This window comes from Pseudomonas sp. PDM18 (assembly GCF_014852585.1).
Taxonomy (GTDB): Bacteria; Pseudomonadota; Gammaproteobacteria; order Pseudomonadales; family Pseudomonadaceae; genus Pseudomonas.
In genome coordinates, this window is the sequence record NZ_JACVBX010000007.1 from 109167 (window position 1) to 165729 (window position 56563).

Here is a 56563-nt window from a genome sequence, read left to right on the forward strand (position 1 = left end):
GGCGGCCACCTGCCGCTGCCTGTGCTTTATGTCGACGGCGAAGCCCGCTACCTGGAAGGCCGTGGTCTGCCGGTGGGGTTGTTCGACGAAGCGACCTACGAGGATCATGTCCTCGATCTTCCCAAGTCCTTCAGCCTTTCCCTGTTCTCGGACGGAATTCTCGACGTCCTTCCGGGAGCTACGCTTAAGGAAAAAGAGACGGCCCTGCCCGAGCAGGTCGTCGCCGCCGGCGGGACCCTGGATGGCCTGCGCCAAGTCTTCGGACTGGCCAAGTTGTCCGAGATGCCGGATGATATTGCCTTGCTGGTGTTGAGCAGGAACCTTGCATGAGTACCGGTAAAATCCAGTTCGCCGAGCAGGATGGCTCGTTTGTCCTGAAGTTCGTGGGCGAAGTCCGACTGACCCTGTGTTCGGCGCTGGATGCCACCATTGAAAAAATCTTCGCCGCGTTGAATTTCTCGGCGATTATCATCGATCTCACGGAAACCCAGAGTATCGACAGCACCACGCTGGGCCTCCTGGCGAAGCTGTCCATTCTCTCGCGGCAGAAGATCGGTCTGTTGCCCACGCTGGTCACCACCAACGCGGACATTACCCGGCTGCTGCAGTCGATGGGCTTCGACCAGGTGTTCAACATCGTTGATCGCCCCATTCCGTGCTCGGATTGCCTGACCGATCTGCCTCCCCAGGACCAGTCTGAGGATGTGGTGCGCGGCAAGGTGCTCGAAGCCCACCGTATCCTGATGGGACTGAATGAGACTAACCGCGAGGCCTTCCACGATCTGGTGAGCGCGCTCGAACGCCACTGATTCGATGAGAGCAAATGCAAACCGGCGCCCTGGGGCGCCGGTTTGCATTTGCTCGTCTACAGCTTTCTGCCGCGATCAGCGGCCAGCGAGCAGTGCCTCGAGCTTCTCCTGGTCGCGGGCGAACAGGCGGATGCCTTCGGCCAGCTTCTCGGTGCCCATGGCGTCATCGTTCATCTGCCAACGGAAGGCACTTTCGTCCAGCACCTGGCGGGCTTCGCCGCCGCCCGGCTGCAGAGCGCGCGGCAGGTCGCCTTCGGCATCGGCCAGCTGTTGCAGCAGATCCGGGCTGATGGTCAGGCGGTCGCAGCCCGCGAGCTGCTCGATCTGTCCGAGGTTGCGGAAGCTGGCGCCCATCACCACGGTCTCGTAGCCGTTGGCCTTGTAGTAGCGATAAATACGCGAGACGGACTGCACGCCCGGATCTTCCGCACCCACGTAGTCGCGGTTGTTGGCCTTCTTGTACCAGTCGTAGATGCGCCCGACGAAGGGCGAAATGAGGAACACGCCGGCGTCGGCGCAGGCAGCGGCCTGGGCGAAGGAGAACAGTAGGGTCAGGTTGGTCTGAATACCTTCGCGCTCCAGTTGCTCGGCGGCGCGGATGCCTTCCCAAGTGGAGGCGATCTTGATCAGCACTCGGTCGCGGCCGATGCCTTGCTGGTCGTAAAGCTCGATCAGGCGATGGGCGCGCTGCAGTGTGGCTTCGGTATCGAAGGACAGGCGCGCGTCCACTTCGGTGGAGATGCGCCCCGGAATCACTCCCAGGATGTCCTTGCCCACGGCGACGGCGAAGCGGTCGCAGGCGAGGCCTGCGTCACCATGCGCGCCTTCGGTGGCGCGGGCCAGGTACTCGGTGTAGCGTGGCAGGGCCGCGGCCTTCAGCAGCAAAGACGGGTTGGTGGTGGCATCCACCGGCTTCAGGCGGGCTATGGCGTCGAAATCGCCGGTATCGGCGACAACCGTGGTGTACTGCTTGAGTTGTTCCAGCTTGGAGGTCATGGCGCGTCTTCCGTAGAGAGTGCATCGACCTTACCCGAGGCAGATGCGCCACTCAACGGGACTCAGTGACCGGCGAGAAGTTCTCCGGCCTGATCGAGCAGTCCGAGGGAATCTTTGGTCTTGTGAACGTCCACCGAGAGCAGCTGGCGGAAGCGGCGCGCGCCCGGGAATCCCTGGGCCAGTCCCAGGACATGGCGGGTCACGTGATGCATCGCGCCACCCTCGGCGATGTGCCGCTCGATGTAAGGACGCATCCGCGCCAGGGCCTCGGCGCGGGTGATGGCCGGTTCCTGGGAACCGTACAGCGCGGCATCCACCTGGGCCAGCAGATAGGGGTTGTGGTACGCCTCGCGGCCGAGCATTACGCCGTCGAACACCTGCAGGTGCTCGCGGCATTCCTCCAGGGTCTTGATGCCGCCGTTGAGGACGATCTCCAGCTCCGGAAAATCGCGCTTGAGCTGCGCGGCGATGTCGTAGCGCAGCGGCGGGATCTCGCGGTTTTCCTTGGGCGACAGGCCTTCGAGAATGGCGATGCGGGCGTGCACGGTGAAGCTGCGGCAGCCGGCGTCGCGCACCTGGCCAACGAAGTCGCAGAGCTCCTCGTAGCTGTCGCGGCCGTTGATGCCGATGCGGTGCTTGACCGTCACTGGGATCGACACCGCGTCGCGCATGGCCTTCACGCAATCCGCTACCAGCGCCGGATGAGCCATGAGGCAAGCGCCGATCATATTGTTCTGCACGCGATCGCTAGGGCAGCCGACGTTCAGGTTGACCTCGTCGTAGCCTGCTTCCTCCGCCAGCTTCGCCGCGGCCGCCAGGTCTGCGGGGTTGCTGCCGCCCAGTTGCAGAGCAAGCGGATGCTCGCACTCGTCGTGGCGCAGGAAGCGCGCGGTATCGCCGTGCAGTACGGCGCCGGTGGTGACCATTTCCGTATAAAGCAACGCGTGGCTGGAAAGTTGGCGCAGGAAGAACCGACAATGTCTGTCAGTCCAATCCATCATGGGTGCAACGCTGAACCGGCGGGAAGGCTCGGGATGGGAGGTGGCGGTCGGTGCGGCAGTGGTCATGGTTACGTCGAATCTGGCTTTGCAAGGGGCGCGAAACCGCTCGCGCCGACGGAAAGGGCAAAGATTTTACCGAGGTTGCCGGCGCAGCGCACGGAATCCGGCAGGCGGTCTGCCGACGGACTGACCTGGTCGGGCGGTCCGCTTCGTCGCAACTGCTACCCTCTGGGTTCCTGACAGAAGGATCTCACTCGATGAACCCCCTATTGCTGACGCTCCCGCTGATCCTGCTGGTCGCCTGTTCCTCGCCGAGCAAGCTGAAGGAGGACGCCCCGGCGTTGCGGCTGGAGAGCGGCAGGTCGCCTTCGGTCTACATGAGCTGCCTGCTGCCGAAATGGCAGGCCACGCGCCCTTCGGCGGCGGTGAAGGAAATTCGTCTTGGTTACCGGTTGCTGGTGCCAGTCGCCGCCGGCGATACCGCCGAGGTGTTGCTGGAAGCAACGGCGTCTGACAAGGGCAGCTATGTGGTGCTCTATCGCCGCGATGCTCCGAGCCCGGACGATGCGCTCACCCTGGCGGCGCGTAGCTGCCTGTAGCGACTCAAGCAGCGCCTCGTCTACCACTAAGGAACGATAGCCGCCGCATGCAGCAGGCGGCCTAATGGCTCTGACAAGAATAATCGGGCTCCCGGCAGCGCGCCCGCGCTGCGCAGCGGCAGGGCTCGCCAGAAGAGAGCTGTTGCCATGGATATCACGCGTCCGCGTATCGTCCTCATCCTTACCCTGCAGACTTGCGGCCTGGTGCTGCTGTTCATCGCCCAGGCGCTGGGCGGCTGGCCGTTGTCTGTGTGCCTGCTGCTTGCCGCGATACTGCTCTGGGGGCCGTGGTTCGTCCCCGAGCGGGCGGCGCCGGCCGGAGCGCTGGCGGTGTTGCCGGACGTCGCCGAACTGACCCGCGAGTTGTCCCAGGGCACCAGCCGCAATGCGCTGTCCGCTGCCGGGGTGTCCTTCTCGGTGCAGCGACTGGTGGAGAAGCTGGAGTCCCAGGTGGTGGCCGCCGAGCAGATCGTCGGTAGCGCCGAGGTGATGATCCATACCGAACGGGCGACTTCGAACCTGGCGCGTCAGGCGAAGGAGGCTGCCACGCTTGCTCGCGCAGGCAGCGATAGCGGGCGCAGTGAGCTGCAGGCTGCCATCGAATGCATGCACCAGTTGAGCCAGCGCGCCAGTGCCAGCCGCGCATTGATCGAGACGCTGAACGCCCGCAGCGAAGATATTCAGCGCGTTACCCAGGTGATCCAGTCGATTGCCAGTCAGACCAACCTGCTGGCCCTCAACGCGGCCATTGAGGCGGCGCGGGCAGGGGAGCACGGCCGTGGCTTCGCCGTGGTGGCCGAGGAGGTTCGCGGGCTCGCCGGGCGTACTGCCGAGGCCACCGACGAGGTGGGGCAGATGATCGAGGATATCCAGTGCCAGACCGGCGAGGTGGTGGAGCAGATTCGCCAGCTCACCGACGACCTGGGCCTGGGCGTCAGCCAGGTGGAGAACACCGGCCGCCAGTTGCAGGATATCGCCCGGCTGGCCGCCACCGTGGAAACCCAGATCACCGAGATCGCCGAGGGTGCGGAGATCAACCGCAACCAGCTGGACAGTCTGTTCGCCGCTGTCGAGCAGGTGCGCGGCGACCTGCGCGCCAGCGATGAGCAGACCCACCGCCTGGCCGATGCCGCGATGCAGCTGGAAAGCCAGGCGGAGACCATCAGCGAGCGCCTCGCCGAGGTGGCGCTGGATGATTATCACCAGCGCGCCTACGACCTCGCCCGTGCCGGCGCCCAGGCCATCGGCGCGAAGTTCGAGACGGACGTGGAGAACGGCCGGATCGGCTTCGACGACCTGTTCGACCGCGATTACCAGCCGATGCCCGGCACCCGCCCGCAGAAGTTCCGCACGCGCTTCGACCGTTACACCGACGAGGTGCTACCGCGCATCCAGGAAGACCTGTTGCAACGCCATGAGGGATTGGTCTTCGCCATCGCCTGTACCGCCGAGGGTTATGTGCCGACGCACAACCAGGCGTTCAGCCATCCGCCAAGTGGCGACCTGCAGGTGGACATGCTCAAGAGCCGCAGCAAGCGCCTGTTCAACGACCGCACCGGGGTGCGCTGCGGCAGTCACAACCAGCCGATGCTGCTGCAGACCTACTGCCGCGATACCGGCGAGCTGATGCATGACCTTTCGGTGCCCATCTTTGTACGCGGTCGCCAGTGGGGTGGGCTGCGGCTGGGCTACCGTCCGGAAGTCTGAGCCCGGAGGTCCGTAGGAAAGCCATACCGTAGGAGAGAGCTGCAGTAGTAAAAAAAGCCGCGAAGGAGTTGGACGCGGCTTGGTGCGGGCGTCCGGGAGACGCCCGCGAAAGGGCTCAGTGATGCCCGCAGAGGGCGTCGCGGCCTTGTTCGCCGAGGATGTTGAACAGGATGTTCAGCACTACGGCCCAGATCGCGGTCATCGCGATGCCGCTGTGAGTGATTGGCTCCATCCACTGGGGCAGCGCGGCGAAGAAGTCCGGGCGCACCACCGGCACCATTCCCATGCCAATGCTCACCGCTACCAGCAGCTGGTTGCGGCGGTCGACGATGTCCGCTTCGTGGAGGATGCGGATGCCGCTGGCCGCGACCATGCCGAACATGGCGATACCGGCGCCGCCCAGCACCGCCGGCGGAATCGAGGCAACCAGGAAGGCGGCCTTGGGCAGCAGCGACAGGGCGATCAGGAACAGCGCGGCGGCAGCGGTGACGTAGCGGCTGCGCACGCCGGTCATCTGTACCAGACCGATGTTCTGGGCGAACGAGGAGTGGGTGAAGGTGTTCATGAAGCCGGCGATGAACGAGGCGCTGGCATCGCACAGCAGGCCGCGGCGCAGGCGGTTGGGGCAGATCTCGGTCTCGGTGATCTTGCCCAGTGCGAGGAACATGCCGGTGGACTCGACGAAGATGATCACCACCACCAGACACATTGACAGCACCGGCGCGAGGTGGAATTCCGGCGCGCCGAAATGCAGCGGGGTGACCACGTCGAACCACGGGCGCTGCTCGATGCCGTCCAGGCTGACCATGCCCATGCTGGCGCCGATGATGTAGCCCAGCAGCATGCCGATCAGTACCGAGACGTTGACCCAGAAGCCCTTCATGAAGCGATTGATCAGCAGGATCACCGCCAATACGAAGGACGACAGGGCGAGGTATTCGATGGCGCCGAAGTTGGCCGCCGCCTTGCCGCCACCGGCCCAGTTAATCGCCACCGGGAACAGGCACATGCCGATGGAGGTGATCACGGTGCCGGTCACCAGCGGCGGGAAGAAGCGCACGATGCGGCTCATGAACGGCGCGATGACCATGCCGAAGAAACCCGCAGCGATGGTGGCACCGAAGATGCCGGTCATGCCCACGCCGGGCATCCCGGCCATGGCGACCATGCTGCCGACGGCGGCGAAACTGGCGCCCATCATCACCGGCATGCGGATACCCACCGGGCCGATGCCCAGCGATTGCACGAGCGTGGCGATGCCGGCGACCAGCAGGTCGGCGTTGATCAGGAAGGCGATTTCTTCGCGGGAGAGACCGGCGGCCTGGCCGACGATCAGCGGGACGGCGACGGCGCCGCCGTACATCAGGAGAACGTGCTGGAAGCCGACCAGCAGCAGCTGCAGCAAGGGCAAACGCTGGTCGACGGGCGAGCCGGTATGGGAGCGCTCAGTTACCACGGACATGCAACACCTCGGTTTTTATTGTTGTCAGTCGCTGGTTGCCGGACGGGCACGACAACCGGGAAGTACTGGCCGATCTCACCCCCGGGGCCGAGCGGGTGAAGCGGTGCGGGACTTTATAAACGCGATGTGTATTACGTTCAATCGATTTTTGTATACAACTCGCCGGTCACGTTTTGTCTCCCTGGTGCTGCATGGCTCTAGGCCGCGTGTTTCCTGGCTTCGATATTTCTGTAGCCATTGGTCGAGTGGACTACATTTTTTGTTTCAGTGCTCGCTCCTACAGATCCGGTATCGCACGGGCATAAAAAAACCGCACCCGAAGGTGCGGTTTCTCTGGCCGTGCCGCAGGCTCAATTAACCTGGGCGCCCCTGGAGATCCAGTCTCCGACGAGCTTGCGCTCTTCCGGGGTCATCTGGGTGATGTTACCCAGCGGCATCACCTGCGAGGCCACGGCCTGCGCCTGGATGCGCGGGGCGAGCTGCTGGATCTGCTGCGGGGTGTCGAACATCACGCCAGCCGGCGCAGTGCTGAACAGGTTGCTGGTCGGCTTGGCCGAGTGGCACACGGCGCAGCGTTCCTGGATGACGTGGTGGACCTTGTCGAAACCTTCGGTCGAGCCGGCGGCGGACGCCTGTGCCGGAGCAGCCTGAGCCTGCTGGGCGGCGGCAGCCTTGGCGGCTTCCTCGTCCTTGGCGCGTTCGGCCGGGGTCTTGCCACCGATGGCAGTTTCCGGCAGCGGCTGGTACTCGATCTTCTGAGCTTGCGCGGTGCTGGAGGAAGCGTCGCTGCTGGGGAAGTTCGGGCCGGTGACGAAGGCCAGGGCAATCATGCCGACGGCGCCGGCGGGCAGCGCCCAGGCCATGCCGTTGCCATTGTGGCGGGTGTTGAAGTAGTGACGCACGATCACCGCCAGCGCCGCGATGCAGGTCAGGATCAGCCAGTTGTAGTGGCTGCCGTAAGTGCTCGGGAAGTGGTTGCTGATCATGATGAACAGCACCGGCAGGGTGAAGTAGTTGTTGTGGCGCGAACGCAGCAGGCCTTTGGCCGGCAGCACCGGGTCGGGCTCGCGGCCTTCTTCGATGGCCTTAACCAGCGCGCGCTGGGCCGGCATGATCACGCGGAACACGTTGCCCACCATGATGGTGCCGATGATGGCGCCCACGTGCAGGTACGCACCGCGACCGCTGAACACCTGGCTGAGCAGGTAGGCGGCGAGGACAAGCAGGCCGAACAGGATGGCGCCCAGCAGGGCGGGTTTCTTGCCCAGCGGGGAGTCGCACAGGGTGCTGTAGACGAACCAGCCGGCGATCAGCGAGCCGATGCCGATGGCCACGGCGGCGGCCGGAGACAGGTCGCTGCCCGGGGCGATCAGGTACAGGGTCGGGTTCAGGTAGAACACGATGGTCAGCAGGCAGACACCCGACATCCAGGTGGAGTAGGCCTCCCATTTGAACCAGTGCAGGTTGTCCGGCATTTTCGGCGGGGCGAGCTTGTACTTCTCCAGGTGGTAGATGCCGCCACCATGGATCGCCCAGAGGTCACCGGAAAGCCCCTCGCGCGGGTTGGCGCGGTTGAGGTTGTTTTCCAGCCAGACGAAGTAGAACGAGGCGCCGATCCACGCGATACCCACGATCATGTGGATCCAGCGGACCAGCAGGTTCAGCCATTCGATGAGATGTGCTTCCACAGTTTTTTACCTCTTGCCCGGGCATCGCCGTCGCGCTGCGCGGGCCTCTCTTATTAGTTTGCTTGGGGGTCGAGGAGGAGCTGTTCGTCCTCGGTGAAGAAATGCTCGTCGCAGTTGTTGCCAGAACCGCTGCGATCGACCACCAGGAAGTCATCCCGCTTTTCGATCGTCAGCACCGGGTGGTGCCAGACGCCGCGGTGGTAATTGACGCCCTGCTTGCCGTTGGACAGGAAAGCGCGGACGAGACCCGATACAGGTACATCGCCAACTGGCGCGACCACGATCAGAAATTGATTGCCGAGCAGCGGAATGAACGCCTGGCTGCCCTGCGGGTGACGTTCCAGCATGCGGATGCGCAAGGGCATCTCCAGGGATTCGGCGCTGAAGATGCTGATGATCGCCTTGTCATCGGGCTGCGCCGTTTCGACGGTGGCGAGCTTGTGATATCGGCGAGTGGAGCCGTTGTTGATCATGAAGAAGTCACTGCCTTCGGTTTCGATGACATCACCGAACGGTGCGAAGGCTTCCTTGGTCAACGGCTCGATCTTCAGGGTACGCATGGCTGGTCTTCTTTTTCGTTGTTCGCATTGGCCCCTTCGCTGGGAAGGGGAGTGAAGGTCCGCTCGCTCAGAGCTGCTGCAGGCGGAACATCGCGATCTTGTTGATCTCCGCCAGGGCGGTCTGGAACTCCTGCTCCGGCGTGTTGTGGATGCGCTCTTCGAACGCGGCCAGGATCTGGTGGCGGTTACTGCCCTTCACCGCCTTGATGAAGGGGAAGCCGAACTTGGCCTTGTAGGCGTCGTTGAGTTCGGTGAAGCGGGCAAATTCTTCGGCCGTGCAGTCCTGGATGCCGGCGCCGGCCTGTTCGGCGGTGCTGGAGGCGGTCAGCTCGCCACGGACGGCGGCCTTGCCGGCCAGGTCCGGGTGCGCATTGATCAGCGCCAGCTGGGCTTCATGGCTGGCGGACAAGAGAATGTCGGCCATGCGCTGCTGCAGCAGTTCGATGTCGTTCAGGCTGTCGTCGACGCCCAGGTCGTAGGCTTGCTCGGCGACCCACGGGGAGTGTTCGTAGATATCGGCGAAGGCGGAAACGAAAGCCGCGCGGTCGAGGCTGGCCGGGGTCAGGGTCTGGAAGCGGCTCATGCCTTGTTCTCCTGCGCTTTGAACGGGTGGTTCTCGTGCCAGTGCTTGGCGATGTCGACGCGGCGGGTGATCCACACCTTCTCGTGACCCTTAACGTACTGGATGAAACGCTCCAGCGAGGCCATACGCGCCGGACGGCCGAGCAGGCGGCAGTGCATGCCGATGGACAGCATCTTCGGTGCGCCCTCGGCACCTTCGGCGTAGAGCACGTCGAAGGCGTCTTTCAGGTATTCGAAGAAGTCGTCGCCCTTGTTGAAGCCCTGCACCTGAGTGAAGCGCATGTCGTTGGTGTCCAGGGTATAGGGGATCACCAGGTGCGGCTTCTCGGCGGTGCTGGCCGGGTCCCAGTAGGGCAGGTCGTCGTCGTAGGTGTCGGAGTCGTAGAGGAAGTTGCCGTCTTCGCGGACGATGCGCCGGGTGTTCGGGCCCAGGCGGCCGGTGTACCAGCCCTGCGGGCGTTGGCCGGTCAGTTCGGTGAGGATGCGCACGGCCTCGAACATGTGCTCGCGCTCCTGTGCTTCGTCCATGTACTGGTAGTCGATCCAGCGGTAGCCGTGGCTGCAGATCTCGTGGCCGTCGGCGACCATCTGGCGGATCGCCTCGGGATGGCGCTGGGCGGCCATGGCCACGGCGAACACGGTCAGCGGCAGGTCGTACTTCTTGAACAGCTTGAGCAGGCGCCAAACGCCGGCACGGCTGCCGTATTCGTAGAGCGATTCCATGCACATGTTGCGCTCGCCCTTCAGCGGCTGGGCGGCAACCATTTCGGAGAGGAAGGCTTCGGATTCGGCGTCGCCGTGCAGGATGTTGCGTTCGCCGCCTTCTTCATAGTTGAGGACGAAGGACAGGGCGATGCGCGCATCGTTCGGCCAGTGCGGATGGGGGATGTTGTTGCCGTAACCGATCAGGTCGCGTGGGTAGTCAGCGCTCACTGCAGTGTTCCTTCTTGTGGTTGGCGGTCGGCGCCGGGTCGGTGGACTGTGCGCTGCCGTTGATGGGTGCATTGTATACAAAATGTGGAGCGGTCTGTAAATACAATCTGCGCAACGGTCGTTTGATTCTGTTCATCAGTGCTCGAAGGACTCCGGATGCCTCTTCTGCCCTGCTGTGACGCGGGCTCAGATGGTATTTCGAGCACTCCTGTTGCAGGCAGCGGGACGACGCGGTGGGGCATTTTTGGCAGATTGAATCAGTTTTTTGTATACAATAAGTGGAATCGCTGGGTATATTCGCTTCACCAAACGCACCCGCGGGCCGCTTTGATGGCGGCCCGCTATTTCGTATCAACAAGACAGAGGAGGAAGGTGTCGGCCGGCCTCGCCGCAGGACACCGATAAGCCCATGGGACGCCTGACCACTCACGTACTGGATTCCGCCCACGGCTGCCCCGGCCATGGCATCAAGATCGAGCTGTTCCGCGTCGAAGGCCAGCAGCTGGAGCTGATCGCGACCCGCGTGACCAACGACGATGGCCGTTGCGACGAGCCGCTGCTGCAGGGCGAGGACTTCCGCGCCGGCGTCTACCAGCTGCTGTTCAATGCCGGCGACTACTACCGTGCCCGTGGCGTCGAGCTGCCCCAGCCAGCCTTCCTCGACCAGGTTGTGCTGCGCTTCGGCATCGCCTCGGAAAGCGACCATTACCATGTGCCGCTGCTGATCTCCCCCTACAGCTATTCCACCTATCGCGGCAGTTAGTTCCCGCCCGTAGGTCTTCCCCCGGACTCTTCGTGGAGTCTTCCTCAGCCCGCCCACACTGCGGGCTTTTTTTTGCCTGTCGTTTGTGTAGGTCTCCCTGGCTTGGCAGATGGCATCGGGGGCGTGATGCGGGCCGCCTGATCAACGCCGGACCGGCCCTGCTGCGCGGTACTTGCCCGTGCCAGTGCTCGATCTCCCGCGCCGAGATGGCCCTGTTAGGCAGCGCTCACCAGCCCATATGACCGCTGGAAAGCAGAAGGCCCCGGCAATTGCCGGGGCCTTCTGCATCACGAGGGGAGAGATTCAGAGGAAGATGAACTTGGCCACGAATATCGCGCACAGCGCATAAAGGCTGATGGTCACGTCCTTGTGGCGGCCGGTGAAGACCTTCATCGCCACATAGGTCACGAAGCCCAGGGCGATGCCGTCGGCGACCGAGAAGGTCAACGGCATCATGATCACGGTGACGATGGCCGGGATGGTCTCGGTGTGTTCGTTCCAGTCGATATGGGCCATGCCGCCCATCATCAGCATAGCGACGTAGATCAGCGCGCCGGCGGTGGCGTAGGCGGGGATCATGCCGGCCAGCGGGGCGAAGAACATCGCGGCTACAAACAGCACGCCCACCACCACCGCGGTGAGGCCGGTGCGGCCACCGGCGGCGACGCCCGCGGCGCTTTCCACGTAGCTGGTCACCGGCGGCACGCCGAGCACCGCGCCGAAGGCGCTGGAGGTGCTGTCGGCTTTCATGGCTTTCGACAGGTTCTCGATGCGACCGTCTTCACGCACCAGGTGCGCGCGCTGGGCGACGCCCATCAGGGTGCCGGCGGTGTCGAACATGTGCACGAACAGGAAGGCCAGGATCACGCTGATCATGGTCACGTTGAACGCGCCGGAAATATCCATCGCCATGAAGGTCGGCGCCAGGCTCGGTGGCATCGAGAACACGCCGCCGAACTGGACGATGCCCAGCGCGATACCGGCTACGGTCACGGTGAGGATGCTGATCAGAATGCCGCCGAACACGCGGCGGTATTCCAGTACCGCGATCATCAGGAAACAGATGGCGGCGAGCAGTGGGCCCGGGCTGGTCAGGTCGCCCAGGTGGACCAGGGTGGCGGGGCTGGCGACCACGATACCGGCGGTCTTCAGGCCGATCAGCCCGAGGAACAGGCCGACGCCGGCGCCCATGGCGAAGCGCAGGCTGACCGGGATGCTGTTGAGCAGCCATTCGCGGATGCGCGAGAAAGTCAGGATCATGAAGGCGATGCCGGAGATGAATACCGCGCCCAGCGCGATCTCCCAGCTGTAGTTCATGGTCTTGACCACGGTGTAGGTGAAGAAGGCGTTGAGTCCCATGCCCGGCGCCAGGCCCACCGGCCAGTTGGCATAGAGGCCCATCAAGAGGCAACCGAGCGCCGCGGCAAGGCAGGTCGCGACGAAGGCGGCGCCGTGGTCGATGCCGGCGTCGGCCATGATGTTGGGGTTGACGAAGATGATGTACGCCATGGTGATGAAGGTCGTGAGACCTGCGGCGAGTTCGGTCTTCACGGTGGTGCCGTGCTGGCTGAGCTTGAACAGGCGTTCGAGCAGGCCGGTGGCAGGCGGGCTGGTTGCAAAGGCTTGTTGTTCTTGTTTGGTGCTTTCCACAGCGGTACTCCTCAACGCTCTTGTTGTTGGTCCCTTGCCGTCGGCTGGTTCACCTGCGTCCCTTGCGCTAACGGAAAGAGTTGTGAGGGTGTGAATGTTGACCTTTGGGTCAGGAAGTCACGCCGCGATTATGCAGTTGTGTACAAAAAGTTCAAATAATGTTTAGTGTCTGGCGGAAAGATTTTTACAAGCAAAGCATCGGAATGGTCGCACGCTGACCTTCGCCAAGATCCTGCGCCGCGCGGCTTTGGAGCGGATTGGGAGTCGCTCGCGACGGCTGCACGATAGTGGCCACTTTGTGTACACTGTGCCCCATGCCTGGCCCGCGGCCAGCTTCACTCACGCCCCCACGGATTTCGCGCCGGTTCAACCCGGCTGAGCAGGGTTCGACTCCGATGACCGACCAGTTGCAACAGATCAGGAAGCAGCCGCGCAGTGGCAAGGCGCGCAGCGGCACTCAGGACGAGATCGTCTACGCGCACATCTTCGACGCCATCCTCGAACAGCGCCTGGCGCCCGGCACCAAGCTGAGCGAAGAGGCCCTCGGTGAAATCTTCGGCGTCAGCCGCACCATCATCCGTCGCGCCCTGTCGCGCCTGGCCCACGAGCAGGTCGTGCTGCTGCGTCCGAACCGTGGCGCCGTGGTGGCCAGCCCGAGCATCGACGAAGCCCGGCAGATTCTCTTCGCCCGCCGCACCGTCGAGCGTGCGATCACCGAACTGGCCGTGGACAATGCCAGCAGCGATACCCTCGCTGAGCTGCGCGACATGGTGAAACAGGAGCAATCCAGCTTCGCCCGCGGCGACCGCGGCGCCGGCATCCGCCTCTCCGGCGAATTCCACCTCAAGCTCGCCGAGATGGCCAAGAACGCGCCGCTGGTGGTGTTTCAGCGCAGCCTGGTGTCGCAGACCTCACTGATCATCGCCCAGTACGAAAGTGGCGGCCGCTCTCACTGCTCGTTCGACGAGCACAACGAAATCCTCGATGCCATCGAGAAAGGCGACAAAGAAAAGGCCGTGACCCTGATGATGCACCACATGGCGCACATCGACGACAAACTGAACCTGGACGTGGACGGAGCCTCCGGCGACCTGCACGCGGTGTTCTCGCACCTGCTGGCCGGCAAGAAGAAGCCGCGCCGCAGCAAGGCCGACGCCGACTCGGCGGCCTGATCGCCGAGCCAGAAAAAAAGCCCCGCGGATGCGGGGCTTTTTTGTTGGAGCAAGAACCGCTTCTCGTCTTCGTACTGGCACTGCGCCCCTAGAGACTTTTGGCGTTCTCCTCGGCCTGCTGCCAGCCGCCGCCGAGGGACTTGTAGAGCAACACCAGCGTGGTCGCCACGGCCTCGCGGCTGCGCACCTGCTGTTCCTCTGTGGCCAGCAGTTCGCGCTGGGCGCTGAGCACATTGAGGAAGTCCACGGCGCCGGCCTTGTACTGCTCGCGGGCGTTGGCCAGGGCGGTGCGGCCATGCTCGGCGGCCGTATCGAGGCTCGCCAGGCGGCGCTGGTCTGCAGCGTAGTCGGTGAGCGCGTCGTCCACTTCGCGCCAGGCGTTGAGTACGGTACGGCGGTAAGCGATGGCCGACTCCTGCTGTTGCGCCTCGCGCAGGGCGAGCGTGCCCTTCAGGCGACCGCCTTCGAAGATCGGTAGCGACAGGCTCGGGCCGATGCCGAAGGTGCGGCTGTTCCAGTCGCCGAAGTTGGACAGTTGCAGCGCCTGGAAGCCGAAGTTGCCGTTGAGGCTGATGCGCGGATAGAAGTCCGCCTTGGCTACGCCGATGCTGGCGGTGGCGACGTGCAGCGCGGCTTCGGCGCGGCGGATGTCCGGGCGGCGCTGGGCCAGCTCCGAAGGCAGGCCGACTGGTACGCCATGCGGTGGCTGCGGTAGAGGCTTGGCCTGGGCGAGTGAGGCCTGTAGCGCGCCGGGTGCTTCGCCGAGCAGGTAGCCCAGGGCGTTGATCAGCCGCGCCTGGCGCTTCTGGCTGTCGGGCAGGCGCGCTTCGATGCTGGCGACCTGGGTCAGCGCTTCTGCCACGTCGAGTTCGGTGGCGACTCCATCGGCGCGACGCAGGCGGGTCAGCTCCAGACTGCGCTGGGCGATCTTCAGGTTGCTGCGGATGATGGCTTCCAGGTCCTGCTCGGCGCGCAGTTGCAGGTAGTTGCGAGCGGTTTCTGCGAGCACCGAGACCAGCACGTCGCGGCGGCTTTCCGCAGTGGCCTGGACGTTGGCGTCAGCGGCTTCCAGTTCGCGGTGCACGCGGCCCCAGAAATCAAGCTCCCAGGACAGGTCGAAACCGCCGTCGAGCTGATTGAAATTGTCCTTGCCGGATTGGCCGGACGGGTCGCTCAGGCCGACCGCGCTATTGCGCTTGCGCTGGTAGCCCAGGTCCGCGCCGACATTGGGCACGGCATCGCCGCCCAGCGCCTGGCGGATCGCCCGGCTCTGCTGCAGGCGCGCGTCGGCTTCGCGCAGGTCGAGGTTGGCTTCCGCCACGCGGCGTTGCAGGTTGTTGAGCTGCGGGTCGCCCAGCAGCGTCCACCACTGCGCTTCCAGCGGCGCATTGAGCGTCTGGCTAGGCGTGTCTCCGCGCCGGGCGGACCAGTCCACCGCGTCGGCATCGCCTGGGCGCTGGAAGTCCGGGCCGACGCTACAAGCGCCGAGTGCCAGCAGGGCAAGCAGCAGAGGCGTGCGGGCGGCGATCATTGCGCAGCCACCTTCTGTTCTTTTTCGACGGTCTGGCCGGTTTGCTTTTCGGTATCTATCCGCGCAATCACCGACATGCCCACGCGCAGCCGGTCGCGCAGCGGCTGGTCGGCGTCGAGGACAATCTTCACCGGGATGCGCTGGACGATCTTGGTGAAGTTGCCGGTGGCGTTGTCCGGGGCGATGGGGGCGAAGCTCAGGCCGGTGGCCGGGGCGATGCTGTCGACGTGGCCGCGCAGCGTCTCGCCGGGGAAGGTGTCGATGCTGATTTCCACGGCCTGGCCGGGTTGCACCTCGGTCAGCTGGGTTTCCTGGAAGTTGCCGACCACGTAGGCGTTCTGCAGCGGCACCACCGCCAACAGCGCATTGCCCGGCGTGGTGTAGGCGCCGACGCGCACGGCGCGGCGGCCGACCATGCCGTCGAAGGGCGCGCGGATCTCGGTGTACGACAGGTTCAGTTGCGCCTGCTGCAGTTGCGCCTGGCCACGCTTCAGCGCGCCGAGGGCTTCGGCCTGCTGAGCCAGCAACACGTCGAGCTGCTTGCGGGCGGCGAGGGCGGCAGCCTTGTCCTTGTCCAGCACGGCCTTCGCCGAGTCGACGCGCGAGCGCGCCTGCTGGGCATTCTGCAGCGTGCCGGCGCCCTGGGTCGCGAGGTGCTGGTAGCGGTCCAGTTCCTGCGTGGCAAAGGTCAGCGCAGCCTGATCGGCCTGCACCTGGGCGGCACTCTGGGCGATCACCGCCTGCTGGCGTTCGAGGTCGGCGGCGACGTGGTGATGACGCGCCTCGGCGGCCAGCACGTCGGCCTCGGCGGCTTCCAGCGCGGCGTGGTAGTCACGGGCATCGATGCGCGCCAGGACCTGCCCCGCCTTCACCGACTGGTTGTCTTCCACCAGCACTTCCTCGATGAAACCGGCGACTTTCGGCGCCACCAGGGTGAAGTCGGCGTGGATATAGGCGTCGTCGGTGCTCTGCTCGCGGGTGGGGCCCAGCAGGCGCAGCAGCAGGTAGACGACGAGGGCGAGAAGCAGCACGGCAACCAGGGCCAGACTGCCGCGACGGGAGCTCAGTTTCGACATGGGCAGACCTTTCATTGATTAGGGACGACAGGGCGCGGCGGATAGACCCGCAGCGGCATCAGGGGAATCAGCACGAGCAGGGCGGCGGCCAGCCACGACATCGCCAGCAGTGTGTCGGAGGCGGCGAGCACGCCGGCCTGGCCACGCACCTGGCCGGCCAGGCGACCGATGTTCTCGGCGCCGCCCAGTTGCTCCAGGCGCAGGCCGAGAGCTTGGGAGGCGTTGCCCAGATGATCGACCAGGCGGTTGGAGTGGTAGTGCTCGCGCCAGGTCATGAGGAACGAGACGATGGCGCTGCCCATTACCGCCGAGAAACCGCGCACGCTGTTGAACCAGGCCGAGGCGAACGGTCCTTCGATGGGGGCGACGACGCTGGTGGCGGACATCAGTAGCGGCACGATGGCCATCGGCTGGCCGATAATCTGCAACGCCAGAAGCCAGTAGAAGTTCTCCCGCGTCCACTCGCTGGTGAGCTGGCTCATGCCGAAGGCCGAAAGCCCGCAGAGGCAGATGCCGATGGCCAGCACCCAGCGGCAGTCGACCCTAGGGATGTTGCACAGCGCGGCCACCAGCGGCAGCGAGAGCAGTTGCGGCAGCGCTACCAGCAGTGCCATGGGTGCCGATTGCAGCGGCCGATAGCCGTGCGCCGAGGCGAGGTAGGACGCCGGCACGCCGGAGCATGCGCCGAGCACCACCAGCACGCCGGCCAGGGTGATCAGTGCGTGGGTGAAATTGCGCCGCTTGAGGATGTCCAGGCGGAAGAAGGGCAGCGGGTGCGTCCATTCGTTGATGAAAAAGGCTGCCAGCAGTCCGGCGCCGCCGATGACCAGCAGGACGACCAGATCGGATTCGAACCAGTCCAGCCGCTCGCCCTGCAGCAGGCCCATCACCAGCATCAGGATGCCCGGCAGGCCGAGGGCAAGGCCGAGGTAATCGAACTGGCGCAGGCGCTCCAGGCGCAGCGGGTCCTGCGGGATGCCCCAGGCGACGGCGGCCAGCGCGACCGCGCAAAGCGGGATGACCTGCCAGAACACCCACTGCCAGCCGACGAACTCTGTCCACAGCGCTGCCAGCGGCATACCCAGGTTCGGCGCAAAGGTGGCAGTCAGTGCGTAGGCGCCCAGGCCGTAGAGCTTGATCCCCGGCGGCAGGAAGCGCAGTGCCACGGTCATCAGCATCGGCGGCATACAGCCGCCGGCGAATCCCTGCAGCAGGCGCAGCAGGTAGAGCGTCTCGACGTTCGGCGCGAACGGGCAGAGCAGCGCGAGCAGGGCGAAGCAGGCGATGGCGCCGAGGGTGAAGCGGCGCAGCGACACGGTGACCGAGAACCAGGGCGCGAAGGCCATGGCGGCAACTTGCGCCGCCGAGTACAGGGCGATCAGCCAGGTGCCTTCGTCGTGGCCGATGGACAGCGCGCCACGCACGTCGGTCATGGCCAGGTCGGTGACTTTTTCGTTGAGGCCGGCGCTGAGGGAGGCGATCAGCACGCCGATCATGCCGACCACGATGCGCAGACCGAATGGCTGGGCAACAGGGGCGGCAGGCTTCGCGGGTTGCGGGCTGGTGGCGGAAATCGGGGCGAGCGCGGTCATGGCCGGCCTCCACGGGGATGGCCGATACCGCCGCCCTGGGGCGGTGCTGTGCAAGGCATAGGAATCAACTCGGGTATTTGCGACCGAGTCTAGGGAAGGGCGATAGCTGTGGAAATTGAAATGATTGCAGCTAATTAGTGCGCTGGGTGCACTTTATGTGCGGTCAGCCCAGCAGCCCGGAGCTCTCGCGCAATTCGATGCAGACGCGCTTCACCGTTTGCCGCAGCCAACTGTGCGCGGGGTCATTGTCGAAGCGTGGGTGCCAGGCCTGGATGATCACCACCGATTTGAGCGGCAACGGAATGTCGAACTGGCGCAGGGCGAAGCCCAGGCGGTCCAGGCGCCATAGCGAGTGCTCCGGAATGGGCAGCACCAGGTCGGACTCCAGCAGCGCGAAGATCGAAGAATGGAAGGTCGGGGCGGTCAGGCGTATTTCCCGTTGCAGCCCAAGGTTGGCCAGTTCTTCGTCAATCGGTCCGCGGGATTTGCCGCGCCGCGACACGCTGACCTGAGGGAAGGAGGCGAAGCGCTCTGCGGTAATTTCGTCGTTGAAGATGGGGTGGTCGCGCCGCGCCAGGCCGACGAAGTTGGTGGTGAACAGCGTTTGCGTGCGGATTTCCGGCTCGAGCGTGGAGGCGCCACCGATATACAGGTCGATGCGGTTCTGCCGCAGGGCTTCATCGTCGAAGTCGGCTTCCGGTGCGATGCGCAGGCTGCAGCGCGGCGCTTCTTCCTTCATCACCGCGAGCATGCGCGAGGCGAAACCGCCCACCAGCACGTTGTTGGAACGCAGCACGAAACAGCGTTCGAGCTGGTCCATGCGCAGGTTTTCCTTGGCGTTGAACAGGCGCATGGCGTGTTCCACCAGGTCGCTGACTTCTTCGCGTAATTGCAGCGCTCGCGGCGTGGGCACCAGGCTGCGCCCGGCGCGAACCATGATCGGATCGCCCACCGCCTCGCGAATGCGCGACAGGGTACGGCTCATCGCCGGTGGGCTGAGGTGCATGCGCCGCGCAGCGCCGACCACGCTGCCCTCTTCGAGCAGAATATTGAGGGCGACCAGCAGGTTGAGATCGGGCAGGGCCATGGCGACTCCGGAGGGTTGGCGCAATGTCATTCATGTTCCATTGCGACGGGCCCGATGGGCAAGCGTGCGTTTCATGCAATGGTCCTTTACGTTTTGCGTGCCTTTACGCTCCGCGCGGTGGCCCGAAGAATGGTGGCGGATTTCGTTTCACCAAGGAGAAAGGCATGTTCAAACGGGTTCTTCTGGCCATCGACGGCGCACCGCAGTCACCGCGCATTATCGCGACAGCTGGTGAGCTGGCACGTTGCAACGGGGCGCAGGTACATGTGGTTTGCGCGGTGGACCGTGCCTTCGCCATGCCGCGGCAGGACGCCCTGGAGTACCCGCCGGCCGAACAGGAACAACACGAGGCGCAGGCGCTGGTGGACGAGGCGGTGGCGCAGTTGCAGCCCTGTGTTGCGTCGGGCGCCGTGGTGGCGGGTGATCCGGCACGGGCTATCCTGCGCGAGGCCGAGAGGCTGGAGTGCGACCTGATCGTGATCGGTCACCGGCACCTGGGACGCATCGAACGGCTGCTGGACCCCTCTGTGGGGCAGCGGGTGATCGAGCGGGCGCCGTGTCCGGTGCTGGTCGAGGTGCGGGAGTAGGAGCGCCTGTTGGCTCCGTGCCGTGCGGTGCGGTTCGCGAGCAAGGACTAGGCGTCCCCCTCGGTCCTACAGGTCAACGCCGGCGTGCTCTTCGTAGGAGCGAGCTTGCTCGCGAACCCTACCGGATTCCGATATTGCCGGCTAACGCCGAGGCTCCTTGCAGGAGCCGGCCATGCCCGCGATCGCGCGCTTGGCGCGCTCCTACCTGGGTGGATTTACGCGGGGTTGCCGCGCAAAGGTGCCGGAAAGAAAAGCGGCCCCGGCGCCGGGTTGGTCCTGAGCGAGGACCCGGCGCCGGAGCCGTAAGGGGTCAACCGCGGCGATGCACGTTGCGGCCGTGCGCGAAGGTCTCCTTCACGGTACGGTCGTCGCCGAGGATGACCAGTGCGAAGAGTTTCTCCTCCAGGGTCTTCGCCTGTTGCAGGCGATAGTCCAGCAGCGGGGTGGCTTTGTAGTCGAGGACTACGAAGTCGGCCTCGTTGCCCTGGGCGAAGCTGCCGACCTTGTCGTCCAGCTCCAGCGCGCGGGCGCCGCCGAGGGTGGCCAGGTACAGCGACTTGAACGGGTCGAGCTTGATGCCCTGCAGCTGCATGACCTTGTAGGCCTCGTTCAGCGATTGCAACTGGGAGAAGCTGGTGCCGGCGCCGACGTCGGTGCCCAGGCCGACCTTGACCTTGTGCTTCTCCAGCTTCGCCAGGTCAAACAGGCCGCTACCCAGGAACAGGTTGGAGGTCGGGCAGAAGGCCACAGCCGAGCCGGTTTCCGCCAGGCGCTGGCATTCGCCGTCGCACAGGTGCACGCCGTGGGCAAACACCGAGCGCGGGCCGAGCAGGCCGTGGTGGTCATAGACGTCCAGGTAGCCCTTGCGCTCCGGGAACAGTTCCTTGACCCACTCGATTTCCTTGAGGTTTTCCGACAGGTGCGTGTGCAGGTACACGCCCGGATGCTCCTTGAGCAGACGGCCGGCGGCGTCCAGCTGTTCCGGGGTACTTGTGGGCGCGAAGCGCGGGGTCACTGCGTAGAGCAGGCGGCCCTTGCCGTGCCAGCGCTCGATCAGCGCCTTGCTGTCGGTGTAGCTGGTTTCGGCGGTGTCGGTAAGGTAGTCCGGCGCGTTGCGGTCCATCATCACCTTGCCGGCGATCAGGCGCAGGTCGAGCTTCTGCGCGGCGCCGAACAGCGCGTCCACCGACTGCGGGTGCACGGTGCCGAATACCAGCGCGGTGGTGGTGCCGGCGCGCAGCAGTTCCTTGAGGAAGATACCGGCGACATCGGCGGCGTGGGCCGGGTCGGCGAACTGCTTCTCGGTGGGGAATGTGTAGGTGTTCAGCCAGTCCAGCAGTTGCTCGCCGTAAGAGGCGATCATGCCGGTCTGCGGGTAGTGGATGTGAGTGTCGATGAAGCCAGGAGTGATCAGCGCGTCGCGGTATTCCACCACTTCGACGCCGCCCAGTTGCGGCAGCAGGTCGGCAGCGTTGCCCAGGCGGGCGACCTTGCCGTCTTCTACCAGCAGGATGCCGTCCTCGAAGTACTGGTAGGACTTCTCTGCGCCGACTTTGGCGGGGTCAGCGACGCTGTGCAGGATGCTGGCGCGGTAGGCTTTGGCTTGAGTGCTCATCGATCTCTCTTCAGTCGTGTTTCGGGGCCGGAGCGCGCACAGGCGCCGCGGCGGGATGGGCATGCGCCCATGCTACGGAAATTTCAGGCGCCGCTTTCGGCAGTACGCGCACGGCGGCTGGTGGGTAACAGTTTGGCTACGGTGTTCTCACCCTTGCCGGTCTCCTGACCGAAGGTGGCGTTGTAAGTGGCGATGACCTCGCCGGCGATGGACACGGCGATCTCCACCGGCAGCTTGCCCTTCACCTCGCTGATGCCCATGGGGCAGCGCATGCGCTGCACGGTGTCGGCGGCGAAGCCGCGGTCGCGCAGGCGATGTTCGAACTTGGCGCGCTTGGTGTCGGAGCCGATCAGGCCGAAGTAGGTGAAGTCGTTGCGTTCGAGGATCTTCGCGGTCAGCTCCAGGTCCAGCGCGTGATTGTGGGTCATGACGATGAAGTAGCTGCCGGTGGGCATTTCGTCGATCTCGTCGATCACTTCCTCGTTGATCACGCGGGTCACGCCTTCGGGGATGTAGGCGGGGAACTCGGCCTCGCGGGAGTCGATCCAGCGTACCTTGCACGGCAGGCTGGCGAGCAGCGGCACCAGTGCGCGGCCGACGTGGCCGGCGCCGAACACGGCGATGTGCGCCTGGGGCTGGCCCATGGGTTCGAACAGCAGCACGGTGGCGCCGCCGCAGCATTGGCCGAGGCTGGCACCGAGGCTGAAGCGCTCCAGTTTCGGCTCGCGCTCGCGGTTCTGCAGCATCTCGCGGGCGATGGCCATGGCCTTGAACTCGAGGTGGCCGCCGCCGATGGTGTCGTAGAGCTTGTCGGCGCTGACCACCATCTTCGAGCCGGCATTGCGCGGGGTCGAGCCGCGCTCTTCGATGATGGTCACCAGCACGCTGGCTTCGGCGCGCTGTTGCAGGTCGGCGAGGGCACTGATCCAGTTCATCGTGGCGAACCTCAAGAGGTGATCTCTTTGTAGGAGCGAGCTTGCTCGAGAATGGTCTTCCCGGCGGCTCTGGCGCTGGGACAGTTTGCGAGCAAGGACTAGGCGTCCCCCTCGCTCCTACAGGTTTCTGAAAGGGTGGGGCCGCGCTGGCAGGGTGGAGGACGGAAGTGGGGACGCCTCTCCCTGCCAGCGCTGCCCCATGGCTACGTCACGCCGGCTCGACCTGAGCCGGTGCCTTTTCGGCCTGGGCCAGCTTCAGCTTACGCATCTGCTCCACGCCCCAAAGCACGCGCTCGGGGGTGGCCGGAGCGTCGATCTGCGGCTGGGCGCGGTAGTCGGCCAGGCTGGCCACGGCGTCCTTGATCGCGCAGAACACCGAGATGCCGAGCATGAACGGCGGCTCGCCGACGGCCTTGGAGTGGAATACCGTCTGCTCCGGGTTCTTGCGGTTCTCCACCAGCTTCACCCGCAGATCGATGGGCATGTCGGCGATGGCTGGGATCTTGTAGCTTGCCGGGCCGTTGGTCATCAGCTTGCCCTTGGCGTTCCAGACCAGCTCTTCCATGGTCAGCCAGCCCATGCCCTGGACGAATCCGCCTTCCACCTGGCCGATGTCGATGGCCGGGTTCAGCGAGGCGCCGACGTCGTGGAGGATGTCGCTGCGCAGCATCTTGTACTCGCCGGTGAGGGTGTCGACGATCACTTCCGAGCACGATACGCCGTAGGCGAAGTAGTAGAACGGCCGGCCGCGCGCCTGGCTGCGGTCGTAGAATATCTTCGGCGTGCGGTAGAAGCCGGTGGATGACAGCGATACCTGGCCGAAGTAGGCCTGCTGTACCAGCTCCTCGAAGGGCAGGATCTGGTCGCGCACGCGCACCTGGTTGTTGCGGAACTCGACGTCTTCCTCGGTCACCTTCCAGTGCTTGGCGGCGAATTCCACCAGGCGCTGCTTGAGAGTTTCGGCGGCGTTCTGCGCGGCCTTGCCGTTCAGGTCGGCGCCGGAGGAGGCAGCGGTCGGCGAGGTGTTGGGCACCTTGTCGGTGTTGGTCGCAGTGATCTGCACGCGGTCGATGTCGACCTGGAAGACCTCGGCCACCACCTGGGCGACCTTGGTGTTCAGGCCCTGGCCCATCTCGGTGCCGCCGTGGTTCAGGTGGATGCTGCCGTCGGTGTAGATGTGGATCAGCGCGCCAGCCTGGTTCAAGAAGGTGGCGGTGAAGCTGATGCCGAATTTCACCGGGGTCAGCGACAGGCCTTTCTTCAACACCGGGCTGCCTGCGTTGAATTCGCGGATTTCGGCGCGGCGCTTGGCATACTCGGCGCTGGCTTCCAGCTCCTCGGTCATTTCCTGCAGCAGGTTGTGCTCTACCTGCTGGTAGTAGTGAGTGACGTTGCGCTCGTCCTTGCCGTAGTAGTTGCGCTTGCGCACTTCCAGCGGGTCTTTGCCGAGGTGGCGGGCGACCGCGTCCATGATTTCCTCGATGGCGACCATGCCCTGCGGGCCGCCGAAACCGCGGTAGGCGGTGTTCGACGCGGTGTTGGTCTTGCAGCGGTGGCCGTTCACCGTGGCGTTGCCGAGGAAGTAGGCGTTGTCGGAGTGGAACATCGCGCGGTCGACGATGGAGCCGGAGAGGTCCGGCGAGTAGCCGCAGTTGCCGGCCAGCTCGATGTGGATGCCGTGCAGCAGGCCGTCGTCCTCGAAGCCCACGTCGTATTCGACGTAGAAGGGGTGGCGCTTGCCGGTCATCTGCATGTCTTCGACGCGCGGCAGGCGCATCTTCGCCGGGCGACCGGTGAGGCGCGCGATCACCGCGCACAGGCACGCCGGTGCGGCAGCCTGGGTTTCCTTGCCACCGAAGCCGCCGCCCATGCGGCGCATGTCGATGACGACCTTGTTGAAGGAGATGCCCAGCACTTCGGCGACCAGCTTCTGCACTTCGGTGGGGTTCTGCGTCGAGGTGTAGACGATCACGCCGCCGTCTTCGGTAGGCATCACCGAGGAAATCTGTGTCTCCAGGTAGAAGTGTTCCTGGCCGCCGATGTGCAGGGTGCCCTGAATGCGGTTCGGCGCGGTGGCGAGCTTGGCTTCGGAATCACCGATCTTGTGCTGGTGGCTGTCGAGCACGAAGTGCTTCTTGTGCAGCGCTTCGACCACGTCGAGCACCGGCTCCAGGTCTTCGTACTCGATGATCGCGGCCATGGCGGCCTTGCGTGCGGTTTCCAGGCTGTCGGCGGCGACGGCGATGACCATCTGGCCGACGTACTCGACCTTGCCATCCGCCAGCAGCGGGTCACCGGCGACGACCGGGCCGATGTCCAGCTGGCCAGGCACGTCATCCTTGGTGATGGCGATGGCGACGCCGGGGAACTGGTAGCAGGGGCTGACGTCCAGCTTGGTGATGCGCGCATGGGCGCGGTCGCTCATGCGGGCATAGACGTGCAACTGGTTGGGGAACTCCAGGCGGTCGTCGATGTAGATCGCTTCGCCGCTGACGTGCTTGGGCGCGCTCTCGTGCTTGACGCTGCGGCCCACGCCGGTGGTGAGGTCGGCGCGGAACAGGGCAGTGAGTTCTTCCTGGCTCTTCTGGGGCTTATGCATAGTGGGTCACCCGGGTCACGGCCTGAGGGGCTTCCAGTTCCAGGAAGCACTTGCGCAGCAGGTTCTGCGCGGTGAGCAGGCGGTATTCCTTGCTCGCACGGAAGTCGGTGAGCGGAGCGAAGTCCTCGCTCAGTGCCTGCGCGGCACGCTCGAAGGTGGCGCTGTTGAAGGTCTGGCCGAGCAGTGCGGCTTCGCAGGCGGCGGCGCGTTTCGGGATGGCGGCCATACCGCCGAAGCCGGTGCGCACGGCGGTGATCCGGCAGTTCTCCACGGTCAGGTTGAAGGCCGCGCAAACGGCGGAGATGTCGTCGTCCAGGCGCTTGGAGACCTTGTAGGCGCGGAACGCCTGGCTGGCCTGCGGGCGCGGGATGATCACCTGCTCGATGAACTCGCCTTCCTGGCGCGCGGTGACCTTGTAGTCGATGAAGTATTCGTCGATCGGCAGTTCGCGACGTTCGTTGCCCTTGCGCAGTACCAGGCGCGCGCCCAGTGCGATCAGCAGCGGCGGCGAGTCGCCGATGGGCGAGGCGTTGCCGATGTTGCCGCCCAGGGTGCCCTGGTTGCGGATCTGCAGCGAGGCGAAGCGGTGCAGCAACTCGCCGAAGTCCGGGTAGTCGCGGGCCAGGGTTTCGTAGCAGTCGGTCAGTGGAGTCGCGGCGCCGATCTCGATGTGATCGTCGAAGACTTCGACGCGCTTCATTTCCTCGACGTGGCCAACGTAGATCATTACCGGCAGTTCGCGGTGGAACTGGGTGACTTCCAGGGCCAGGTCGGTGCCGCCGGCGAGCAGGCGCGCCTGCGGGTTGGCGGTGTAGATGTCGGCCAGGTCGGCGATGGTCAGCGGCAGCAGGCAGCGCTTGTCGCCGCTGTTCAGCTCGGCGGTTTCGCGCGGGGCGATGGCTTTCAGCTGGGCGATGATCTCGGGCTGGGCAACATCGAACTGGTCCGGCTGCTTCTGGCAGCAGGATTGCTCGGCGGCGTCGAGGATCGGGCGGTAGCCGGTGCAGCGGCACAGGTTGCCGGCCAGCGCTTCATGGGCCTCGGCCTTGCGCTCTTCGGCGGTCTCGCCTGCGGTGTTCTTCTGCAGGGCGAACAGCGACATGACGAAGCCGGGGGTGCAGAAGCCGCACTGCGAACCGTGGCAATCGACCATGGCCTGCTGCACGCCGTGCAGTTCGCCGCGGTGCTTCAAGTCATCGACGCTGATCAGCTGCTTGCCGTGCAGCGACGAGACGAAGGTCAGGCAGGAGTTGAGGGTGCGGTAGCGGATGCGCTCGGCGCCTTCTTCGCCGACCAGTTCACCGACGACCACCGTGCAGGCACCGCAGTCACCGGAGGCGCAGCCCTCCTTGGTGCCTGTCTTGCCCAGGTTCTGGCGCAGGTAGTTGAGCACGGTGAGATTGGGATCGAGGCGGTCTTCGACACGCAGCTCGCGATTGAGCAGGAACCTGATCAAGGCTTGCCTCCAGGCTGATTCTTGTTTTTGGTAGGGCACTGGAGGCGAATCTATGGAAAGCTGACTTTTGAGTCAATAAAATTTCTGTCTCAATGGTCAGAAAGTTTTTCGGCGGGTGATGAATGGTGTGATGGGGGCAGATAGGCGGGCGCTCCTGCCGCTCCGTAGGGCGCATAACGCGCCAGCGTTCTCCGCCGCGGGGCAACGGCGGATAACCCGTCCCGGGTTATGCGCCTTACATCCTGCGCTCCACGCCATCCTGCGTAGAGCGGCGGATTCAAGAAGGCAGAAAGAAAAAAGGCGGCAAGCCGGGGTAGGGCTTGCCGCCAAGGCGTGGAACTCGTCGATCAGGCCTGCTGGGTAGCGCTCAGCTGGTATTCCTCGCCGGCGTAATAGGCGCGCACGCGGCGGTCCATCACCGCCCGCCAGAGCGGTGGGAACAGCGCGAGGACGATCATCCCGGCGTAACCGTTGGGCAACTGCGGGCTCTCGTCGAAGTGCCGCAGCACCTGGTAGCGGCGCTTGGCGTTGGCGTGGTGGTCGGAATGGCGCTGCAGGTGGAAGAGGAACAGGTTGGTCAGCAGGAAGTTGCTGTTCCAGGAGTGCTCATGGGTGGTTCGCTCGTAGCGCCCGGTGTCCAGGCGGCGGCGGTGCAGGCCGTAGTGCTCGACGTAGTTGACGATCTCCAGCAGTGTGAAGGCCATCACCGACTGGCCGATGAAGTACACCGCGCCGATCCAGCCAAAGGCGACGCTGAAGCCGACCAGGAACAGCGCGCTGATCACGTACCACCAGATCAGTTCGTTGCGCCAGTGCAGCGCCGGCAGGCCCTTGCGCTTGAGACGTTCGGTCTCCAGCCGCCAGGCATTGAGGAAGTTGTGCTTGTAGGCGTGGGGCAGGAAGGCGTACAGGCTCTGGCCGTAGCGCGAGGACGAGGCGTCTTCCGGTGTGGAGACATGCACGTGGTGGCCGCGCACGTGCTCCACCTTGAAGCCCGCGTAGCAAACCGCCGCCAGCAGCAGGCCTCCGGCGTTCTGCTCAAGTTCCGGGTCCTTGTGGATCAGTTCGTGGGAGACGGTGATGCCGATGGCGCCCATGACCGTGCCGACCGACAGAATCCAGCCGAGCTGACCGACCCAGTTCCAGGCGTCATACGTGGCCAGCACCCAGCCGCCGTAGACCAGCATGCCCAGCAGCAGCGGCACGGTCAGCAGGCTGAGGAAGCGGTAGTAACCCTCGCGCTCCATGGGCGGGACTTCTTCGACCTCGTCGGGGTTGGCCGGGTCGCGGCCGACCACGAAGTCCAGCAATGGGATCACCCCGAATACCACGGTGATAACCAGCCAGGGCCAGGCGTTGGGGTATTGACTGCCATAGGACCACCAGTAGCTGACGGGAATACCGAATACGGGAACCAGCCAGATCCAGTAGCCGGCTTTTTTAAGACGCAACATCCAGGCAGGGGAAAGAAACAAGGCGAACATGGACGACTCCCGATACGTCTTTTATGTAGGATTGTCAGACAATCCTGCGCCTGATCCATCGGAAGCACGCACCAACCTTTGTTCTGTCGTCCCCCTTGGGCGGGGGATGGCGCGGTAACACCCTGTGTTACACTTCGCGTCCGCAATACCCCCTCGAAAGCGCCCCGATTCTTAAGGACAACCATGACGTTCAAGGCCCCGGACAGCCTGGCTGAGCAGATCGCGCATCACCTTGCCGAACGCATCATCCGGGGCGAACTCAAGGAACGCGAGCGTATCCAGGAGCAGAAGGTCACTCAGACCCTCAATGTCAGCCGCGGCTCGGTCCGCGAAGCGCTGCTGATCCTCGAGCGCCGCCATCTGGTCGTCATCCTGCCGCGGCGCGGTGCGCAGGTTTCCGAACTGTCCGCCGCGCACGTCGAAAGCCTCTATTCGCTGGTGATGGAGCTCTACATCATGCTCGCCAGCAGCGTGGCGCGGACTTGGCGCGAAGAAGCCGACCTGGCGCCGTTCATGGCGATCCAGCAGCGCCTGCTGGACGAACTCGAGCGCGGAGACATCAACGCCTTCGTCGAATCCAGCTTCGACATCATGCGCGCCGCCTTCCCGTTCGCCGCCAACCCCTACCTGCAGGAAACCGTGGAAAATCTCCTGCCGGCCATCAGTCGCACCTATCATCTGGCCCTGGAACGCCGCAAAGGCGAGATGAGTCAGTTCATTGGCAGCTTCGAAAACCTGCTGCGCGCGGTGGTGGGCCGCGACGAGGCGGGCATCCGCGAGGTCCTGCTCGACTACGGTAGGCACAACAGCCAACTGGTCCTGGCCGCACTGGCTGAACGATAAGCTCTCAATAAGAGACGGAAAGGGGGAAGAGGGCGCATGCGGCTCAAGTGCATCAAGCTGGCGGGCTTCAAGTCCTTCGTCGACCCGACGACGGTCAATTTCCCGAGCAATATGGCGGCCGTGGTCGGCCCCAACGGCTGCGGCAAGTCCAACATCATCGACGCCGTTCGCTGGGTGATGGGCGAGAGTTCGGCGAAGAACCTCCGCGGCGAGTCGATGACCGACGTCATCTTCAACGGCTCCAACACGCGCAAGCCGGTGACCCAGGCGTCGATCGAACTGGTGTTCGACAACTCCGACCAGACCCTGCTGGGCGAATACGCCAGCTACGCCGAGATTTCCATCCGCCGCCGCGTGACCCGCGACGGCCAGAACACCTATTTCCTCAACGGCACCAAGTGCCGGCGCCGCGACATCACCGACATCTTCCTCGGCACCGGCCTGGGCCCGCGCAGCTACTCGATCATCGAACAAGGCATGATCTCCAAGCTGATCGAGGCCAAGCCCGAGGATCTGCGCAACTTCATCGAGGAAGCCGCCGGCATCTCCAAGTACAAGGAGCGCCGCCGCGAGACCGAGAACCGCATCCGCCGTACCCAGGAAAACCTCGCGCGCCTCACCGACCTGCGCGAAGAGCTCGAGCGACAGCTCGAACGCCTGCACCGCCAGGCCCAGTCGGCGGAGAAGTACCAGGAATTCAAGGCCGAGGAACGCACCCTCAAGGCCCAACTTGGCGCCCTGCGCTGGCGCGACCTGAACGAGCAGGTCGGGCAGAAGGAAAAGGTCATCGGCGACCAGGAAGTGGCCTTCGAGGCGCTGGTGGCCGAGCAGCGCAGCGCCGACGCCAGCATCGAGCGCCTGCGTGACGGCCACCACGAGCTGTCGGAAACCTTCAATCAGGTGCAGGGCCGCTTCTATTCCGTGGGCGGCGACATCGCCCGCGTCGAGCAGAGCATCCAGCACGGCCAGCAGCGCCTGCGCCAGTTGCAGGACGATCTGCGCGAGGCAGAAAAGACCCGCCAGGAAACCGAATCCCACCTGGGTCACGACCGTACCCTGCTCGCCACTCTGGGCGAGGAACTGGAGCGCCTGGCCCCGGAGCAGGAAATCAGCGCCGCCGCCGCCGAAGAGGCCAGTGTCGGCCTGGAAGACGCCGAGCAGCGCATGCACGACTGGCAGCAGCGCTGGGACGCTTTCAACCAGCAAAGCGCCGAACCGCGCCGTGAGGCGGAAGTGCAGCAGTCGCGCATTCAGCACCTGGAACAGAGCCTGGAGCGCCAGGGCGAGCGCCAGCGCCGCCTGAACGACGAGCGCACGCAACTGGCCGCCGACCCGGAAGACGCCGCGATCCTCGAACTGGGCGAGCAGGTCGCCGCCATTGAATTGTTGCTGGAAGAGTCGCAGATCGAGGAACAGGAACTGGCCGAGCGCCTGGAGCGCGTACGCCAGTCCCTGCAGGAAAGCACCGCCGCGCAACACCAGGCGCAAGGCGAGCTGCAACGTCTGAACGGCCGCATCGCCTCGCTGGAGGCTCTGCAGCAGGCAGCGCTCGATCCGGGCGACGGCACCGCGCAATGGTTGCGCCAGCAAGGGCTGGAGCAGCGCCCGCGTCTCGCTGAAGGCCTGCGCGTAGAGGCAGGTTGGGAGCTGGCGGTGGAAACCGTGCTCGGCGCCGACCTGCACGGCGTGCTGCTGGATGACGTGAAGGGGCTGCCGTTCGACGCGCTGGAGAAAGGCGAGCTGCGCCTTCTCGATCTGGCCGCTGGTGCCGTTTCCCGTCCCGGCAGCCTGCTGGACAAGGTCGAGACCAACGTCGACCTGAGCTACTGGCTGGGCCGCGTACGCCCGGTGGAAACCCTGGAACTGGCGTTGGTCCAGCGTGCCTCGCTGGGTGACGGAGAAAGCCTGATCAGCCGCGACGGCTACTGGGTTGGCCGCAACTTCCTGCGCGTGCGCCGGGGCGAATCCGCCGACGGCGGCGTGCTGGCGCGCGGCCAGGAACTGGAGCGCCTGTACGGCGAGCGCGAGATGCTGGAGCAGCGCCTTGCCGAGATCGATGAACAACTGGTGCGCCTGCGCGATGAGCAGCGCCAGGCCGAGGAAGGTCGCGACCAGGTGCGTCGCCGCCTGCAGGACGAAGGCCGCCGCCAGGGCGAGCTAAAGGCGCAGCTGTCCGCGCAGCAGGCCAAGGTCGAGCAGCTGACCCTGCGCCGTCGCCGTCTGGACGAAGAGCTGGCCGAGCTGGCCGAGCAGCACGCTATGGAGCAGGAACAACTGGGCGAGGCCCGCCTGAGCCTGCAGGAAGCGCTGGACGCCATGGCCGTGGACACCGAGCGCCGCGAATCGCTGCTTGCCGAGCGCGACGGCATGCGCGAGAAGCTCGACCGCATCCGCCAGGAGTCCCGCCAGCACAAGGATCACGCCCATCAATTGGCTGTGCGCGTGGGCTCCCTGCGCGCCCAGCACGAATCCACCCGCCAGGCGCTGGAGCGACTGGACGGCCAGGCCGTGCGCCTGGTCGAGCGTTGCGAGCAGCTTAATCTCAATCTGGAGGAGGGCGCCGCGCCGCTGGAAGAGCTGCGCATGCGCCTGGAAGAGCTGCTCGACCGGCGCATGGCGGTGGAAGACGAACTCAAGCACGCGCGCTTGGCGCTGGAAGACGCCGACCGCCAGCTGCGTGACGCCGAGAAGCGCCGCACCCAGGCCGAGCAGCAGTCGCAACTGCTGCGCGGCCAGCTGGAGCAGCAGCGCATGGAGTGGCAGGCCCTGAACGTGCGGCGCAAGTCGCTGCAGGAACAGCTCCACGAGGATGGCTACGACCTGCACGGCGTGTTGGCCACCTTGCCCCACGACGCCGCCGAGAAGGTCTGGGAAACCCGCCTGGAAGAACTGGCCGCGCGCATCGGTCGCCTAGGCCCGATCAACCTTGCGGCGATCGAGGAATACCAGCAGCAATCCGAGCGCAAACGCTATCTGGACGACCAGAACGACGACCTGGTGGAAGCGCTGGATACCCTGGAAAACGTCATCCGCAAGATCGACAAGGAAACTCGCAATCGCTTCAAGGAAACCTTTGACCAGATCAATGCTGGCCTTCAGGCATTGTTCCCCAAGGTTTTCGGCGGTGGTCATGCCTATCTGGAACTTACCGGCGAGGATCTACTCGATACCGGGGTGGCGATCATGGCGCGGCCGCCGGGCAAGAAGAACAGCACCATCCATCTTCTGTCCGGTGGCGAAAAGGCCCTGACCGCTCTGGCGCTGGTGTTTGCGATCTTCCAGCTGAACCCGGCACCGTTCTGCATGCTCGACGAAGTCGATGCGCCGCTGGACGATGCCAACGTCGGCCGTTATGCGCGGCTGGTGAAGGAGATGTCGGAGAAAGTGCAGTTCATCTATATCACCCACAACAAGATCGCCATGGAGATGGCCGATCAGTTGATGGGCGTGACCATGCATGAACCGGGTTGTTCGCGTCTGGTGGCAGTGGATGTGGAAGAGGCTGTTGCGCTCGCCGAAGCGTGATCGTCCAGGCGAACTTGAGCTATGCTGGCAAGATGCTTTGTTTCCAGCCTAACGCATTGATTTGATTGGGGTAGGGTTCACTTCGGGTGCGCAACTGGCGACCGCTATGAAAAGTTGCAAAGAGTGCGGCGGAGTGTCGCCTCAGACAGTGTAAAGTTATGTGAGAGCGTGTTAGCTTAACCCCCACTTTTGTATCGCGTGGAAAACATCAGTCAGAACATGAAGTTGGCTCCACGTTTTCAAGGGATAGGATGTCCTTTTTTTCATCATCATTTTTTGTTCAGGGGCTACGGGATTAGATGGATATCGGTCTGCGCGAATGGCTGATCGTCATTGGGCTTATCGTCATCGCCGGCATTCTGTTCGACGGTTGGCGTCGCATGCGGGGTGGCAAGGGCAAGTTGCGTTTCAAGCTGGATCGCCAGTTTGCCAACCAACCCGATGACGGGGACGAAACCAACCCGGAACTGCTCGGGCCTTCCCGTGTAGTCGAACACCTTGAGCCGGGGCTGGACGAGGAAGACCTGCCTAAGGTCAGCGCCAAAGAGTCGCGCGGCAAGCGCCGCGGCGAGCCGCGCCAGGGCGACCTGAACCTGGACGACCCGGCGCCGAACCTGCTCGGCCCGCTGGACGAAGAGGATTTCCCCAATCCGCTGGACGAAGTGCCGGCAGAGAAGGACAAGCCGAAGAAAGACCGCAAGAAGGACAGGGAGCGCACAGCTCCTGCAGCTGCTGCTCCGTCGGCGCCGCAGGCGCCGGTCGACGAAGTGCTGATCATCAACGTGATCAGCCGCGACGAGAACGGCTTCAAGGGCCCGGCGCTGCTGCAGAACATCCTCGAAAGCGGCCTGCGCTACGGCGAGATGGACATCTTCCACCGTCACGAGAGCATGGCCGGCAACGGTGAAGTGCTGTTCTCCATGGCCAACGCGGTCAAGCCGGGCACCTTCGATCTGGACAACATCGACCAGTTCAGCACCCGCGCGGTGAGCTTCTTCCTTGGCTTGCCGGGCCCGCGACATCCCAAGCAGGCGTTCGATGTGATGATTGCCGCCGCCCGCAAGCTGGCTCAGGAGCTCAATGGCGAGCTGAAGGACGAGCAGCGCAGCGTGATGACCGCGCAGACCATCGAGCACTACCGTCAGCGCATCATCGACTTCGAGCGACGCGCGCTGACCCAGAAGCGCTAAGCTTTCCGCACGCTGCACAAAAAGCCCCAAGCGACCCTTGGGGCTTCGCATTTCTAGCCGCAACCTCTTGCCGCCCGAGATTCCCGCATGACCGATTCCCAGACCGCTGCCGAACGCATTGCCCAGCTGCGCAGCGAACTCGACGACCACAACTACCGCTACTACGTGCTCGACGAGCCGAGCGTGCCGGACGCCGAGTACGACCGCCTGTTCCGCGAGCTGAAGGCGCTGGAAGCCGAACATCCCGAACTGATCACTCCCGAGTCACCGACCCAGCGCGTCGGCGGTGCGGCCGTCTCGGCGTTCGGCGAGGTGCGCCATGAAGTGCCGATGCTCAGTCTGGGCAACGCCTTCGAGGAGCAGGATCTCAACGACTTCGACCGCCGCGTGCGTGAAGGCCTGGCGGACCAGCTGCCGTCTTCCGACCTGTTCGGTGGCGGCGCCGAAGTGGAGTACAGCTGCGAGCCCAAGCTCGACGGCCTGGCGGTCAGCCTGCTGTACGAGAGCGGTGTGCTGACCCGCGGCGCCACCCGTGGCGACGGCACCACCGGCGAGGACATCAGCGTCAACGTGCGCACCATCCGCAATGTGCCGCTGCGCCTCAAAGGCGCGGGCTGGCCGGCGGTGCTGGAGGTGCGCGGCGAAGTGTTCATGTCCAAGGCGGGTTTCGATGCGCTCAACGAACGGCAGATGGAAGCCGGCGGCAAGACCTTCGCCAACCCGCGCAATGCTGCCGCCGGTAGCCTTCGCCAGTTGGACTCGAAGATCACCGCCAGCCGCCCTCTGGAGTTCTGCTGTTACGGTTTCGGCCGCGTCGAGGGCGGCACATTGCCCGGCACCCAGGTCGATATCCTCGAAGCCCTCAAGGGTTGGGGCATCCCGATCAGCCGCGAGCTGAAACTGGCTAAAGGCGTCGAGGGTTGCCGCGCCTATTACGAAGACATCGGCGCCCGCCGCGACAGCCTCGCCTACGAGATCGACGGCGTGGTGTTCAAGGTCAACCGCATCGACTTCCAGCGTGAGCTGGGCTTCCGCGCCCGCGAGCCGCGCTGGGCCATTGCCCATAAGTTCCCGGCGCGCGAAGAGCTCACCGAACTGCTCGACGTGGAATTCCAGGTCGGCCGTACTGGCGCCGTAACGCCCGTGGCACGCCTGAAGCCGGTGCAGGTGGCCGGCGTGACCGTGTCCAACGCCACGCTGCACAACATGGACGAAGTCGCCCGCCTGGGCCTGATGATCGGCGACACCGTGGTGATCCGCCGTGCCGGCGATGTGATTCCGCAGGTCATGCAGGTCGTCACCGAGCGCCGTCCAGCGGAGGCTCGCCCGGTGGCGATCCCCACCCAGTGCCCGGTATGCGGCTCGCAGGTCGAGCGCACCCAGCTGGTCAAGCGCAGCAAGGGCAAGGAGTCGGTCAGCGAAGGCGCCATCTACCGTTGTGTCGGCCGGCTGTTCTGCCAGGCGCAGCTCAAGCAGGCGATCATCCACTTCGTCTCGCGCCGCGCCATGGACATCGACGGCCTTGGCGACAAGATCGTCGAGCAGCTGGTGGACAAGGGCTTGGTGAAATCCCCGGCTGACCTCTACACCCTGACCTTCGAGCAGGTCATCGAGCTGGAGGGTTTCGCCGAAGTCTCCACGCGCAACCTGCTCGCATCCATCGCCGACAGCCGCAAGCCCGCACTGGCGCGCTTCGTCTTCGCCCTGGGCATTCCGGACGTGGGCGAAGAGACCGCCAAGCTGCTGGCGCGCTCCTTGGGCTCCCTGGCGCGCATCCAGAAGGCGCTGCCGGAAGTGCTGACCTACCTGCCGGATGTCGGCGGCGAGGTAGCCTACGAGATCCATAACTTCTTCGATGACGAGCACAACCGCGGCGTGATCCGGCAATTGCTGGAGCGCGGCATCGAGCTGCAGGACGAAGGCGAGGTCTCCGCCGAGTTCGCTGCCGTCGCCACGCTGGCGGGCTTCATCGACAAGCTGAACATCCCCTTCATCGCCGCCACCGGCGCCGAGAAGCTGGCCGACCGCACGGGCAGCCTCGACGCGCTCATTACCCTCAGCCAGGACTGGCTGGATCTCAGCACCCTAAAAGGGGTGAACGAGAAGGCCAAGCAGTCGGTGCGCGAGTACTTCGCCGATGCCGCCCGCGTCGAGCGCGCGAAGGCGGTCGAAGCGCAGTTGGCGGAGTTCGGCATGCACTGGCGCAGCGAGCGCAAGGTCGTCGAAGGCCTGCCTCTGGCCGGCCAGACCTGGGTGCTGACCGGCACCCTGGAGGCCATGAGCCGCGACGTCGCCAAGGAAAAGCTCGAAAGCCTGGGCGCGAAGGTGGCCGGCTCCGTCTCGGCCAAGACCCACTGCGTCGTTGCAGGGCCGGGAGCGGGTTCAAAGTTGGCCAAGGCCCAGGAACTTGGCGTCGCCGTAATGGACGAAGAGCAGCTGATCAAGCTGCTGGCCGACCACGGTCTCGGCGCCTGACACGCCTTTCTTCCGATCAAAGAATCAAGATAAACGCATCAAGGAGACAATCCATGCCCATGACCAAGGACCAACTGGTTCGCGATATCGCCGAATCCCTCGACCTGACCCAGGCTGCCGTGCGCGGCGTGTTCGAGCAGCTGGCGCAGATCGCCCAGGACGCCCTGGAAAACGACGGTGAGCTGACCCTGCCGGGTATCGGCAAGCTTAAGGTCAGCGAACGCGCTGCCCGCACCGGTCGCAATCCGCAGACTGGCAAGACCATCGAGATCGCCGCGAAGAAGGTGGTACGCCTGGTGCCCGCAAAGGCCCTGGTCGACAGCCTGAACTGATCGGCCGGCCCGCTCCGGCCTCTACATTGCGGCGCAGGGCGGGCCAACGATTGACGGAGAGCGAGATGGACAAGGCAAGAAAGCAGCGCCTGCTCGGCGTCGGGGCACTGGTAGTGCTGTTTGGGGCCTACGTGGCCTGGACCGAGCGCCCGCAGATCGTCCTGCATTACGAAGGCGTGGGCGGGCCGGCGGTGAGCTACAGCTTCAAGGAAAACGGCGAGGAAACCCTCGCGGGCGAGATCAAGCCGGGCGAGGCGCGCGCCTTCCCGCTGCGCCTGCTGCGTTCGGGCGAATACCGCGTCGCCTTCCAGTTCCACCAGGGGGCGGAGCGCTACTCCACCTTCAGTACCCGGCCGGGCTACAGCAAGATGGATCTGTTCATCGGGCCGAACCTGGAGGTCTCCACCCAGCCTCGGCCCGAAGGGCTGCTCCAGGGGCAGTAACGCCCTTTACAGGTACTCGGCCACCAGCACCACGTTGCGCTGGTCCGCGGCCACCCCACCCTTGGCGATCTCGCGGATGACGCTGCCGGTGTCTCCGGTGGCCACGATGCCTTCCACCAGCGCCTTGCCGTGCGTGTCGGTCAGCCGGTAGCTGACGCTGGGTATCGCGCCGCGCGGCTCGTTCAGCATCATTGTCATGGCCTGGTTGCACTCGCTCAGACTTACCCGCGCGCTTTTCGCAGTGACTTCGCTCAGCCCGACCTGGCAGGTCGGCTCGACCACGGCGCCACTGAAATGGATGACGCCATCGTAGGCCATGAGCGGGGCGCAGAAGAGCAGGGCAACGAGAGTGGTGGATCGCAGTGCAACGGACATGCTGGCATTCCTCGCTCGGTCATGGCCCGCCTCTCAGCGACGGGTTCTTCCTATAGCATCGGCACCGTCTGAATTTTCTGAATCGGCTATAGGGCGATTCCCCTAATCAAAAGGGAGATTCGTGATGAATATCGGGAATTGCATGTGTGACGTCGCTAAGTGCTTGAAGTGCTTGTAAGTTGCGCTCAAGCCGCTACAATGGCGCGGCTCGCTGATCTGGCGAGCTTCTCGTGATGGTGGCCCTGTCGGTCCCCCCGCAACGATTACTCGCTTACCTGGTCAGGTCCGGAAGGAAGCAGCCAAGGCGGGGACATTGTGTGCCGGGGTGTGGCTGGCGGGGCCGCCTCCATTTCGGGGTCGGTAAAATCCGCCCCATCCTGTCGATGCACGCGTCGCATCAGCGATAGTGACTCAGGATTTCCTCTATCTTTCCCGACGCCTTGATCTTCGCCAGCACCGAGAGCACTTCGTCGGCGTGGACTTCAGGTGCGTCCAGCACCATGCATGACAGCGGCGTTTCCTCGATTACGCTGGCGATTCTCAGTCGCTCCGCCTCGGGCAATTCACGGTTGAACCAGTTCAGCGCGAACTCGCTGCTGATCGCGTACTGATAGCGGCCGATACGCAGCTTCTTCAGCACCAGTTCCTGGTTCCGCGCGTCGTCGCGGGTCAGCCAGTGGCTGTCCAGCAGCGGCTGCAGGCGCGGGTAGTGATAGCCCAGCACGGTGCCGACAGATTGGCTGGGCAGGGTTTCCAGCTTGTCGGCCGGGGCATCGCGGACTACCAGCAGGTCGCGTTGCACCATCAGGGGGGCAGTCCAGCGGTAGTCGTTGAATTCATGCTCGGTCCAGGTGCGCGACACGTAGCAGCGTACATCGACGGAGTGGCTCAGTACGGCTTGCTCGATGCGTGCGCGGGGCACGATGTGGAAGGCTGCCGGGCGGCCCAGTTCGCGTGCCGTTTCGTTGAACAGCTCGAACATGATGCCGCCGGTCAGTTCTCCATTCTCGATCTGCGCCAGCGGCATCGCCCAACTGTCGACCACCGAGAAGCGCAGGGGGCGGTCGTCAGCCTGGGCGAGGGTGGCGGTCAGCAGCAGGGTGGTGGCAAGGAAGCGCATCAAGGCTCCGTTGATGGCAGAACGACGACACAATGCCGTGTAGCCCGGCCCTTGCCAAGATGTGACAGCGACCGGTGCGGACATCGGGTGCAATTTACGGTCCGCTTCGCTAGGATTAGCGCACTTCTGCTCACCTGTCGCGATGGATTTCAATGAGTTATCAGGTTCTTGCCCGCAAATGGCGTCCGCGCTCGTTCCGCGAAATGGTCGGCCAGACCCATGTGCTCAAGGCCCTGATCAACGCGCTGGACAACCAGCGCCTGCACCACGCCTACCTGTTCACCGGTACCCGTGGCGTGGGCAAGACCACCATCGCGCGCATCCTGGCCAAATGCCTGAACTGCGAGACCGGCGTCAGCTCGACTCCCTGCGGGCAGTGCTCGGTGTGCCGCGAGATCGATGAAGGCCGCTTCGTCGACCTCATCGAAGTGGACGCCGCCAGCCGCACCAAGGTCGAAGACACCCGCGAGCTGCTCGACAACGTGCAGTATTCGCCGAGCCGTGGGCGCTACAAGGTCTACCTGATCGACGAAGTGCACATGCTCTCCAGTCACAGCTTCAACGCCCTGTTGAAGACTCTGGAGGAGCCACCGCCCCACGTGAAGTTCCTGCTGGCGACCACGGACCCGCAGAAACTGCCGGTGACCATCCTCTCGCGCTGCCTGCAGTTCTCGCTGAAGAACATGCCGCCGGAGCGCGTGGTGGAGCACCTCACCCACGTCCTGGGCGCCGAGAACGTGCCGTTCGAGGACGATGCGCTGTGGCTGCTCGGTCGCGCGGCCGATGGCTCCATGCGTGACGCCATGAGCCTCACCGACCAGGCTATCGCTTTCGGCGAAGGCAAGGTGTTGTCCGCCGATGTGCGCGCCATGCTCGGTACCTTGGATCACGGTCAGGTCTACGGTGTACTCCATGCACTGCTGAAAGGCGATGCTCGCGCTCTGCTGGAAGCCGTTCGCCATCTGGCCGAGCAAGGCCCGGACTGGGGCGGCGTGCTGGCCGAAATGCTCAACGTGCTGCACCGCGTGGCCATCGCCCAGGCGCTGCCCGAGGCCGTGGACAACGGCCAGGGCGACCGTGACCGGGTGCTGGCACTGGCCCAGGCACTGCCGGCCGAGGACGTGCAGTTCTACTACCAGATGGGTCTGATCGGCCGCCGCGACCTGCCGCTGGCGCCCGATCCCCGTGGCGGCTTCGAGATGGTGCTGCTGCGCATGCTGGCGTTCCGTCCGGCCGATGCCGACGGCGCGCCCAGGTCGCCACTAAAGGACCTGGGGATCAGCAAGGCCACGGCTGATTCCAACCCGAACCCAGTGGCCGGCGCCGCCGTTGCAGCGCCGGTTGCCTCCATTGCTCCGCCGCCTGCTGCGCCAGCGCCGGTCGCTCCTGTAACGCCGGAGGTTGCCCTGGCTGTTGCCGCGCCGCAGCCTCAGATGGCTCCGGCTCCGGCTCCGGCTCCGGCTCCGGCTCCGGCTCCGGCTCCGGTGGTGGAGGCGGCGCCTGTCGCTGCACCCGCGCCGGTTGTCGAAGCGACTCCAGCGCTGGTCGAAGTGCCGCCGCAAGTGGTCGTCGCTGCTGAGCCTGTTGCTCCGGCTGTCGAGCCGCAGCCGTCGGTGGCCGAAGCGCCGGTCGATCTGCCGTGGGATGAACCCTCGGCATCGGTTGCGGCCGCTCCCGCGTCTCCAGAGACTGTCGCACCTGCACCTGCACCTGCACCTGCACCTGCACCTGTAGCGGCAGCGCCGGCTCCTGTGCCTGCGGCTGCCCCCGTCCCGGCGGAAGCACCCGCACCCGTCGTGGCTGAAGCTCCGGCCGACGAGGATGATCGCGACGATGAGCCGCCGCCCGCCGAGGACTACTACGAAGTCGACATGGAGTCCTACGGCTATCTCGAGAGCGAGGCGCCGCAGGAGCAGGCCGAGCCGGAACCCGAGCCCGCCGCCATGCCCGCGACCGGACTCGCCGCCGAGTGGCTGGACCTCTTCCCGCGCCTGGGCCTGGCCGGCCTGACCGCCAGCATCGGCGCCAACTGCACCCTGGTGGCCGTGGACGGCGACAACTGGCACCTGCACCTGGACCCGGGCCAGAGCGCGCTGTTCAACGCGACCCAGCAGCGCCGCCTGAACGATGCGCTGAACCAGTTCCACGGGCGTACCCTGACACTGCAGGTCACCCAGCAGAAGCCCGAGCAGGAAACTCCGGCCCAGGCCGCCGCACGCAAGCGTGCCGAGCGTCAGCGCCAGGCCGAGGCATCGATTGCGGCTGACCCCTATGTGCTACAGATGAAGCAACAGTTCGCCGCGGTGGTCCGCGACGGTACTATCGAACCCCTGGAGGCCAAGGCTTGAGCCTTGGCCGACGACTGAACGAATCGAGGAACTCGACATGATGAAAGGTGGCATGGCCGGCCTGATGAAGCAGGCCCAGCAGATGCAGGAAAAGATGCAGAAGATGCAGGAAGAGCTGGCCAACGCCGAAGTGACCGGTCAATCCGGCGCCGGCCTGGTGAGCGTGGTGATGACCGGTCGCCACGACGTCAAGCGCGTCTCCCTGGATGACAGCCTGATGCAGGAAGATAAGGAAATCCTTGAAGACCTGATCGCCGCTGCGGTGAACGACGCCGTGCGCAAGATCGAGCAGAACAACCAGGACAAGATGTCCGGCATGACCGCCGGCATGCAATTGCCGCCCGGCTTCAAGATGCCTTTCTGATCCAGGCTCTTCCCCTGTAGGGGCGAGCTTGCTCGCGAACGCTCTACCGGCCCTTCACGGCCTGCAGGGTTCGCGAGCAAGCTCGCTCCTACAGTCGTTCTACACCCCGAAAAGTATCCTGAGACCGCCCCATGAGCTTCACGCCGCTGATCCGCCAACTGATCGATGCCCTGCGCACCCTGCCCGGAGTGGGGCAGAAAAGTGCCCAGCGCATGGCACTGCAGCTGCTGGAGCGTGACCGCACCGGCGGCCTGCGCCTGGCCCAGGCTCTGACCCAGGCGATGGAGGGCGTCGGCCACTGCAAGCAATGCCGCACCCTGTCCGAGGACGAGTTCTGCCCGCAGTGCACGGACCCACGCCGTGACGACAGCCTGTTGTGCGTGGTGGAAGGTCCGTTGGACGTGTTCGCTGTCGAACAGACCGGATACCGTGGCCGCTATTTCGTACTCAAGGGGCACTTGTCGCCGCTGGATGGCCTCGGCCCGGAAGCCATCGGCATTCCCGAACTGCAAGCGCGGATCAAGGCCGGCAGCTTCAGCGAGATCATCCTCGCCACCAACCCCACGGTGGAAGGCGAGGCGACCGCCCACTACATCGCCCAACTGCTCGGCGGCGGTGACTTGGTGCTTTCGCGCATCGCTCACGGTGTACCGCTGGGTGGCGAGCTGGAGCTGGTCGACGGCGGCACCCTGGCTCATGCCCTGGCAGGGCGCCGGCCGATCAGCAGCTAACCGCCGGCAAGGCGCAACAGCTCGCGATCATCCATTCGATAGGCAATCCACTGGCTTTCTCGCCGGCCGCCCAGGTGCGAGTAAAAGCGTTCGGCGGCGTGATTGCCGGCCAGCACATCCCAGAGCAGGCGACCCGCACCTTGTTCCAGCGCCCATTGGGCAACGCGCCGCATCAATTGCCCGCCTGCGCCGCAGCCGCGCTGTCCCTGGACGACATACAGCTCCTTGAGTCGAACGCTCGGGCGTAGATCGAAGGTGAAGGCAAGGCTCTGCACGACGGCGTAGCCGCAGATCGTGTCGGTCTCGGCGATGAACACCTGGCACTGCGCCGCCGGTCCGAAGGCGCGTGTGAGCAGGGCGTCGGCGTCCACCGCGAAGTCGTCAAGATAGCCTTCGTACTCCGCCAGCCCGCGCATCAGCTCGAGCACGGCTGGAACATCGTTCGGCCGTGCCTCGCGAATGCTCAGCAGGCGCACGAGATGCTTTCTGTCTGGCTGCGTTGCCCGTGGCCATCGGCACTGACCAGCGCCAAGCCTTCGTCCAGCCAGCCGGTTACTCCGCCGATCATCTCCTTCACTGGCAAGCCCAGCGCGGCGAGCTTCGCGGCGGCGCGGTGCACGCCGTTGCAGTGCGGCCCGGCGCAATAGACGACGAACAGGGTGCCCGGTGCGAACTGTGCCATGCGTCGCGCATCGATCTCGCGGGTCGGCAGGTTCAGCGCTCCGGGCACGTGCCCGCGGGCGAACGCGGCGGTATTGCGTACATCGAGCAGGACGAAATCCTGCTCGCCGTTCTGCAGGGCGTGATTGACGTCCGAGCAGTCGGTCTCGAAGGCCAGGCGGTGGCTGAAGTGGGCAAGGGCGTCGGCGGGCAAGGCGGCGGGGAACTGGCTGACGAGGCTGGGCATGGCAAGGCTCCTGTGGATAGTGGGAGCACTGTATGCGGCCCTTCGGATCAGCTACAGTGGCGGACTGGACAGTGATCGGAAGTTTTCCGCCAAATGCTGCGCAATCCCCTGGAAGTCGCTGTGCTCGCCTACGACGGCCTGTGTACCTTCGAATTCGGCATCGCCGTGGAAATATTCGGCTTGCCGCGTCCCGAGTTCGACTTTCCCTGGTACAACCACCGGGTCTTAGCCGTCGACGAAGGGCCAATGCGGGCATTGGGTGGAGTCCGCGTGCTAGCCGACGGTGGGCAGGAGTCGCTCGACACGGCGGGGACCGTCATCGTGCCGGGCTGGCGTGATCGTGCCGAGGCGCCGTCCGCCGAGTTGGTGCGGGTGCTGCGCAAGGCTCATGACGAAGGTGCGCGTCTGCTGTCGATCTGCTCCGGAGTCTTCGTTCTGGCCGCCACCGGGTTGCTGGACGGCCAGCGCGCCACCACGCACTGGCGCTACGCCGAGGAGTTGGCGGCGCGCTTCCCTGCCATCGAGGTCGATGCCCAGGTGCTCTATGTGGATGCCGGTCAGCTGATCACCTCAGCCGGCAGCGCGGCGGGCATCGATGCCTGCCTGCACCTGGTGGCGCGGGACTTCGGTACGCAGGTTGCCAATACCGTCGCGCGGCGCCTGGTGATGTCGCCACAGCGCGGCGGCGGCCAGGCACAGTTCATTCCGGCGCCGGTGGCGCAGGCGCCCCGACATGACCTCGCCGGGTTGCTGGACTGGGCCAGGCAACGGTTGGACCGCTCGATCAGCGTCGGCGAACTGGCCAGCCGTGTAGCCATGAGCGAGCGCACTTTCCTGCGCCGATTCAACGAAGCCACGGGGATGACGCCCAAGGCATGGCTGCAGCACGAGCGCATGCTGCGCGCCCGTGAATTGCTCGAAAGCAGCGCCGACAGCGTCGAGCGGATAGCCGAGCAATGCGGCTTCGGCACCGTGGAAAGCTTCCGCAATGCCTTTCGTGGTGCGGCGGGCGTAGCGCCATCGGCTTACCGCGAGCGGTTCGGGACGGCGCATCTGTCCTAGCCGATGGCGGGTGTCTCGCCTTGAAAACCAAGCAAGCGCTCGGTAAGTTTCAGTCAAACCGTCTGGAGCCTTGCCATGTCCGTGTTCGCCGAATACTTCGATGACAGCCACCGCCTGGTCCGTGACAGCGTTCGGCGCTTCGTCGAGCGTGAAATCCTGCCCCACGTCGCCGACTGGGAGGAGGCCGAGGAGTTTCCCCGCGAGCTATACCGCAAGGCGGGCGAGGCCGGCATCCTTGGCATTGGCTATCCCGAGGCGCTCGGCGGTAGCCATGAAGGCGACCTGTTTGCCAAGGTGGCGGCCAGCGAGGAGCTGATGCGCTGTGGTTCCGGGGGGCTGGTGGCGGGGCTGGGCTCGCTGGATATCGGCCTGCCGCCGCTGATCAAGTGGGGCCGCCCGGATCTGCGCGAGCGCATCGCGCCGCAGGTGCTGGCCGGCGAGAAGATCATGGCGCTGGCGGTCACCGAGCCGTCCGGCGGTTCCGACGTCGCCAGCCTGAAGACCCGCGCCGTGCGCGCCGGTGATCACTACCGCGTCAGCGGCAGCAAGACCTTTATCACCAGCGGCGTGCGCGCCGATTACTACACCGTGGCCGTACGCACTGGCGGCGATGGCTTCGGCGGCGTCAGCCTGTTGCTGGTGGAGAAGGGTACGCCGGGCTTCACCGTCAGCCGCAGGCTGAAGAAGATGGGCTGGTGGGCCTCGGACACCGCCGAGTTGTTCTTCGACGACTGCAAGGTGCCGGTGGAGAATCTCATCGGTGCGGAGAACATGGGCTTCGCCTGCATCATGGCGAACTTCCAGAGCGAGCGCCTGGCACTGGCAATCATGGCCAACATGACCGCACAGTTGGCGCTGGACGAGGCGCTGGCCTGGAGCCGCGAGCGCGAGGCGTTTGGCAAGCCGGTCGGCAAGTTCCAGGTGCTCAAGCACCGGCTGGCGGAGATGGCCACGCAAGTCGAAGTGTCTCGCGAGTTCACCTACCGCCAGGCGGCGAAGATGGCCGTGGGCAAGAGTGTGATCAAGGAAATCTCCATGGCCAAGAACTTCGCCACCGACGTGGCCGACCGGGTGACCTACGACGCGGTACAGGTGCTGGGCGGCATGGGCTACATGCGCGAGAGCCTGGTGGAGCGGCTCTACCGCGACAACCGCATCCTCTCCATCGGCGGCGGCACGCGGGAGATCATGAACGAGATCATCGCCAAGCAGATGGGGCTCTGAGTCTCTTCGGACTCAGGTGAAATCCATGCCGAAGTGCGTCTTGCTGCAGTGCAGGCAGCGGAAGTGGTAGATCGCCGGGTTGCCCGCCGGCTGGTAGTGCTCGACGACCTGTAGCCAGGCCTTCTCCGGCCAGCCCAGGTGGGGGAATTGCCTGGCCAGCCCGGCGGCGCCGAGGGCGATGATGTCTTCGCGCTTTGCATCGCCATGAAAGGCGCAGGCGTCACCGCAGCAGCTGAGCCAGTGCTCCTGCTGCCAGGATGCGAACCCGGGAGTGCGCTCGCAGACTTCGCGCACCACGGCATCGGGCACGCCGGCATCGAGTAACGGATGGTCATCGACGAAGCTCGCCTCGAAGCGTTCGGCCGCACTGCCGTCCGCGATGCACCAGGGGCACAGGCAGTTTCCCGGCAGGTCGTGGCGGGTATAGACGGAGGCGGAGTAGATGAAGCCGCGTGCCTGCCCGCAGCGCAGGCAGGTCGCATCAGAGGCGACCACGCTGCCGGTGGCCAGTGGGGCGGGATGATAGCGGAAGGCTGGGAGCGTCTGGCTCATGGTCGTCGTCCTTGGGCGTATGTCCTGGTACAGGGCCAGTATACGCAGCGCCATGAGTGCTGGAAAAAACGGCGCCCATCCGGGGGTAAGGGGGATGGGCGCCGGCCCGACAGGGAAAAAGGGACGCTTGGGAATGAAGCGTTACTTGGCCTCGTAGCCCTCGGCGGGGGACTTGCGCTTGGGCTTGGGTGCGAAGCGCTTGGCCAGCTTCATGCTGCCGGTGACCACTTTCTGGTACCAGACCGGCAGCAGGCGCAGCATCACGTCGATGGCGTGGGCATCCGGGCCGATCAAGATGCGCCGCGAGTCGCGCTCCACGCCACGAATGATCACCAGCGCGGCCTTCTGCGGAGTGGTGCGCAGCAACTGGTCGTTGAACTGGGTGCGCGCTGCTTCCGCGTTCTGCCCGGTGACCTTGACCATGCTGTCGTTCATGCGCGCGGTCTTGGCGATGTTGGTCTTGATCCCGCCGGGGTGCACGCAGCTGGCGGAGACACCGCCACGCTCCATGTCCAGCTCCTGGCGCAGTGACTCGGTGAAGCCGCGAACAGCGAACTTGGTGGCGTTGTAGGCGCTCATGCCCGGCTGGGAGAACAGGCCGAACACGCTGGAGACGTTGACGATGTGGCCGTCACCGGAAGCCTTCAGGTGCGGCAGGAAGGCCTTGGTGCCGTAGACCACGCCCCAGAAGTTGATGTTGGTGATCCACTCGTACTCTTCGTAGTCGCTGGCTTCCACGGTACCGGCATGGGCGACGCCGGCGTTGTTGAACACCAGGTTGACCTTGCCGTGCTCGCGGGCGGCCTTGTCGGCCCAGGCGTGCACCTGGTCGCGGTCGGCGACGTTCACCGTGTCGATGGACACGCGCACGCCGGTGGAAGAGAGCAGTTGGCGGGTTTCCTCCAGGCCTGCGGCATTCACGTCCGCCAGGGCCAGGTGGCAACCACGGGCGGCCAGTTCCACGGCCAGGGCACGGCCGATGCCGGAACCTGCGCCGGTGATGGCGGCGACCTTGTTCTCGAAGTTCTTCATGCCGGCACCTCCTCGGCGTGGCGTTGCGGTTGGACGACAGGGCTGCTCAGGGGTTTGGCCTTCAGATGATAGGCGCCGGGATCGAACTGGCTGGTCAGGGCGCGGAAGCGCCAGGTGAAGCCCGGCCACAGGGTGCAGTTGCGCCCGCTCACCGGGTGCAGGTACCAGCTCTTGCAGCCGCCGGTGTTCCACACGCTGTGGTTGAGGCCGCGCTGCAGCTTCTCGTTCCAGCGCTCCTGCACCTCTCCCTTCACTTCGACGCTCTGCAGCTCTCGGCGATCCATCAGCTTGATGGCGCCCAGCACGTAGGCGATCTGCGATTCGATCATGTAGACCATCGAGTTATGGCCCAGGCCCGTGTTTGGGCCCATGAGGAAGAACAGGTTGGGGAAACCGCGGGTCATGGTGCCCTTGTAGGCTTCGGGGCCGTTCTTCCAGGTGTCGAGCAGGTCCACGCCGTCCCGGCCGAACACCACGCCGCGCGGGATAGGGTCGTTGGCGGTGAAGCCGGTGCCGAAGATGATCGCGTCCACCTGACGCTCGCGGCCATCACTGGTGATGATGCTGCCAGCCTTGATCTCGCGGATGCCGTCGACGATCACCGAGGAGTTGGAGGCCGCCAGCGCCGGATAGTAATTGTGCGACATGAGCACGCGCTTGCAGCCGATGGTGTAGTCCGGGGTCAGCTTGCGGCGCAGGTCCGGGTCCTTGACCTGCTGGCGGATGAAGCGCTCGGCCAGCTTGCCCACCAGCTTCATCGCCCAGGGCGCGAAGGAGAAGCCCAGTACGCGGCCTTCGAGCATGCTGTAGAGGGCGCCGCGCCAGAGTTTCTGCACGGCCGGGAAGTGGCGGAAGCGCGCGCGCTCCTTCTCGCTGATGGCGCGGTCGGGCTTGGGTAGGATCCATGGCGCGGTGCGCTGGTAGAGATCGAGCTTGGCCACCAGCGGCTGGATTTCCGGGACGAACTGGATGGCCGAGGCGCCGGTGCCGATCACCGCGACGCGCTTGCCCTTGAGGTCGTAGTCATGGTCCCACTGCTGGGAGTGGAATGCCTTGCCCCGGAAGTTCTCCAGGCCCTTGAGCGCGGGTATCGAGGGAATCGACAGGGCGCCCATGCCGGAGACCACGGCCTTGGCGGTGTAGTGGTTGCCGGCGGCGTCGAACAGGTGCCAGAGCTGCTGTTCCTCGTTCCACTCGAAGCGCGCCATCTCGGTGTTGAGCAGCGTCTTGTCTTCCAGGCGGTACTTCGCCCAGCACTTCTCCAGGTACGCGCGGATTTCCGGCTGGCGGGCGAACATGCGCGTCCAGTCCGGGTTCGGCTCGAAGGAGAAGGAGTAGACGTGGGATTGCACGTCGCAGGCGCAGCCCGGGTAGTTGTTGACCCGCCAGGTGCCACCGACGCCGGCATCCTTCTCGAACAGCAGAAAGTCATTCTCGCCTTCCTGCTTCAGGCGTATCGCCATGCCCAGCCCGGAAAACCCGGTGCCGATGATGGCGACCTTGCAGTGTCTGGGGGTAGTCTTTGGTTGGGTACTCACAACCGTACTCATGGCCACGCTCCTGTTATGATTATTGCTGGCGTATACAACTGTCTACGTGATGAAATGTAGACATCTGTATACTTCAGGAACAACCAACCTTAGATGGGGTCGGGCGCCAGACACATGGAAATCGGACAGGAAGAACGGCCAGCGGAAGCTGCCGGCAAGCGCGCGCTGATCGACGCGGCGCTGCGCCTGGCAGCCAGCCGGCGCAGCCTGAGCAGCCTCGGACTGCGCGAGCTGGCGCGTGAAGCGGGGCTGAACCCGAATACCTTCTACCGGCACTTCGGTGACGTGGATGATCTGGGCCTGGCGATCATTCGTGACATCGCCACCCAGCTGCGCCAGCCGCTGCGTGACCTGCGCCGCGAGGCCGCCGAGCGCGCTCAGACGGGGGAGGGCACGGCCAGCGTGCCTTTCGGCCTGGACCTGGAGCGCGGCCAGCGGGTGACGCGGGAGACTGTGCGGTTGTTCTTCGACTTCGTGGAAGGCAACCCGCAGGCCTTCATCATTGGCGTGCGCGAGCTGCATGGGCCGTCGCCGGTACTGCGCGAAGCGTTGGCGCGAGTGATGGACGAGTTCGGTGACGACATGGCCGAGGACATCCGCCAGTTCCACCTGCTACCGGACATCGACGAGAACGAACTGAACCAGCTGTCGCGGCTGATCAGCCGGCAATTGTTCCAACAGTCGCTGGATTATCTCGAACGCCCGCCGGAGCAGCGCGGAGAAGTCTGTGCCCTGGCCGAACGACAAATCCTGTTGCTCTTCACCGGCGTCGCGGTACTGCAGACCTTCGGCATGCTGGCTAGGCTGTGATGCTTCTGTCGTCCTGTGGAGATCTGCCATGTTGCCTTTACCCCTGTTCGGCGGCTGCGCCTGCGGCGCGGTGCGCTACCGGGTGGATGCCGAGCCGGAAGAGACCGGTTACTGCCATTGCCGCATCTGCCAGAAATCCAATGCCGCGCCCGCGGTGCCCTGGGCGGTGATCCCACTGACGGGCTTTGCCTATACTGCCGGCGAACTGGGGATGTGGCGCTCAAGCTCGGACGGCGAGCGGCGCTTCTGCGTGACGTGCGGCACACCGATGGAGTTCCGCGTGCGCGACGGCGAGACGGTAGGGCTCAACACCGTGACCTTGGACGAGCCGGAGCTGATTCAGCCGCAGTGTCATGTCTGGTGTTCGTCGCAGCTGTCATGGTTCGACACGGTGGATGATCTGCCGCGCCGCCAGGAGGGCTGACGCCAGCCCCTGAAAGTGTGTAATGAAAACGCCAGGCAATGCCTGGCGTTTTCGTTCGTGCATGAAGATCAGCCGGCGAAGTCCAGTGTTTCCTTCCAGCGGGTTTCCAGCGCCTTGGTGTCATGGTCGAAGGGGTGGAAGCCGGGGCGGAAATAGTCCAGCCACGGGCGGATCAGGTTGACGAAGTAGCCGCGGCGCGGGTGCAGCAGCACGCCCAGGCCATGTTTCCAGCTGCGCCAATTGAACAGCTGGCCGTCGCGGCGCAGCAGGTTGATCTGGAAGCCGGCGATGACGCCGAGGAATATCCCGGTGGTCAGCAGCATTACAGCGGTACGGGTGAAGTAGCCGCCGTAGACCTGCTGGTAGACGTCGTAGGCCACCGCTTTGTGCTCGTTCTCCTCGACGGCGTGCCACATCCACAGCTTGTACATCTTGTCCGACTTCATCTGGCTGCTCAGGTCTTCACGCTTGAGCAACTGCTCGGCCATGGTCGCGGTGAAGTGTTCCAGGGCGCAGGTGATCGCCAGCTGGTGCTTCTTGGTGGTGACCTTGCTGATGGATTCGAGTAGCACCTTGATGCGCAGCTCCAGGGTTTCCAGGTCGATGCCGTGCTCGTCGGCATACTCGTTGTAGGCCGCGTGCTCCTTGGAGTGCATGGCTTCCTGGCCGATGAAGGCGCTGACGTCCTTCTGCAGCTGCGGATCCTGGATGCGCTCGCGCACGGCGCGCACGCTATCGACGAAGAACTTCTCGCCATAGGGGAACAACGAGGACAGGTTGTTCATGAAGTGGGTCATGAAGGGCTGCCCGTCCCACCAGTATTTCGGCGTCTCACTGAAGGTGAAATCCATGCGGCGGACCGGGAAATTGGCGCGGATCGGCGTGGTACTGGCGTTCATGACTAACTCCTTGTTGTTGTGCGGGCGCCTGGACGACGGGAGCGCGGCAAGTGGCAACTGCGGCGACCCGGGCAAGCCCTGTCGTTAGTTCGCGATGTCACCTGGGAATGTGTCATCGGTTGATGTCATGTTCGGAGTCTTGTCGGACAATCGAAAGGTCATATGTGGCCGTGGCCGGGTCGAATCAGGCCAAACGGGCTACGACCAGCCATTGGATGGGGCGTCTGCGGATGGGCGCGTGCGGGGCAGGGTGGAAATGAAAACGGGCGCAGAAGCGCCCGTTCTTTACCACAGAGGTCTGTTACTGCTCGTCGAGGGCAAAGGCAGTCAGGCTGTAAGTGGGGATCTGCGCGTCATTGAGCTTGGTCGAACCGCCCAGCTCCGGCAGGTCGATGATTGCAGCGGCCTCGAACACGCTGGCGCCCATGCGCCGCACCAGTTGGGCGGCGGCCAGCAGCGTGCCGCCGGTGGCGATCAGGTCATCGAAGATCAGCACGCTGTCACCTTCGCACAGGCTGTCGGCATGGACTTCCAGCAGGGCTTCGCCGTACTCGGTCTCGTAGGATTGGGCCAGCACGTCGGCCGGCAGTTTGCCGCGCTTGCGGAACAGCACCAGAGGCTTGTTCAGCTCGTAGGCGATGATCGAGCCGATCAGGAAGCCGCGCGCATCCATCGCGCCGATGTGGGTGAAGTCGGCCTCGACGTAGCGCTGGATGAAGCTGTCGGCAACGAAGCGTAGGGCTCGCGGCGACTGGAACAGCGGGGTGATGTCGCGGAACATGACGCCGGGCTTGGGAAAGTCGGGAACGGCACGTATCACGGACTTCAGGTCGAGTTGGTTGAGGATCATACTGGATGTGCACCTGATGCGTTTTTTGCAGAGGCCAAAGTATAACGGGCCCGCCAGTCGGCGAGCCCGTTTTCGATGACCGGAAAGTCAACCAATAGGTCAGCTTTCGTGTGGGTTCAGCTTTCCAGCTGGCCGCCGGCCAGTGCGCACAGCTCGATAGAGTCGAGGATGTGCACTTCCTTGCCTTCGGCGGCGATCAGGCCGTTCTGCTGGAAGCGGGTGAACACGCGGGAGACGGTTTCCACCGCCAGGCCCAGGTAGTTGCCGATCTCGTTGCGCGACATGGCCAGGCGGAACTGCTGGGCTGAGAAACCACGGGCGCGAAAGCGCGCAGAGAGGTTCACCAGGAAGGTGGCGATGCGCTCGTCGGCGGTCTTCTTCGACAGCAGCATCATCATCTGCTGGTCGTCGCGGATCTCGCGGCTCATCACGCGCAGCAACTGGCGGCGCAGCTGCGGCAGTTGCTCGGACAACTCGTCCAGACGTTCGAAGGGAATCTCGCAGACCGAAGTGGTTTCCAGGGCCTGGGCCGATACCGGGTAGCTCTCGGTGTCCATGCCGGACAGGCCGACCAGCTCGCTGGGCAGGTGGAAGCCGGTGATCTGCTCTTCACCGCCATCGGTGATGCTGAAGGTCTTCAGCGCGCCGGAGCGCACCGCGAAGACGGAGCCGAAGGTATCGCCCTGGCGGAACAGAAATTCGCCTTTCTTCAGCGGACGACCGCGTTTGACGATTTCATCGAGGGCGTCCATGTCGCTGTGGTTCAGCGAAAGTGGCAGGCAGAGGGGAGCCAGGCTGCAATCCTTGCAGTGCGCCTGGGGCAGGGCGCGCACTTTGATGGTTTCGGCCATGAGTGTTCCTTGAATGGGATGGCACACAAAAACCAAGGGTACCGCAGACCGCAAGTCGCGCGCCAGCTGGCGACCTGTCTGAATCGCTGGTTCCAGCGATGGGGATCAGGGTTTCGTAGGGGTTGGAGTGGTCTCGAATCCTTTCGAAAAGTGCCGGTTCAGGGCTGTTCCTACAGATTAGGACTACAGACATATCCTGTAGCAATGGGTGCGACAGTTGGCCCCGTACCGTCGGTCGCGCAGAAGGGAACCCGCGGGTCAGATGACCCGCGAGAAGCGTTGCAGGTTCTGCATCGGCAGGTAGCGATCGAACAGCATGCACAGCGAGCGCACCAGCAACCGGCCGGAAGCGTTCACATCGATACCGCGCGGGCCGAGGGTGATCAGGCCGTCGCGGGCGAAGCGTTCGAGGTCGCCCCAGATTTCCGCGAAGTAGCCGCGGAAGTCGATGTTGTAGAGGTCCTCGATGTCCTCGAAGTCCAGCTGGAAATGGCAGATCAGCTGCTGGATCACCGCGCGACGGATCAGGTCGTCCTTGTTGCAGTGCAGGCCGCGGCGGGTGGCGAGCTGGCCCTGGTCGAGGGTGTTCTGGTAGTCGACGATATCGTTACTGTTCTGGCAGTAGAGATCGCCGATCTGACTGATCGAGGAAACCCCGAGGCCCACCAGGTCGCAGTGCCCGTGGGTGGTGTAGCCCTGGAAGTTGCGCTGCAGGGTGCCGTCTTCCTGGGCCATCGCCAGTTCGTCGTCCGGCAGTGCGAAGTGGTCCATTCCGATGTAGCGGTAGCCGGCGGCTTCCAGTTGCTCGGTGGTGCGCTGCAGCATCTCCAGCTTCTGCCCGGGGGAGGGCAGGTCCTCGGCCTTGATCCGCCGCTGCGGCGGGAAGCGCTCAGGGAGGTGCGCGTAGTTGAACACGGACAATCGGTTGGGCTGCAGGGCGATAACCTGCTCGACAGTGCGTGCGAAGGTATCCGGGGTCTGCCGGGGCAGCCCGTAGATCAGGTCGATGTTGATCGAGCGGAATTGCAGCGTGCGCGCCGCATCGATGATGGCGCGGGTCTCGTCGAGGCTCTGCAGGCGGTTGATAGCCTGCTGCACGTCCAGATTGAAGTCCTGCACGCCGATGCTGGCGCGGTTGAAGCCCAGTTCGCGGAGCAGGCCCATGGTCGACCAGTCAGCCTCGCGCGGGTCAATCTCGATGCCGTAGTCGCCGAAGTCGCCCTCGACGAAGTGGAAGTGGGTGCGCAATTGCGCCATCAGTTCCCGCAGTTGGCCGGGGCTCAGGAAGGTCGGGGTACCTCCGCCGAAATGCAGCTGCTCGACTTGCTGCTGGCGACCCAGGTGACGGCTGACGATCTCGATTTCGTGGATCAGACGGGCGAGGTAGGGGGCGCTGCGGCCACGATCCTTGGTGATGACCTTGTTGCAGGCGCAGTAGTAGCAGATGTTCGCGCAGAACGGGACGTGCACGTAGAGCGAGAGCGGGCGCTGGGCCTTTTGGCTATCACGCAGCGCGTGCAGCAGGTCGAAGGGTCCGACTCCTTCGTGGAACTGCACGGCTGTGGGATAGGAGGTGTAGCGCGGGCCGGACAGATCGTATCGGCGTATCAGATCTGCGTCCCAGCGAATATTGTCTAGCATGCCGATGTTCCCCGGTGGCGAGCTTTTCCTGCGCAGTCTAGGGAGAGTCCGACAGAGGCCTGTTGACCTGTATCAAGCGGCTTTATGGTGGGGAAGATCGGCGCTGGCGTGCATGTCGTGGCCCATGATCCAGGCCTGGTGAGGGCCGGGGAGGGTCCACAGGCCGAAGAGGATCACCAGGATACCGCCAGCCATGCGCACGCTGCGCTTGCGCAGCACGGCGGTGATGCGTTCGGCGGCGAGCCCAGTGGCGAGCAGTACTGGCCAGGTGCCCAGGCCGAAGGCGAGCATCAGTAACGCGCTGTCCACCGCCGAGCCCTGGCTGGTGGCCCAGAGAAGGGTGCTGTAGACCAGGCCGCAGGGCAGCCAGCCCCAGAGTGCGCCGAGCAGCAGCGCGCGCGGCAGCGTAGCGACCGGCAGTAGGCGGCTAGCAAAGGGCTGGATGTGTTTCCACAGGCCGCGTCCCAGGGCTTCGATGCGGGTCAGGCCGCTCCACCAGCCAGCCAGATACAGGCCCATGGCGATCAGCAGCAGGCCGGCGATCACCCGCAGTGCCGAGGCGAACGGCGTACGCGCCACGGCCCAGCCCGCGAGGCCGAGCAGTAGGCCGGCGCAAGCGTAACTGAGGATGCGCCCGAGGTTGTAGGCCAGTAGTAGGCGCAGGCGTCGGCCGCGCTGCTCCGGCGGTATGGCCATCGTCAGCGCGCCCATCAGGCCGCCGCACATACCCAGGCAGTGACCGCCTCCGAGCAGGCCCAGGATCAGGGCGGACGCCAGCAAAGGCGCCAGCTCAGGCATCGCGCTTGTCCTGCTTGTGGCTGGCGTGCGAGTCGTCACCCTCGGCTTCGTCGATGCCGGCCTGGTGCTTGGGGTCTTCGTCGTCGAACAGGATGCTGTGGGCGGGCCCGTCCATGTCGTCATACTGGCCGCTGTTCACTGCCCAGAAAAAGATCGCGATGCAGATGCCGACGATTACCACGGCGACTGGAATCATGATGTAGAGAGCGGGCATTTCAACTCCGTGGCAGCGCCTGCACCGCCGGTGATGTGGCGGGCAGGGCGGTGGTCGCTGACGGGGCGCCGGCGCCCTTGGGCAACCGGGTCAGGCGCAGGGCGTTGAGCACCACGGTCAGCGAACTGATCGACATGCCCACCGCAGCCCACACGGGCGTGATCCAGCCGAGAGCGGCGAAGGGCAACATGAGCCCATTGTACAGCCCCGCCCAGACCAGGTTCTCGATGATGACCCGGCGCGTGCGGCGGGCCAGGGCGAATGCCTGCACCACGCTGTCCAGGCGGTTGGACAGCAGCACAGCGTCGGCGCTGGTTTTGGCGAGATCAGTTGCCGAGCCCATGGCGACGCTGATGTCGGCGGCGGCCAGGACCGGCACGTCGTTCACGCCGTCGCCCAGCATCAGTACGCGGCGACCTTCCTGATGCAGCTGCCGCAGCACTTCGAGCTTGTCGTCCGGGCGCAGGCCGCCGCGGCAGTCGTCGATGCGCAGTTCCGCGGCCACGCGGCCGACCATGGGCGAACTGTCGCCGGACAACAGCAGGGTGCGCCAGCCGCGGGCGCGGCAGGCTTCGAGCAGGTCGGCGGCGTCGTCGCGGATGCGGTCGTCCAGCACCAGCCAGGCCAATGCTCCCCTTTCATCGCCCAGCAGCAGCCACTGACCGGGCTCTTGCGGGTGCAGTAGCGCTTCGCTGTTGCTCAGGGCGCAGACGAACGAGGGCTCGCCGATGCGCAGGCGGTGCTCGCCCACAAGGCCTTCCAGGCCCAGGCCGGGATGGCTCTCGACATTCTCGGCAGGCTGCGGTGCGCGGCCGAAGGCGCGGGCGATGGGGTGTTCGGAGCGGTTCTCCAGCGCGGCGGCCAGGGCCAGGCAGGCATCACTGTTCAGTGCGCCCAGCGGCCGGACCGCGCGGAGCGTCAGGCGGCCTTCGGTGAGGGTGCCGGTCTTGTCGAAGATCACCGTGTCGATGTGGTTCAGCCCTTCCAGCACGTGGCCGCGGGTCACCAGCAGGCCGAGCTTGTGCAGGCTGCCGGTGGCGGCGGTCAGCGCGGTCGGCGTGGCCAGGGACAGTGCGCAGGGGCAGGTCGCCACCAGCATCGCCAGGACCACCCAGAAGGCGCGGGAAGCGTCGTGCTGCCACCAGAACAGGCCGACGACGGCGGCGAGCACCAACAGGGCGATGAGGAACCATTGCGCGGCCTTGTCGGCCAGCTCGGCGAGGCGCGGTTTGTCCGACTGGGCGCGTTCCAGCAGGCGGACGATGGCGGACAGCCGGCTGTCGCCACCCAGTGCCTTGACCTGCACGGTCAGCGGACCTTCGACGTTGAGGGTGCCGCCGGTGACGCTGTCGCCGCTCTGGCGCGCCTGCGGCAGGTATTCGCCGGTGAGCAGGGATTCATCGACGCTGGACTGGCCCTCGAGGATCAGGCCGTCGGCAGGGATCACCGCGCCGGGTTGCACCAGAACGCGGTCGTCGATCTTCAATTCGCTGAGCAGTACGCGGCTGCTCTGGCCGCTGTCATCCAGGCGCAGGCAGGACGCCGGCAGCAGGTTGACCAGTTGCGCGGTGGCTGCCGCGGTGCGCTCGCGGGCACGACGTTCGAGGTAGCGGCCGGCGAGCAGGAACAGGGCGAACATGCCGACGGCATCGAAGTACAGGTCGCCATGGCCGGTGACGGCGGTCCAGATGCCAGCCAGGTAGGCGCCGCCGATGGCCAGGGACACTGAGACATCCATGGTCAGGTGGCGGGTGCGCAGGTCGCGTACGGCACCGCGGAAGAACGGCTGGCAGGAGTAGAAGACGATGGGCGTGGTGAGGAACATCGCCACCCAGCGCAGGATTTCGTGCAACTCGGGGCTCAGGTCGATGTTGAATTCCGGCCAAGTGGCCATGGTCGCCATCATTGCCTGGAACCACAGCAGGCCGGCGACGCCCAGTTGGCGCAGGGACTTGCGGTTTTCCTGGTGCAACTGCTCGGCGGCGCGGTCCGGTTGGAACGGGTGGGCGGCGTAGCCGATCCTGCGCAGTTCGGCGAGCAGTTCGCTCAGCGGAAGCTCGCTGTCGGACCAGCGCACATGCAGGCGATGGTTGGACAGGTTGAGGCCGGCCTCGGCGAC

The 56563-nt window shown here is 64.9% G+C and carries 50 protein-coding genes, 1 other RNA gene and 1 pseudogene (2 of these 52 only partly in view); 21 read left to right on the plus strand and 31 right to left on the minus strand.

Annotated elements, in window-relative coordinates:
• Both rssB and rssC read left to right on the plus strand, forming a co-directional pair.
• Nucleotides 1–330, plus strand: the 3' portion of a protein-coding gene (gene rssB / locus IB274_RS15920) for a two-component system response regulator RssB (protein WP_192432890.1). The gene continues 855 nt to the left of window position 1, outside the view; only the last 330 of its 1185 coding nucleotides appear in the window; the start codon falls outside the window, past its left edge; the stop codon is at nucleotides 328–330.
• The gene (gene rssC / locus IB274_RS15925) at nucleotides 327–809 is read left to right on the plus strand and encodes an anti-sigma factor antagonist RssC (protein WP_192432891.1); all 483 of its coding nucleotides are present in this window, start codon (nucleotides 327–329) and stop codon (nucleotides 807–809) included. Before rssB ends, rssC begins: the two co-directional genes overlap by 4 nt.
• A 75-nt stretch (nucleotides 810–884) precedes the next feature.
• Here the strand turns inward: rssC and tal are convergent, their stop codons facing one another.
• Both tal and dusA read right to left on the minus strand, forming a co-directional pair.
• On the minus strand, nucleotides 885–1805 hold the full coding sequence (gene tal / locus IB274_RS15930) for a transaldolase (protein ID WP_192432892.1): 921 nt from the start codon (nucleotides 1803–1805) through the stop codon (nucleotides 885–887).
• A 62-nt stretch (nucleotides 1806–1867) separates the two neighbouring features.
• Nucleotides 1868–2872 (minus strand): tRNA dihydrouridine(20/20a) synthase DusA, encoded by a 1005-nt coding sequence (gene dusA / locus IB274_RS15935; protein WP_192432893.1) that lies wholly within the window; start codon nucleotides 2870–2872, stop codon nucleotides 1868–1870.
• Nucleotides 2873–3063: 191 nt separating this feature from the next.
• Between dusA and IB274_RS15940 the strand changes: the two genes are divergently transcribed.
• Both IB274_RS15940 and IB274_RS15945 read left to right on the plus strand, forming a co-directional pair.
• Nucleotides 3064–3405 (plus strand): hypothetical protein, encoded by a 342-nt coding sequence (locus IB274_RS15940; protein WP_192432894.1) that lies wholly within the window; start codon nucleotides 3064–3066, stop codon nucleotides 3403–3405.
• A gap of 489 nt (nucleotides 3406–3894) precedes the next feature.
• Nucleotides 3895–5112 (plus strand): methyl-accepting chemotaxis protein, encoded by a 1218-nt coding sequence (locus tag IB274_RS15945; protein WP_401089384.1) that lies wholly within the window; start codon nucleotides 3895–3897, stop codon nucleotides 5110–5112.
• Nucleotides 5113–5227: 115 nt separating this feature from the next.
• Here the strand turns inward: IB274_RS15945 and IB274_RS15950 are convergent, their stop codons facing one another.
• The 5 genes from IB274_RS15950 to puuE form a co-directional block, all read right to left on the minus strand.
• Nucleotides 5228–6574 carry a nucleobase:cation symporter-2 family protein gene (locus IB274_RS15950; protein ID WP_192432896.1) on the minus strand — a complete coding sequence of 449 codons (1347 nt, stop codon included), beginning with the start codon at nucleotides 6572–6574 and terminating at the stop codon, nucleotides 5228–5230.
• Between the two features lie 350 nt (nucleotides 6575–6924).
• Nucleotides 6925–8262 carry a urate hydroxylase PuuD gene (locus IB274_RS15955; RefSeq protein WP_192432897.1) on the minus strand — a complete coding sequence of 446 codons (1338 nt, stop codon included), beginning with the start codon at nucleotides 8260–8262 and terminating at the stop codon, nucleotides 6925–6927.
• 53 nt (nucleotides 8263–8315) lie between these two features.
• On the minus strand, nucleotides 8316–8822 hold the full coding sequence (locus IB274_RS15960) for an ureidoglycolate lyase (protein ID WP_192432898.1): 507 nt from the start codon (nucleotides 8820–8822) through the stop codon (nucleotides 8316–8318).
• A 67-nt stretch (nucleotides 8823–8889) separates the two neighbouring features.
• On the minus strand, nucleotides 8890–9405 hold the full coding sequence (gene uraD, locus IB274_RS15965; protein ID WP_192432899.1) for a 2-oxo-4-hydroxy-4-carboxy-5-ureidoimidazoline decarboxylase: 516 nt from the start codon (nucleotides 9403–9405) through the stop codon (nucleotides 8890–8892).
• Nucleotides 9402–10337 (minus strand): allantoinase PuuE, encoded by a 936-nt coding sequence (puuE, locus tag IB274_RS15970; protein ID WP_024763898.1) that lies wholly within the window; start codon nucleotides 10335–10337, stop codon nucleotides 9402–9404. The genes uraD and puuE overlap by 4 nt, the downstream gene beginning before the upstream one ends.
• Nucleotides 10338–10746: 409 nt before the next feature.
• Between puuE and uraH the strand changes: the two genes are divergently transcribed.
• Complete coding sequence (gene uraH, locus IB274_RS15975; protein ID WP_024763899.1) at nucleotides 10747–11100, plus strand: hydroxyisourate hydrolase; 354 nt, start codon at nucleotides 10747–10749, stop codon at nucleotides 11098–11100.
• A gap of 303 nt (nucleotides 11101–11403) precedes the next feature.
• On the opposite strand, the gene IB274_RS15980 is transcribed toward uraH, so the two are convergent.
• On the minus strand, nucleotides 11404–12750 hold the full coding sequence (locus tag IB274_RS15980) for an NCS2 family permease (protein WP_192432900.1): 1347 nt from the start codon (nucleotides 12748–12750) through the stop codon (nucleotides 11404–11406).
• Nucleotides 12751–13145: 395 nt separating this feature from the next.
• Here IB274_RS15980 and IB274_RS15985 point away from each other — a divergent pair, with 395 nt between their 5' ends.
• On the plus strand, nucleotides 13146–13922 hold the full coding sequence (locus IB274_RS15985; RefSeq protein WP_192432901.1) for a GntR family transcriptional regulator: 777 nt from the start codon (nucleotides 13146–13148) through the stop codon (nucleotides 13920–13922).
• An 88-nt stretch (nucleotides 13923–14010) separates the two neighbouring features.
• On the opposite strand, the gene IB274_RS15990 is transcribed toward IB274_RS15985, so the two are convergent.
• From IB274_RS15990 to IB274_RS16005, 4 genes are all read right to left on the minus strand, one after another.
• Nucleotides 14011–15453: an efflux transporter outer membrane subunit gene (locus IB274_RS15990; RefSeq protein WP_192432902.1), complete on the minus strand. Its 1443-nt coding sequence runs from the start codon at nucleotides 15451–15453 to the stop codon at nucleotides 14011–14013.
• Nucleotides 15450–16529 carry an HlyD family secretion protein gene (locus IB274_RS15995; protein WP_192432903.1) on the minus strand — a complete coding sequence of 360 codons (1080 nt, stop codon included), beginning with the start codon at nucleotides 16527–16529 and terminating at the stop codon, nucleotides 15450–15452. The genes IB274_RS15990 and IB274_RS15995 overlap by 4 nt, the downstream gene beginning before the upstream one ends.
• A gap of 11 nt (nucleotides 16530–16540) precedes the next feature.
• Nucleotides 16541–18121 carry an MFS transporter gene (locus IB274_RS16000; RefSeq protein WP_192432904.1) on the minus strand — a complete coding sequence of 527 codons (1581 nt, stop codon included), beginning with the start codon at nucleotides 18119–18121 and terminating at the stop codon, nucleotides 16541–16543.
• A gap of 163 nt (nucleotides 18122–18284) precedes the next feature.
• Nucleotides 18285–19208, minus strand: coding sequence for a LysR family transcriptional regulator (locus IB274_RS16005; RefSeq protein ID WP_192432905.1), 924 nt, complete (start codon nucleotides 19206–19208; stop codon nucleotides 18285–18287).
• 164 nt (nucleotides 19209–19372) lie between these two features.
• Between IB274_RS16005 and IB274_RS16010 the strand changes: the two genes are divergently transcribed.
• A complete protein-coding gene (locus IB274_RS16010) occupies nucleotides 19373–19795 on the plus strand; it encodes a universal stress protein (protein WP_192432906.1) in 423 nt (140 codons plus the stop codon).
• 310 nt (nucleotides 19796–20105) lie between these two features.
• Here IB274_RS16010 and guaD read toward each other — a convergent pair whose 3' ends face one another.
• From guaD to IB274_RS16035, 5 genes are all read right to left on the minus strand, one after another.
• Complete coding sequence (gene guaD / locus IB274_RS16015) at nucleotides 20106–21410, minus strand: guanine deaminase (RefSeq protein WP_192432907.1); 1305 nt, start codon at nucleotides 21408–21410, stop codon at nucleotides 20106–20108.
• A gap of 83 nt (nucleotides 21411–21493) precedes the next feature.
• Nucleotides 21494–22345, minus strand: a complete 852-nt coding sequence (xdhC, locus tag IB274_RS16020) for a xanthine dehydrogenase accessory protein XdhC (RefSeq protein WP_192432908.1) — start codon at nucleotides 22343–22345, stop codon at nucleotides 21494–21496.
• Nucleotides 22346–22553: 208 nt separating this feature from the next.
• A complete protein-coding gene (gene xdhB, locus IB274_RS16025) occupies nucleotides 22554–24944 on the minus strand; it encodes a xanthine dehydrogenase molybdopterin binding subunit (RefSeq protein WP_192432909.1) in 2391 nt (796 codons plus the stop codon).
• Nucleotides 24937–26400, minus strand: a complete 1464-nt coding sequence (xdhA, locus tag IB274_RS16030; RefSeq protein WP_192432910.1) for a xanthine dehydrogenase small subunit — start codon at nucleotides 26398–26400, stop codon at nucleotides 24937–24939. The genes xdhB and xdhA overlap by 8 nt, the downstream gene beginning before the upstream one ends.
• A gap of 347 nt (nucleotides 26401–26747) precedes the next feature.
• Entirely contained in the window at nucleotides 26748–27884 is a 1137-nt protein-coding gene (locus tag IB274_RS16035) for an alkane 1-monooxygenase (RefSeq protein WP_192432911.1), read from the minus strand.
• Nucleotides 27885–28067: 183 nt separating this feature from the next.
• Here IB274_RS16035 and IB274_RS16040 point away from each other — a divergent pair, with 183 nt between their 5' ends.
• From IB274_RS16040 to IB274_RS16065, 6 genes are all read left to right on the plus strand, one after another.
• Nucleotides 28068–28727 carry a GntR family transcriptional regulator gene (locus IB274_RS16040; RefSeq protein WP_081518575.1) on the plus strand — a complete coding sequence of 220 codons (660 nt, stop codon included), beginning with the start codon at nucleotides 28068–28070 and terminating at the stop codon, nucleotides 28725–28727.
• Between the two features lie 36 nt (nucleotides 28728–28763).
• Nucleotides 28764–32252, plus strand: a complete 3489-nt coding sequence (gene smc / locus IB274_RS16045) for a chromosome segregation protein SMC (protein ID WP_192432912.1) — start codon at nucleotides 28764–28766, stop codon at nucleotides 32250–32252.
• A gap of 299 nt (nucleotides 32253–32551) precedes the next feature.
• Nucleotides 32552–33442, plus strand: a complete 891-nt coding sequence (gene zipA, locus IB274_RS16050; RefSeq protein WP_192432913.1) for a cell division protein ZipA — start codon at nucleotides 32552–32554, stop codon at nucleotides 33440–33442.
• Between the two features lie 87 nt (nucleotides 33443–33529).
• A complete protein-coding gene (gene ligA, locus IB274_RS16055; protein ID WP_192432914.1) occupies nucleotides 33530–35917 on the plus strand; it encodes an NAD-dependent DNA ligase LigA in 2388 nt (795 codons plus the stop codon).
• Between the two features lie 29 nt (nucleotides 35918–35946).
• A complete protein-coding gene (locus tag IB274_RS16060) occupies nucleotides 35947–36249 on the plus strand; it encodes an HU family DNA-binding protein (protein WP_318652887.1) in 303 nt (100 codons plus the stop codon).
• A 65-nt stretch (nucleotides 36250–36314) separates the two neighbouring features.
• On the plus strand, nucleotides 36315–36692 hold the full coding sequence (locus IB274_RS16065) for a hypothetical protein (RefSeq protein ID WP_081518571.1): 378 nt from the start codon (nucleotides 36315–36317) through the stop codon (nucleotides 36690–36692).
• A gap of 6 nt (nucleotides 36693–36698) precedes the next feature.
• Here the strand turns inward: IB274_RS16065 and IB274_RS16070 are convergent, their stop codons facing one another.
• On the minus strand, nucleotides 36699–37067 hold the full coding sequence (locus IB274_RS16070; RefSeq protein ID WP_192432916.1) for a hypothetical protein: 369 nt from the start codon (nucleotides 37065–37067) through the stop codon (nucleotides 36699–36701).
• A 243-nt stretch (nucleotides 37068–37310) separates the two neighbouring features.
• Here IB274_RS16070 and ffs point away from each other — a divergent pair.
• Nucleotides 37311–37407: signal recognition particle sRNA small type (gene ffs / locus IB274_RS16075), an RNA gene on the plus strand.
• 57 nt (nucleotides 37408–37464) lie between these two features.
• On the opposite strand, the gene IB274_RS16080 is transcribed toward ffs, so the two are convergent.
• Entirely contained in the window at nucleotides 37465–38187 is a 723-nt protein-coding gene (locus IB274_RS16080; RefSeq protein ID WP_192432917.1) for a substrate-binding periplasmic protein, read from the minus strand.
• A 152-nt stretch (nucleotides 38188–38339) separates the two neighbouring features.
• On the opposite strand from IB274_RS16080, the gene dnaX reads away from it, so the two are divergent.
• From dnaX to recR, 3 genes are all read left to right on the plus strand, one after another.
• Nucleotides 38340–40535, plus strand: a complete 2196-nt coding sequence (gene dnaX / locus IB274_RS16085) for a DNA polymerase III subunit gamma/tau (protein ID WP_192432918.1) — start codon at nucleotides 38340–38342, stop codon at nucleotides 40533–40535.
• Nucleotides 40536–40572: 37 nt separating this feature from the next.
• A complete protein-coding gene (locus IB274_RS16090; RefSeq protein WP_045209089.1) occupies nucleotides 40573–40899 on the plus strand; it encodes a YbaB/EbfC family nucleoid-associated protein in 327 nt (108 codons plus the stop codon).
• A 131-nt stretch (nucleotides 40900–41030) separates the two neighbouring features.
• Entirely contained in the window at nucleotides 41031–41630 is a 600-nt protein-coding gene (gene recR, locus IB274_RS16095; protein WP_192432919.1) for a recombination mediator RecR, read from the plus strand.
• On the opposite strand, the gene IB274_RS16100 is transcribed toward recR, so the two are convergent.
• Nucleotides 41627–42106 (minus strand): GNAT family N-acetyltransferase, encoded by a 480-nt coding sequence (locus tag IB274_RS16100; RefSeq protein WP_192432920.1) that lies wholly within the window; start codon nucleotides 42104–42106, stop codon nucleotides 41627–41629. The genes recR and IB274_RS16100 overlap by 4 nt on opposite strands.
• On the minus strand, nucleotides 42094–42537 hold the full coding sequence (locus IB274_RS16105) for a rhodanese-like domain-containing protein (RefSeq protein WP_192432921.1): 444 nt from the start codon (nucleotides 42535–42537) through the stop codon (nucleotides 42094–42096). The genes IB274_RS16100 and IB274_RS16105 overlap by 13 nt, the downstream gene beginning before the upstream one ends.
• A 93-nt stretch (nucleotides 42538–42630) precedes the next feature.
• On the opposite strand from IB274_RS16105, the gene ftrA reads away from it, so the two are divergent.
• Nucleotides 42631–43599 carry a transcriptional regulator FtrA gene (ftrA, locus tag IB274_RS16110; RefSeq protein WP_192432922.1) on the plus strand — a complete coding sequence of 323 codons (969 nt, stop codon included), beginning with the start codon at nucleotides 42631–42633 and terminating at the stop codon, nucleotides 43597–43599.
• Between the two features lie 75 nt (nucleotides 43600–43674).
• Nucleotides 43675–44823 carry an acyl-CoA dehydrogenase family protein gene (locus IB274_RS16115; RefSeq protein WP_192432923.1) on the plus strand — a complete coding sequence of 383 codons (1149 nt, stop codon included), beginning with the start codon at nucleotides 43675–43677 and terminating at the stop codon, nucleotides 44821–44823.
• 12 nt (nucleotides 44824–44835) lie between these two features.
• Here IB274_RS16115 and IB274_RS16120 read toward each other — a convergent pair whose 3' ends face one another.
• From IB274_RS16120 to IB274_RS16130, 3 genes and pseudogenes are all read right to left on the minus strand, one after another.
• A complete protein-coding gene (locus IB274_RS16120; RefSeq protein WP_192432924.1) occupies nucleotides 44836–45375 on the minus strand; it encodes a CbrC family protein in 540 nt (179 codons plus the stop codon).
• 141 nt (nucleotides 45376–45516) lie between these two features.
• Nucleotides 45517–46407: an SDR family NAD(P)-dependent oxidoreductase gene (locus tag IB274_RS16125; protein WP_192432925.1), complete on the minus strand. Its 891-nt coding sequence runs from the start codon at nucleotides 46405–46407 to the stop codon at nucleotides 45517–45519.
• Nucleotides 46404–47995, minus strand: a pseudogene (locus IB274_RS16130) (flavin-containing monooxygenase). The gene IB274_RS16125 and the pseudogene IB274_RS16130 overlap by 4 nt, the downstream one beginning before the upstream one ends.
• A gap of 76 nt (nucleotides 47996–48071) precedes the next feature.
• On the opposite strand from IB274_RS16130, the gene IB274_RS16135 reads away from it, so the two are divergent.
• Entirely contained in the window at nucleotides 48072–48767 is a 696-nt protein-coding gene (locus tag IB274_RS16135) for a TetR family transcriptional regulator (protein WP_192432927.1), read from the plus strand.
• A 28-nt stretch (nucleotides 48768–48795) separates the two neighbouring features.
• A complete protein-coding gene (locus IB274_RS16140) occupies nucleotides 48796–49191 on the plus strand; it encodes a GFA family protein (RefSeq protein WP_192432928.1) in 396 nt (131 codons plus the stop codon).
• 68 nt (nucleotides 49192–49259) lie between these two features.
• Here IB274_RS16140 and IB274_RS16145 read toward each other — a convergent pair whose 3' ends face one another.
• From IB274_RS16145 to IB274_RS16175, 7 genes are all read right to left on the minus strand, one after another.
• Nucleotides 49260–50090, minus strand: a complete 831-nt coding sequence (locus IB274_RS16145) for a metal-dependent hydrolase (protein WP_192432929.1) — start codon at nucleotides 50088–50090, stop codon at nucleotides 49260–49262.
• Nucleotides 50091–50391: 301 nt separating this feature from the next.
• The gene (locus IB274_RS16150) at nucleotides 50392–50940 is read right to left on the minus strand and encodes an adenine phosphoribosyltransferase (RefSeq protein ID WP_192432930.1); all 549 of its coding nucleotides are present in this window, start codon (nucleotides 50938–50940) and stop codon (nucleotides 50392–50394) included.
• Between the two features lie 116 nt (nucleotides 50941–51056).
• The gene (gene anr, locus IB274_RS16155) at nucleotides 51057–51791 is read right to left on the minus strand and encodes a transcriptional regulator Anr (protein ID WP_017516826.1); all 735 of its coding nucleotides are present in this window, start codon (nucleotides 51789–51791) and stop codon (nucleotides 51057–51059) included.
• A gap of 258 nt (nucleotides 51792–52049) precedes the next feature.
• The gene (gene hemN / locus IB274_RS16160; RefSeq protein WP_192432931.1) at nucleotides 52050–53432 is read right to left on the minus strand and encodes an oxygen-independent coproporphyrinogen III oxidase; all 1383 of its coding nucleotides are present in this window, start codon (nucleotides 53430–53432) and stop codon (nucleotides 52050–52052) included.
• A 72-nt stretch (nucleotides 53433–53504) separates the two neighbouring features.
• On the minus strand, nucleotides 53505–54230 hold the full coding sequence (locus IB274_RS16165; protein WP_192432932.1) for a sulfite exporter TauE/SafE family protein: 726 nt from the start codon (nucleotides 54228–54230) through the stop codon (nucleotides 53505–53507).
• Complete coding sequence (gene ccoS / locus IB274_RS16170) at nucleotides 54223–54444, minus strand: cbb3-type cytochrome oxidase assembly protein CcoS (RefSeq protein ID WP_192432933.1); 222 nt, start codon at nucleotides 54442–54444, stop codon at nucleotides 54223–54225. The genes IB274_RS16165 and ccoS overlap by 8 nt, the downstream gene beginning before the upstream one ends.
• Nucleotide 54445: 1 nt before the next feature.
• Nucleotides 54446–56563, minus strand: the 3' portion of a protein-coding gene (locus IB274_RS16175; RefSeq protein ID WP_192432934.1) for a heavy metal translocating P-type ATPase. 360 nt of this gene lie beyond the right edge of the window; the window shows 2118 of its 2478 coding nt (coding positions 361–2478); the start codon falls outside the window, past its right edge; its stop codon occupies nucleotides 54446–54448.

Excerpts from the sequence above, each read along its gene's own strand:
- rssC (WP_192432891.1), top strand. The coding sequence starts at position 327 with ATGAGTACCGGTAAAATCCAGTTCGCCGAGCAGGATGGCTCGTTTGTC.
- tal (WP_192432892.1), bottom strand. The coding sequence starts at position 1,805 with ATGACCTCCAAGCTGGAACAACTCAAGCAGTACACCACGGTTGTCGCC.
- dusA (WP_192432893.1), bottom strand. The coding sequence starts at position 2,872 with ATGACCACTGCCGCACCGACCGCCACCTCCCATCCCGAGCCTTCCCGC.
- IB274_RS15940 (WP_192432894.1), top strand. The coding sequence starts at position 3,064 with ATGAACCCCCTATTGCTGACGCTCCCGCTGATCCTGCTGGTCGCCTGT.
- IB274_RS15945 (WP_401089384.1), top strand. The coding sequence starts at position 3,895 with ATGATCCATACCGAACGGGCGACTTCGAACCTGGCGCGTCAGGCGAAG.
- IB274_RS15950 (WP_192432896.1), bottom strand. The coding sequence starts at position 6,574 with ATGTCCGTGGTAACTGAGCGCTCCCATACCGGCTCGCCCGTCGACCAG.
- IB274_RS15960 (WP_192432898.1), bottom strand. The coding sequence starts at position 8,822 with ATGCGTACCCTGAAGATCGAGCCGTTGACCAAGGAAGCCTTCGCACCG.
- uraD (WP_192432899.1), bottom strand. The coding sequence starts at position 9,405 with ATGAGCCGCTTCCAGACCCTGACCCCGGCCAGCCTCGACCGCGCGGCT.
- uraH (WP_024763899.1), top strand. The coding sequence starts at position 10,747 with ATGGGACGCCTGACCACTCACGTACTGGATTCCGCCCACGGCTGCCCC.
- IB274_RS15985 (WP_192432901.1), top strand. The coding sequence starts at position 13,146 with ATGACCGACCAGTTGCAACAGATCAGGAAGCAGCCGCGCAGTGGCAAG.
- IB274_RS15990 (WP_192432902.1), bottom strand. The coding sequence starts at position 15,453 with ATGATCGCCGCCCGCACGCCTCTGCTGCTTGCCCTGCTGGCACTCGGC.
- IB274_RS15995 (WP_192432903.1), bottom strand. The coding sequence starts at position 16,529 with ATGTCGAAACTGAGCTCCCGTCGCGGCAGTCTGGCCCTGGTTGCCGTG.
- IB274_RS16000 (WP_192432904.1), bottom strand. The coding sequence starts at position 18,121 with ATGACCGCGCTCGCCCCGATTTCCGCCACCAGCCCGCAACCCGCGAAG.
- IB274_RS16005 (WP_192432905.1), bottom strand. The coding sequence starts at position 19,208 with ATGGCCCTGCCCGATCTCAACCTGCTGGTCGCCCTCAATATTCTGCTC.
- IB274_RS16010 (WP_192432906.1), top strand. The coding sequence starts at position 19,373 with ATGTTCAAACGGGTTCTTCTGGCCATCGACGGCGCACCGCAGTCACCG.
- guaD (WP_192432907.1), bottom strand. The coding sequence starts at position 21,410 with ATGAGCACTCAAGCCAAAGCCTACCGCGCCAGCATCCTGCACAGCGTC.
- xdhC (WP_192432908.1), bottom strand. The coding sequence starts at position 22,345 with ATGAACTGGATCAGTGCCCTCGCCGACCTGCAACAGCGCGCCGAAGCC.
- xdhB (WP_192432909.1), bottom strand. The coding sequence starts at position 24,944 with ATGCATAAGCCCCAGAAGAGCCAGGAAGAACTCACTGCCCTGTTCCGC.
- IB274_RS16035 (WP_192432911.1), bottom strand. The coding sequence starts at position 27,884 with ATGTTCGCCTTGTTTCTTTCCCCTGCCTGGATGTTGCGTCTTAAAAAA.
- IB274_RS16040 (WP_081518575.1), top strand. The coding sequence starts at position 28,068 with ATGACGTTCAAGGCCCCGGACAGCCTGGCTGAGCAGATCGCGCATCAC.
- smc (WP_192432912.1), top strand. The coding sequence starts at position 28,764 with ATGCGGCTCAAGTGCATCAAGCTGGCGGGCTTCAAGTCCTTCGTCGAC.
- zipA (WP_192432913.1), top strand. The coding sequence starts at position 32,552 with ATGGATATCGGTCTGCGCGAATGGCTGATCGTCATTGGGCTTATCGTC.
- ligA (WP_192432914.1), top strand. The coding sequence starts at position 33,530 with ATGACCGATTCCCAGACCGCTGCCGAACGCATTGCCCAGCTGCGCAGC.
- IB274_RS16065 (WP_081518571.1), top strand. The coding sequence starts at position 36,315 with ATGGACAAGGCAAGAAAGCAGCGCCTGCTCGGCGTCGGGGCACTGGTA.
- IB274_RS16070 (WP_192432916.1), bottom strand. The coding sequence starts at position 37,067 with ATGTCCGTTGCACTGCGATCCACCACTCTCGTTGCCCTGCTCTTCTGC.
- IB274_RS16080 (WP_192432917.1), bottom strand. The coding sequence starts at position 38,187 with ATGCGCTTCCTTGCCACCACCCTGCTGCTGACCGCCACCCTCGCCCAG.
- dnaX (WP_192432918.1), top strand. The coding sequence starts at position 38,340 with ATGAGTTATCAGGTTCTTGCCCGCAAATGGCGTCCGCGCTCGTTCCGC.
- IB274_RS16090 (WP_045209089.1), top strand. The coding sequence starts at position 40,573 with ATGATGAAAGGTGGCATGGCCGGCCTGATGAAGCAGGCCCAGCAGATG.
- recR (WP_192432919.1), top strand. The coding sequence starts at position 41,031 with ATGAGCTTCACGCCGCTGATCCGCCAACTGATCGATGCCCTGCGCACC.
- IB274_RS16105 (WP_192432921.1), bottom strand. The coding sequence starts at position 42,537 with ATGCCCAGCCTCGTCAGCCAGTTCCCCGCCGCCTTGCCCGCCGACGCC.
- ftrA (WP_192432922.1), top strand. The coding sequence starts at position 42,631 with ATGCTGCGCAATCCCCTGGAAGTCGCTGTGCTCGCCTACGACGGCCTG.
- IB274_RS16115 (WP_192432923.1), top strand. The coding sequence starts at position 43,675 with ATGTCCGTGTTCGCCGAATACTTCGATGACAGCCACCGCCTGGTCCGT.
- IB274_RS16120 (WP_192432924.1), bottom strand. The coding sequence starts at position 45,375 with ATGAGCCAGACGCTCCCAGCCTTCCGCTATCATCCCGCCCCACTGGCC.
- IB274_RS16125 (WP_192432925.1), bottom strand. The coding sequence starts at position 46,407 with ATGAAGAACTTCGAGAACAAGGTCGCCGCCATCACCGGCGCAGGTTCC.
- IB274_RS16135 (WP_192432927.1), top strand. The coding sequence starts at position 48,072 with ATGGAAATCGGACAGGAAGAACGGCCAGCGGAAGCTGCCGGCAAGCGC.
- IB274_RS16140 (WP_192432928.1), top strand. The coding sequence starts at position 48,796 with ATGTTGCCTTTACCCCTGTTCGGCGGCTGCGCCTGCGGCGCGGTGCGC.
- IB274_RS16145 (WP_192432929.1), bottom strand. The coding sequence starts at position 50,090 with ATGAACGCCAGTACCACGCCGATCCGCGCCAATTTCCCGGTCCGCCGC.
- IB274_RS16150 (WP_192432930.1), bottom strand. The coding sequence starts at position 50,940 with ATGATCCTCAACCAACTCGACCTGAAGTCCGTGATACGTGCCGTTCCC.
- anr (WP_017516826.1), bottom strand. The coding sequence starts at position 51,791 with ATGGCCGAAACCATCAAAGTGCGCGCCCTGCCCCAGGCGCACTGCAAG.
- hemN (WP_192432931.1), bottom strand. The coding sequence starts at position 53,432 with ATGCTAGACAATATTCGCTGGGACGCAGATCTGATACGCCGATACGAT.
- IB274_RS16165 (WP_192432932.1), bottom strand. The coding sequence starts at position 54,230 with ATGCCTGAGCTGGCGCCTTTGCTGGCGTCCGCCCTGATCCTGGGCCTG.
- ccoS (WP_192432933.1), bottom strand. The coding sequence starts at position 54,444 with ATGCCCGCTCTCTACATCATGATTCCAGTCGCCGTGGTAATCGTCGGC.